The 43,725-nt window shown below is 63.4% G+C and carries 40 protein-coding genes; 22 read left to right on the plus strand and 18 right to left on the minus strand.

The features are described 5' to 3' along the window. From EK16_RS12325 to EK16_RS09550, 4 genes are all read right to left on the minus strand, one after another. A partial coding sequence (locus tag EK16_RS12325) for a hypothetical protein (RefSeq protein WP_197059668.1) occupies positions 1-1,277 on the minus strand: 1,277 nt, incomplete at its 3' end. Between the two features lie 208 nt (positions 1,278-1,485). Further along, positions 1,486-2,931, minus strand: coding sequence for a glycolate oxidase subunit GlcF (gene glcF / locus EK16_RS09540; RefSeq protein WP_051929204.1), 1,446 nt, complete (start codon positions 2,929-2,931; stop codon positions 1,486-1,488). Positions 2,932-2,965: 34 nt separating this feature from the next. After that, on the minus strand, positions 2,966-4,210 hold the full coding sequence (gene glcE / locus EK16_RS09545) for a glycolate oxidase subunit GlcE (protein WP_038036667.1): 1,245 nt from the start codon (positions 4,208-4,210) through the stop codon (positions 2,966-2,968). An 89-nt stretch (positions 4,211-4,299) separates the two neighbouring features. Continuing rightward, the gene (locus EK16_RS09550; RefSeq protein ID WP_038036668.1) at positions 4,300-5,796 is read right to left on the minus strand and encodes an FAD-linked oxidase C-terminal domain-containing protein; all 1,497 of its coding nucleotides are present in this window, start codon (positions 5,794-5,796) and stop codon (positions 4,300-4,302) included. Positions 5,797-6,068: 272 nt separating this feature from the next. Here EK16_RS09550 and EK16_RS09555 point away from each other — a divergent pair, with 272 nt between their 5' ends. Beyond that, positions 6,069-6,452, plus strand: a complete 384-nt coding sequence (locus EK16_RS09555; RefSeq protein WP_038036669.1) for a c-type cytochrome — start codon at positions 6,069-6,071, stop codon at positions 6,450-6,452. Positions 6,453-6,623: 171 nt separating this feature from the next. On the opposite strand, the gene EK16_RS09560 is transcribed toward EK16_RS09555, so the two are convergent. After that, a complete protein-coding gene (locus tag EK16_RS09560; protein WP_038036670.1) occupies positions 6,624-6,833 on the minus strand; it encodes a hypothetical protein in 210 nt (69 codons plus the stop codon). Further along, positions 6,830-7,237, minus strand: coding sequence for a PilZ domain-containing protein (locus tag EK16_RS09565; RefSeq protein ID WP_156098563.1), 408 nt, complete (start codon positions 7,235-7,237; stop codon positions 6,830-6,832). The genes EK16_RS09560 and EK16_RS09565 overlap by 4 nt, the downstream gene beginning before the upstream one ends. Positions 7,238-7,715: 478 nt before the next feature. Between EK16_RS09565 and EK16_RS11625 the strand changes: the two genes are divergently transcribed. After that, complete coding sequence (locus tag EK16_RS11625; protein ID WP_081910458.1) at positions 7,716-8,450, plus strand: helix-turn-helix transcriptional regulator; 735 nt, start codon at positions 7,716-7,718, stop codon at positions 8,448-8,450. 62 nt (positions 8,451-8,512) lie between these two features. On the opposite strand, the gene EK16_RS09575 is transcribed toward EK16_RS11625, so the two are convergent. From EK16_RS09575 to EK16_RS09590, 4 genes are all read right to left on the minus strand, one after another. Next, positions 8,513-9,544 (minus strand): bifunctional riboflavin kinase/FAD synthetase, encoded by a 1,032-nt coding sequence (locus tag EK16_RS09575; protein ID WP_038036671.1) that lies wholly within the window; start codon positions 9,542-9,544, stop codon positions 8,513-8,515. A 114-nt stretch (positions 9,545-9,658) separates the two neighbouring features. Further along, positions 9,659-10,114 carry a MaoC family dehydratase gene (locus EK16_RS09580; protein ID WP_038036672.1) on the minus strand — a complete coding sequence of 152 codons (456 nt, stop codon included), beginning with the start codon at positions 10,112-10,114 and terminating at the stop codon, positions 9,659-9,661. After that, entirely contained in the window at positions 10,111-11,100 is a 990-nt protein-coding gene (locus EK16_RS09585) for a TIGR01459 family HAD-type hydrolase (RefSeq protein ID WP_051929208.1), read from the minus strand. The genes EK16_RS09580 and EK16_RS09585 overlap by 4 nt, the downstream gene beginning before the upstream one ends. A 124-nt stretch (positions 11,101-11,224) precedes the next feature. Then, complete coding sequence (locus EK16_RS09590) at positions 11,225-12,721, minus strand: EAL domain-containing protein (protein ID WP_038036673.1); 1,497 nt, start codon at positions 12,719-12,721, stop codon at positions 11,225-11,227. 429 nt (positions 12,722-13,150) lie between these two features. Between EK16_RS09590 and EK16_RS09595 the strand changes: the two genes are divergently transcribed. The 3 genes from EK16_RS09595 to groL all read left to right on the plus strand — a co-directional run bounded on the left by EK16_RS09595 (position 13,151) and on the right by groL (position 16,642). Further along, positions 13,151-14,368 carry a GNAT family N-acetyltransferase gene (locus tag EK16_RS09595; RefSeq protein ID WP_038036674.1) on the plus strand — a complete coding sequence of 406 codons (1,218 nt, stop codon included), beginning with the start codon at positions 13,151-13,153 and terminating at the stop codon, positions 14,366-14,368. Between the two features lie 284 nt (positions 14,369-14,652). Continuing rightward, the gene (gene groES / locus EK16_RS09600) at positions 14,653-14,940 is read left to right on the plus strand and encodes a co-chaperone GroES (RefSeq protein WP_038036675.1); all 288 of its coding nucleotides are present in this window, start codon (positions 14,653-14,655) and stop codon (positions 14,938-14,940) included. Positions 14,941-15,010: 70 nt separating this feature from the next. After that, positions 15,011-16,642: a chaperonin GroEL gene (groL, locus tag EK16_RS09605; RefSeq protein ID WP_038036676.1), complete on the plus strand. Its 1,632-nt coding sequence runs from the start codon at positions 15,011-15,013 to the stop codon at positions 16,640-16,642. Positions 16,643-16,759: 117 nt separating this feature from the next. On the opposite strand, the gene EK16_RS09610 is transcribed toward groL, so the two are convergent. The 4 genes from EK16_RS09610 to EK16_RS09630 all read right to left on the minus strand — a co-directional run bounded on the left by EK16_RS09610 (position 16,760) and on the right by EK16_RS09630 (position 19,959). After that, positions 16,760-17,380, minus strand: coding sequence for a DUF3501 family protein (locus EK16_RS09610; RefSeq protein WP_051929209.1), 621 nt, complete (start codon positions 17,378-17,380; stop codon positions 16,760-16,762). 38 nt (positions 17,381-17,418) lie between these two features. After that, positions 17,419-17,724, minus strand: coding sequence for an encapsulin-associated ferritin-like protein (locus EK16_RS09615; RefSeq protein WP_038036677.1), 306 nt, complete (start codon positions 17,722-17,724; stop codon positions 17,419-17,421). A 182-nt stretch (positions 17,725-17,906) separates the two neighbouring features. Beyond that, positions 17,907-19,277, minus strand: coding sequence for a heterodisulfide reductase-related iron-sulfur binding cluster (locus EK16_RS09625; RefSeq protein WP_038036679.1), 1,371 nt, complete (start codon positions 19,275-19,277; stop codon positions 17,907-17,909). A 262-nt stretch (positions 19,278-19,539) separates the two neighbouring features. Beyond that, positions 19,540-19,959: a rubrerythrin family protein gene (locus EK16_RS09630; RefSeq protein ID WP_038036680.1), complete on the minus strand. Its 420-nt coding sequence runs from the start codon at positions 19,957-19,959 to the stop codon at positions 19,540-19,542. Positions 19,960-20,507: 548 nt separating this feature from the next. Here EK16_RS09630 and EK16_RS09635 point away from each other — a divergent pair. The 5 genes from EK16_RS09635 (at position 20,508) to EK16_RS09655 (ending at position 27,084) form a co-directional block, all read left to right on the plus strand. Further along, complete coding sequence (locus EK16_RS09635) at positions 20,508-21,185, plus strand: c-type cytochrome (protein WP_038036681.1); 678 nt, start codon at positions 20,508-20,510, stop codon at positions 21,183-21,185. Positions 21,186-21,219: 34 nt separating this feature from the next. Then, complete coding sequence (locus tag EK16_RS09640) at positions 21,220-21,912, plus strand: c-type cytochrome (RefSeq protein ID WP_051929210.1); 693 nt, start codon at positions 21,220-21,222, stop codon at positions 21,910-21,912. 282 nt (positions 21,913-22,194) lie between these two features. Next, the gene (locus EK16_RS11630; protein WP_051929211.1) at positions 22,195-22,686 is read left to right on the plus strand and encodes a DUF721 domain-containing protein; all 492 of its coding nucleotides are present in this window, start codon (positions 22,195-22,197) and stop codon (positions 22,684-22,686) included. 97 nt (positions 22,687-22,783) lie between these two features. Beyond that, complete coding sequence (locus EK16_RS09650; RefSeq protein ID WP_038036682.1) at positions 22,784-23,458, plus strand: DsbA family protein; 675 nt, start codon at positions 22,784-22,786, stop codon at positions 23,456-23,458. 173 nt (positions 23,459-23,631) lie between these two features. Continuing rightward, complete coding sequence (locus tag EK16_RS09655; protein ID WP_038036825.1) at positions 23,632-27,084, plus strand: chromosome segregation SMC family protein; 3,453 nt, start codon at positions 23,632-23,634, stop codon at positions 27,082-27,084. A 192-nt stretch (positions 27,085-27,276) separates the two neighbouring features. Here EK16_RS09655 and EK16_RS09660 read toward each other — a convergent pair whose 3' ends face one another. Further along, complete coding sequence (locus EK16_RS09660) at positions 27,277-27,882, minus strand: superoxide dismutase (protein ID WP_038036826.1); 606 nt, start codon at positions 27,880-27,882, stop codon at positions 27,277-27,279. A gap of 278 nt (positions 27,883-28,160) precedes the next feature. Beyond that, entirely contained in the window at positions 28,161-29,351 is a 1,191-nt protein-coding gene (locus EK16_RS09665) for an ABC transporter substrate-binding protein (RefSeq protein WP_156098564.1), read from the minus strand. Between the two features lie 134 nt (positions 29,352-29,485). Between EK16_RS09665 and EK16_RS09670 the strand changes: the two genes are divergently transcribed. The 12 genes from EK16_RS09670 to yihA all read left to right on the plus strand — a co-directional run bounded on the left by EK16_RS09670 (position 29,486) and on the right by yihA (position 42,508). Continuing rightward, positions 29,486-30,406 (plus strand): DMT family transporter, encoded by a 921-nt coding sequence (locus EK16_RS09670; protein ID WP_156098565.1) that lies wholly within the window; start codon positions 29,486-29,488, stop codon positions 30,404-30,406. Positions 30,407-30,423: 17 nt separating this feature from the next. Continuing rightward, complete coding sequence (gene mutM, locus EK16_RS09675; RefSeq protein ID WP_038036683.1) at positions 30,424-31,338, plus strand: bifunctional DNA-formamidopyrimidine glycosylase/DNA-(apurinic or apyrimidinic site) lyase; 915 nt, start codon at positions 30,424-30,426, stop codon at positions 31,336-31,338. Between the two features lie 195 nt (positions 31,339-31,533). Further along, positions 31,534-33,291, plus strand: coding sequence for a flagellar basal-body MS-ring/collar protein FliF (gene fliF / locus EK16_RS09680; protein ID WP_038036684.1), 1,758 nt, complete (start codon positions 31,534-31,536; stop codon positions 33,289-33,291). Between the two features lie 3 nt (positions 33,292-33,294). Further along, positions 33,295-34,074: a hypothetical protein gene (locus EK16_RS09685; RefSeq protein ID WP_038036685.1), complete on the plus strand. Its 780-nt coding sequence runs from the start codon at positions 33,295-33,297 to the stop codon at positions 34,072-34,074. 6 nt (positions 34,075-34,080) lie between these two features. Next, on the plus strand, positions 34,081-35,439 hold the full coding sequence (locus tag EK16_RS09690) for a MotB family protein (RefSeq protein ID WP_038036686.1): 1,359 nt from the start codon (positions 34,081-34,083) through the stop codon (positions 35,437-35,439). A gap of 3 nt (positions 35,440-35,442) precedes the next feature. Beyond that, the gene (locus EK16_RS09695) at positions 35,443-36,735 is read left to right on the plus strand and encodes a hypothetical protein (RefSeq protein ID WP_038036687.1); all 1,293 of its coding nucleotides are present in this window, start codon (positions 35,443-35,445) and stop codon (positions 36,733-36,735) included. Then, a complete protein-coding gene (locus EK16_RS09700) occupies positions 36,732-38,264 on the plus strand; it encodes a flagellar hook-length control protein FliK (RefSeq protein WP_038036688.1) in 1,533 nt (510 codons plus the stop codon). Before EK16_RS09695 ends, EK16_RS09700 begins: the two co-directional genes overlap by 4 nt. Before the next feature lie 10 nt (positions 38,265-38,274). Then, positions 38,275-38,835 (plus strand): transglycosylase SLT domain-containing protein, encoded by a 561-nt coding sequence (locus tag EK16_RS09705; RefSeq protein ID WP_038036689.1) that lies wholly within the window; start codon positions 38,275-38,277, stop codon positions 38,833-38,835. A 355-nt stretch (positions 38,836-39,190) separates the two neighbouring features. Then, positions 39,191-39,325, plus strand: coding sequence for a 50S ribosomal protein L34 (gene rpmH / locus EK16_RS09710; protein ID WP_038036690.1), 135 nt, complete (start codon positions 39,191-39,193; stop codon positions 39,323-39,325). 44 nt (positions 39,326-39,369) lie between these two features. Further along, on the plus strand, positions 39,370-39,801 hold the full coding sequence (gene rnpA / locus EK16_RS09715) for a ribonuclease P protein component (RefSeq protein ID WP_081910462.1): 432 nt from the start codon (positions 39,370-39,372) through the stop codon (positions 39,799-39,801). A 39-nt stretch (positions 39,802-39,840) separates the two neighbouring features. Continuing rightward, positions 39,841-41,685, plus strand: a complete 1,845-nt coding sequence (yidC, locus tag EK16_RS09720) for a membrane protein insertase YidC (RefSeq protein ID WP_038036691.1) — start codon at positions 39,841-39,843, stop codon at positions 41,683-41,685. 1 nt (position 41,686) lies between these two features. Beyond that, a complete protein-coding gene (gene yihA, locus EK16_RS09725) occupies positions 41,687-42,508 on the plus strand; it encodes a ribosome biogenesis GTP-binding protein YihA/YsxC (RefSeq protein WP_081910463.1) in 822 nt (273 codons plus the stop codon). An 80-nt stretch (positions 42,509-42,588) separates the two neighbouring features. On the opposite strand, the gene EK16_RS09730 is transcribed toward yihA, so the two are convergent. Together EK16_RS09730 and EK16_RS09735 are read right to left on the minus strand one after the other, a co-directional pair. Continuing rightward, a complete protein-coding gene (locus tag EK16_RS09730; protein ID WP_051929214.1) occupies positions 42,589-42,933 on the minus strand; it encodes a hypothetical protein in 345 nt (114 codons plus the stop codon). A 186-nt stretch (positions 42,934-43,119) separates the two neighbouring features. Then, on the minus strand, positions 43,120-43,725 hold a 606-nt coding region (locus tag EK16_RS09735; protein ID WP_038036692.1), incomplete at its 5' end, for an EB domain-containing protein.

Genomic DNA, 43,725 nt, shown 5'->3' on the forward strand with positions numbered 1-43,725 from the left:
GGGTCGCTCCAGTCGTCATCCCATGGGTCACCCCAATCGTCATCCCATGGGTCGCTCCAATCCTCCCAAGGATCACCCCAGTCCTCCCAGGGATCATCCCAATCTTCCCAAGGATCACCCCAGTCCTCCCAGGGATCATCCCAATCTTCCCAAGGATCATCCCAGTCCTCCAACGGGTCAAACACGTCATCGAGACCAAGGGTGTTCTCGCCAAGCAGGCTGTCCAGCAAGGCACCATCAATCTCGATGCTTGCGAATTCATTGACGCCGGGGATGTCCAGCGGAGGATCAACGTACAGGGGATCTTCAGGAGTGATGGTTTCTGGCAGATCGAACACAGGATCCGGATTTAATGGCGCATCGATGATGGGAGATAGTAAGCCAGGATCGATATTCAGCCCATCAAGGAAAGGATCATATAATCCAGTGCTCAAAAGTCCTGGATCCACAGATGGAGGGATATCGCTGATAAAATCCATAAATTCTGGCTCTTTGCCGGTTATGGCATTGATCATGTCAGGAGATAATCCTTCCCAAGGGGAAATATCAAATCCTGTTGGAGGGTTAACACTTGCAGGATTTATAAGGTCGGTGATATTCACTTCTGGTGAGAAGAAAGAACTGTCGGGGCTATAAATATTGTTAAAATCTATCCCGCTAATTCCACTTATATTATTATCGGGCATATTCCCGATCAACCCTATCCCATCATAATTTCCGGTTCCTATTTGGTCAAATAAGTCTCCCAAGGAGGATGTGCCAAGATTGTCAATATCTACAAAGTCATTTGGGTTTATACCTGGATCTATTATATTTATTTCCTCTTCTTCCTGCGAGCTGATATAATTTATCGCGCTCCTTAATGCATCTTCCGCCATTCTTTCGAAATATTCCCCTGATACATATTTGGCTGCCTCTCCAACAAAGCCACCGAGTGTTGGGGAAAACTTGGAAATCCCTGTGCCAAGTAACTTTCCGCCTATACCCAAGGCTTTTCCCACCCCAAGAGAAGAAAAAATATTAGCTGCTGCCCCTGCAGTTTGAATTGCAGCTTCTTTCCAGCCTCCTTCTCTATATCCGTTGGCTATATCTACTAAACCGAACAGATTGCCGGTTGCTGTCATGAGTGTTTTGGCAAGGCCTGAATATTTAGGTTCCACTAAGCCGATTAGATAACCTTGCCCTTCTACAGCTTTTTGATATCCATCAACGACAAGATTTTGTTCTGTCAAAATATCTTTTGTATATTCATTAAGCTTGCCGGTGATGGTGTCCACGACATTTCCCAAGCCTCCGTGATTCGAGGAGGAATTATTAGTGTCATTAACAGGTGCCATTTTCCCCTCCGTGCCTCTTCTATCAAAGAGTGTATAGGTGAGACCTTTTTTCGCAATGGTAATGCTCGTTAAAGGGGCGGTCAAGATGTTATGAATCTAATAGGGGAAAATTGCGCGTATAGAGGGATTTTGTGAGGTGTAGGATGCTTTAATGAGATAGCGCTTCGAGAATTTCCGCATAATGCAATACGGGCAGGGTGGTGTGGCGTGTGAGGTGATCCATGCAGGAGAAGTTGGCCGAGACGACGAGGGCTTCGGGCTTGTTGCCCCCTTTTTCGCCGAAGATCAGGGCGCGGGCGGAAAGGGGCGCCTGCCCAGGGGCACAGGCAGCGGAGCGGGGTGCATCAAGGGCGGCGCCTTCTTCATGCGCATCTTGTGGGATGTTATGCGCCTGTGGGCTGGTGCCGGCTGCCTTGCGTGCGGCTGTCTTCAGGTGGCCGGCCTTGCGGCGGCCTAAGCGGTCGGCGATTTCGGGTTCGGTGATGGTGTAAAAGCCGGCGGCGCCGCAGCAGATGTGCGGCTCCTCGGGGAGGTGCACGTCAAAACCGGCGCGGGTGAGAATGCCGGCGGGCTCGCAGGTGATGCGCTGTCCGTGCTGAAGGCTGCAGGGCTGATGCAGAATGAGCGGCGGCGCATCCGCAGGCGCCTTCCATGCTTCCGGCCAGTCCTGCTCAGCGAGCCATTCGGAAAGGTCCTTCGTCTTTTCGGCGATGGCGCGGGCACGTGAGGCCCAGGCGGAATCACGCACCAGCAGATGGCCATAATCCTTGACCACGGCGCCGCAGCCGGAGGCGTTGATCAGCACGGCCGAAACATCCGCATCCTCCCAGGCGGCGATGTTGGCGCGGGCAAAACTTTCAGCGCGGGCGCGATGGCCGAGATGCAGGGACAGCGCCCCGCAACAGCCGGACTGTTCGGGGATGACCACATCCCAGCCCAGGCGGTTGAGCAGGCGAATGCTGGCGCGGTCGATGCGGCCGGCGAGAACCGACTGTGCACAGCCAGCAAGCAGCGCAACCTGCCCGCGGCTTTTCCCCCGGGCCGGAAAGACGCCGCGCATGGGCGAATCGGGCGCTTTCGGCGCTTTGGCCGCCGCCTGCCACATGCGCAAAAACGGCGCGAATGCGGCATGATCCGCGCCCATTCTTTTTACAATCGGCAGCAGCGGGCGAAAGAGGCGGGACAGCGCCAGCATGCGGGCAAAGCGCTGCGGATGCGGCACGACGGTATCGAGCAGGGTATGCACAAGCCGCCTGTGCCAGGGGCGCGCCTGCGGCGCCCTGGCAAGGCGGGCGCGGGCGATATCGAGCAGGTGCACATAATCCACTCCGGAGGGACAGGTGGTCATGCAGGACAGGCAGGTGAGGCAGCGGTCGAGATGCCGGGCGACGACGGTGGCATCCTCAGCGGCGCCTTCCAGCAGGGTCTTGGCCAGATAGATGCGCCCGCGTGGCGAATCGTTTTCCTCGCCCAGCTCCAGATAGGTGGGGCAGGTGGCGGTGCAGAAGCCGCAATGCACGCAGGCGCGCAGGATGGCATCGGCCTCGGCGATGTCGGGATCGCGGCGCTGGGCTTCGGTAAAGGCGGTCTGCATGCTTTTCGTTCCGTGCTTGTCTCAGCCTCGCTCTTTAAGTATCGGCAGCGGCGTTTTCCCGGGGCAGCGGCACCATGCGCCCCGGTTCCAGAATACAGGCGGGATCGAAGCTGGCACGCACCCGTTCGGCCAGCCGCGCCAGGGCGGGGGGCTGCGGATGAAACACCGGCACCGCACGGCGGATGGCCGCGGGCGCCCTGATCAGGGTGACATGTCCGCCCTCCTTGACGATGGCGCGCAAGGATTCGGCCTGTTGCCGAGCGGCCTCGATGTCGTCCGTTTCCGGCGTGGCCAGCCAGATGAGGCCGCCGGCCCAGTCCATGAACATCCGCGCATCCGGCATGCGCGCGCGGATGGTCTGCACCCTCTCGCCTCCTTGCGCCGGCGGGCCGATGATGCGCCAGATGAAGGCATCCTCATGCGCATGCAGGGGCGCAACATCGCGGATGTCCCGCCAGAAGCGCAGGCTTTCCGCATCGGTGATTTCATCGGGCCTGCCAAAGTCCTGCAACCGCTCTTTCAGGGCATGGGCGCGCGCCTGAACTGAGCGGGCGAAGCCTTCCAGCCGCAGGGCGGTGCGCGCTGTCTCCCTGCCGTCGATGCCGGCCGGCACATGGGCGGCGGCGGAGACTTCCATGGGGCTTTTCATCGCCTCGGTCATCAGGGCCTGGGCCCTTTCTTCCGCAAGGCCCGTCCACAGCAGGGTCAGGGTGCGCTCCGGCGCCGGCAGAACCTTGAAGGTGAGCTCGGTGAGAATGGCGAGCGTGCCCCAGCTGCCGCACATGAGCTTGGAAAGATCATAGCCGGTGACGTTCTTGACCACGCGGCCGCCGGCGCGGAACAGCTCGCCGCGGCCGTTGACGGCGCGAAAGCCCAGCAGGTGATCGCGCACGCCGCCAAATTTCACCCGGCGCGGACCGGCCAGCCCGGCCGCGGTCATGCCGCCCAGGGTGCCGGGGCCGCGGCCTGTGTTGCCAAGCAGGCGCGACAGGTCCGGCGGCTCAAAGGCGAGCATCTGGCCCTTTTCGGCAAGGGCTTTCTCGATATCGGCAAGCGGCGTGCCGGCCCGGGCGGAGAGGACAAGCTCCTCCGGCTCATACAGGGTGATGCCGCACAGGGCGGTTGTTTCCACCACGAGATCGGCCTCAACCGGCCGGCCCAGGCCTTCCCGGCTGCCCGCCCCGCGCACGGAAAGCCGCCGCCCCTGCGCGGCCGCCTCGCTCACCAGCGCGGCCAGGGCGTTTTCATCAGCCGGTCTGCTTGCCTCCGCCATGTTCAATCCTGTCCCTGTTTCACCGGTGCCGGTAGCAGAATTGCCCGTGCCGGTGTTTAACCTCATGCCTCTTGCTGCGGCGCCGGGCACCCGGTTCAGAAGCGCGGGATGTCCGGAAAGCGCTTCTCGATCTCGCGCGCGCTGAACGGGCTTAATTCGCCGCAGCCCTTCAGGCTGGGAAAGACCTTGCCCGGATTGAGCAGCTGCTTTTCATCAAAGGCGCATTTCAGGCGCATCTGCACCTCAAGATCGGTCTTAGAAAACATCTCCGGCATCAGGTCGCGCTTTTCCACGCCCACGCCATGTTCGCCGGTGAGCACCCCGCCCACCTGCACGCACAGGCGCAGGATGTCGGCGCCGAAGCGCTCGGCGCGATGGAGCTGATCGGCATCGTTGGCGTCATAGAGAATGAGCGGATGCAGGTTGCCATCCCCGGCGTGAAAGACATTGGCGCAATCAAGCCCGTAGCGGCCTGATAGCTCGGCAATGCCGGAAAGCACCTCCGGCAGGCGATGGCGCGGGATGGTGCCGTCCATGCAGTAATAGTCCGGCGAGATGCGCCCCACGGCGGGGAAGGCCGCCTTGCGCCCGGCCCAGAAAAGCTGGCGCTCTTGTTCCGACTGCGAGGCGCGCATGCTTTCGGCCCGGTTGCGTTTGGCGATGTCGAGAACGCGCTCGATCAGCTCGTCCACCTCCTCCGGCGGGCCGTCCACCTCCACAATCAGCAGCGCCTCGACATCAAGGGGATAGCCGGCATGCACGAAGGCCTCGGCGGCGTGAATGGCGGGCTTGTCCATCATCTCCATGCCGGCGGGGATGATGCCGGCGGAAATGACATCGGCCACGCAACGGCCGGCATCCTCCACGGAAGGAAAGCCGATGAGCACGGCACGGGCGGTGATGGGATTGGGGGTGAGGCGCACGGTGACCTCGGTGACCACGCCCATGAGGCCCTCCGAGCCCACCATGAGGCCGAGCAGGTCGTAGCCTTCCGCCTCCATGTGGCGGCCGCCGAGGCGCACGATCTCGCCCTCGATGGTCACCATCTCGATGCCGAGCACATTATTCGTGGTCAGGCCGTATTTCAGGCAGTGCACGCCGCCGGCGTTCTCCGCCACGTTGCCGCCGATGGTGCAGGCGATCTGCGAGGAAGGATCGGGCGCATAATGAAAACCGGCATGGGCCACCGCGCGGGTGATGGCGAGATTGGTCACCCCCGGCTGCACCACGGCGCAGCGGTTGTCGAGGTCGATGTCGAGAATGCGGTTGAAACGCGCCATGCCAAGCAGGACGGCATCGGCAAGCGGCAGGGCACCGCCGGAGAGCGACGTGCCGGCCCCGCGCGGCACCACGCGGATGGCATGGTCATGGCAATAGCGCAGAATGCGCGCAACCTCCTGCGTCGTTGACGGCAGAATGGTGAGCAGCGGCGGCTGGCGATAGGCGGTCAGCCCGTCCGATTCATAGGCGCGCAGCTCCGTGGGCGAAACGATGACCGGGGTATCCGGGCACAGGCGCTGCAAATCGGCAGCGATCGCCTCGCGCCGGGCGATGACGTCGGCATTGGCCCTGGGCATCTCAGGCTGGCTCATGGCGCGCTTTCCCTGCCGAAATCGGAGGCTGCCGCAGCCCCTTGACAATCTGTCACGCGGCAAATTGTTGCGTCTTCTGCCGCAATTGCGGATTTCGTCACATTTTGCTGTATTGTCCCGGCATTGCAATGCTCCTTAGCGGGCATTGCCGCATGCCGGCCGTGTGGGGAACGCCGGTGTCTTTCGGACAAGGTATCTGAAGCGATGGGCGGGAACGTTTACGCAGGTCTTTCGTGTTCCCGCGCCACAAGCAGCCAAGGAGGCCTGAGGAGATGAAGAAGAAGATCGCGCTTGCCGCACTGGCTCTGGTTCTGGTTCCGTCCATGGCTTTCGCGGAAGGGGATCCGGACAAGGGCAAGAAGGTGTTCAACAAGTGCAAGGCCTGCCACTTCGTCGACAAGGAGAAGAACAAGGTGGGCCCCTATCTGAAGGGCGTTGTGGGCCGCAAGGCCGCTTCCGTGCCGAAGTTCAAGTATTCCAAGGCCATGAAGGCCAAGGGCGAGGAAGGCCTGGTCTGGACCGAGGAGAACATCGCCAAGTACCTGAAAGCGCCGAAGAAGTTCATCCCGGGCAACAAGATGGCCTTCGCCGGCCTGAAGAAGGACGAGGACATCGCCAACGTCATCGCCTACATCAAGAAAATGTCCGGGCAGTAAGATCCTTTCAACTGCACCGTCACAGGCGACAGCTCAGTCATGCGGGCGGGGAGCATTCTTCCCCGCCCCTTTTTCATGCGCAAGCCGGCATATAGGCATGATCCCCCAATAAAAACTTTGGTGGGTAGCGTTTCAGAAGGAAAAACCGGCAGCATCATGCTTTATCAGACATCACTCTGCCGCCTTTTTGCCGGTGGCAGGTGGCGTGTTCACCCCGGCGGTGACCATTTTCGCGCAGGCATCGCGCAGGGCGTTTTCCAGAACGGCACCAAGCAGGATCATGTCCGCATCGCGTTTCTGAGGTCGCCGGTCGCGGTTTTCGAGTGCGGAAAGGAGCTGACGGAAGCGCTTTTGCTGTTCGGGCCGTTCGTGCGCCGTCATCGCCAGATGCCCTCCCATGTGTTGACGGCATAGTATTTGCCCGCAAGCCGGCTTATCGCTTTCGGGTCGTTCACGCGCGCGCCTTCCGGAAAGAAAATGCCAACCTCGTTGCCGCGCTGCCAGACGACGCGGACGACATAGAGCGCCTGGTTCTGATCATCATAGAACTTCACAACCTCAGGCAGGCGGATGCGGCCGGCGAGGCGCAGCCGCGCCCCCTCGCAGGAACGGTCGAAGATCTGGCATTCGGTGATGAAGCGGTTATCGATCGTGGCGAGCTTGCCGGAGCGCAATCGCGTGCGCCGGCGCGGACTGCGCCGCCGGTTGGGGCGATTGGCCGTTTGACCAACGCCGCTCGGACACGTTGCTCCGCCACGTCTTTTTGTGCCGATCGGCCAGATCATGTCATGCCTCTATTCACCATTTCGCAATTCGGCAAACCCGAGCACCATGCTCCAAAATGGGACAGAATCCATGATGCAAGTGGAATGATCGAGGCAAGTTCATCAATAAAGAGTTAACGGGACCTGCGCATGCACCGGGCAAGACATGCCGAGCGTAATCGAATTTTTTAATCATTCAAAGGAATAATGAAGTATTAAGATTGACTTTGGTCACACAAAATAGAAAAACCAACTGACCGTAAGTCACAATAGGAATTGTGGCCTGTCTCAAAGCAAACCCCATCTTGACCAAAGTCAATACGAAAAATTTCCTCATAGTTGCATAAGGGTTGTGTATGTATGCGCCAATTACAACGTTGAAGGAAAATCATATTACCTATGTTTTATATGCAACCCGCTTGCTTTTATTGGATTCAACACCTATTCTCAAACATGAGAGTGATTCGCGTGGCTTGGCGGGGGCTGGGGCACTGAGAAAGTGGAACGTCTATCTTCCCTGCTGGAATGTCTGTCTTCCCTCGAATGTGAAAAAGAGGGACGGGACATCTTACGCGCCGCCGCTGCCGCACATGATGTTGATGCGCTGGCCTATTTCTTTCTGAAACCGCATCATTTCCTTGTGCGCGTGCCGCATCTTATCCATACCTTTCCCGCCGGATGGGGCAGGCAAGTCCTGGCTGATGCCCATGCTGGTTTCGGAGCCCTTGTCCGTATGGGCGTCCGAACGGTCGCCCCGGTCGATCTCACCCAGCGCAGCGACGAAGATGCAAGGGCGATCATGAACCTCCCCGACGTTGGCAACCGCGGCGCATTGCTCACCGTGCGCAGCGCCGGCGGGGAGACGGGGATACTTTTTGCATCCGCGAATGGGAGCGAGATCGAGTGGCGTCGCTTCAAGGAAGAGGCATTGCCGCGGTTACAGATCTTCCTCGCGCAATTCCATGAGACCATTTTGCTTGTTCAGGGCATAGCGCCCTGTTGCGCCGAAGAGCTCCTCTCCCGGCGAGAGCTGGAATGCCTGCACTGGTGCGCGCAGGGCAAGAGTTACTGGGAAACGGCCGTGATCCTCGGGATCGCGGAGCGCACCGTCAATCATCACATGCGCATGGTGCGCGAAAAACTGCAGGTCCAGACCAATGCCCAGGCCGTATCCCGCGCCTATGAGCTCGGGCTGATGCTGCCCGACGAGGATTTCACATCTGTCGCTCCCTGAAGATCCCCTTTGTCTCAAGAAAGGCTTGGAAAGGGCCTGACCGGTTCTCGGCCTTTTTAAGATCACAGGCGGCCTTGGTGCTGCAGGGCGCCCAAGGGAAAGGCCGTCATGGGATCATCATCAATCAGCTTGTTCAGAATGGTGCGGATTTCGGCCACGTCTGCATTCATGCGGTCGATCAGTTCATCCACGGAGCAGAATTTCTCATCGCCGCGAATGAAGGCGATGAAATCCACCACCAGCCGCCGCCCGTAGAGATCGGCGGAGAAATCCAGCAGGAACACCTCCAGAAAACGGCTGTGTCCGTCGAAGGTGGGGCGGCTGCCCACGTAACCGGCGCCGAACCAGCCGGAAGGATGCGGCATGGGCGGCAAATCGTCCATTCTGCCGTCCGCGGGCCGCACGCGCATGGCATAGATGCCCTCGCGCGGTTCGCAGCCGGGATCGAGGCGGATGTTGACGGTGGGAAAGCCGATCTCGCGCCCGCGCGCATCGCCGTGCACCACCTCGCCCTCCACCATCCACCAGTAGCCCAGCTCATGCGCCGCGCGTTTGACATGCCCGCGGCGCAGGTGATTGCGGATGGCGGAGGAGGAAAACGGCGCAATACCGTCATCATCCGTGACCTGATCGACGATATCGACACCAAAGCCGTGTTTTTCGCCCAGGCGGCGCATCAGGTCCGGATTGCCCTTCCGCCCATGGCCGAAATGAAAGTCGTATCCCGTCACCACATGCCGCGCGCCCAAGGTCTCCACCACATACTGGCGCACGAAATCTTCCGCCTCCAGCGCCGCCGTCGTTCGCGAAAACGGCAGCACCGCCACGAAATCACCGCCCAGGCCGGAAAGCAGCCGCGCCTTCATGGGAAGCGGGGTTAGCCGGAACAGCGGCTCATCGGGCCGGAACACATCCCGCGGATGCGGCTCCAGCGTCATCATCCCCCACGGGATGTTTTCCTGTTCAGCAATGCGCCGGGCCGTTTCCAGAAGCTGCTGATGCCCGCGATGCACGCCGTCGAAGTTGCCGATGGCCACGACACCGCCCCGAACGGTCTGCGGTATCTCCCTATCCAGCAGAACGATGCGGCTCATGACCCCAACCAGCTCCTTCTTTCCTGACTACCCTTGCTCCCGGGTGCCCTTTTCCTTGCACGGGCAAGCGTGCCAAAGCCGCACCGGGCGCAGGATGACGCCCCTTTCAAGGCCTCACCCCTGTGCCCGGCTCGGCGCAATCAGCACGGCTTCGCCGCGCAGCACTTCCTTGTCCCCAACAAGGCAGCGCGTGGCAAACGTCACGCGCCGGCGCCGGGTGTCGATGGCCGTAACCGTCACCTCCGCCGTCACGTCATCGCCCACATAGACCGGGGCGCGAAACTGAATGCTCTGCGAGACATAGATCGCCCCCCTGCCGGGAAGCTGCGTGCCCAGCACCGCCGAGATCAGCGAGGCGGTGAGCATGCCATGCACGATCGGTCGCTTGAAGGGGGTTTCGGCCGCATAGGCGGCATCCAGATGCACCGGATTGACGTCTCCGGTCAGTGCGGCGAAGGTGCGCACCGCCTCCTCATCGAGCCGCCGCGTCAGCCGCGCGCTCATGCCTTCTTCCATGTCCTCGATGAACACCTGCCGGACGCTCTCCTGCGAAGGAATCGGGTTGCTCATCGTTCCTGTCCTTTTTCCTGCGCCGTCTTCTCAGACGCGCTCCTCGCCCCCGGCTGTTGCTCTTCTTGCTCTTCTTGCTCTTCTTGCTCCTGCCCCAGCCATTGCAGGCGCTCGGTGATGCCCACAAGCTTCACCCCCGGCGCGATGCGCTGAATTTCCGCAATCAGCCAGGCAAGCCCCTTTTCATGCAGCTCCTGCCGATGCACGCCCGAGGCCACATAAAGCGCATGGATGCCGAAATTGCGCGCGCCCAGAATGTCCGTGGCGAGACCATCGCCGATGGCCAGGATCTCTTCCCGCTCAATTTTGCGCCCCGCCACCCGTTCCGCCTTTTCAAGGCAGGCTTCATAGATGGGCGGATAGGGCTTGCCGGCCATGATTACCTCTCCGCCCATCTCGGCATAGAGCGCGGCCAGCGCACCGGCGCAAGGAATGATGCGCGCGCCATGCTGCACCTTCATGTCGGGATTGGCGCAGACCATGGGTAATTTGCGCCTCACCAGCGCCTGCAGCAGCGGGCGGTATTGTTCCGGCTGTTCCGTCTTGTCGTCAAACAGCCCGGAATTGAGGATCACGTCCGCCTCCTCCGGGCCGGTGAAGGTCACGGGCAGGCCCTCGCGCAGCCGCGCATCGCGCTCAGGCCCCAGGTGAAAAACCCGCTTTCCGGCATGCCGGGCAATCAGCGCCCGGGTGAGATCGCCGGAGGTGACGATATCATCCCATGCCTCCCGCGGCACCTTCAGCCCCTCGAGCTGCTCGATCAGCGCCTGCACCGGCCGCGGCGAATTGGTGATGAAAATGACGATACCGCCCTTTGCCCGGTGACGGACGAGCGCGTCACACGCCGCCTCATCGGCGACAACCCCGTTGTGCACCACACCCCAGACATCACAGAACCAGACGGGATACTGCGCCGATAAGGGCGCAACGTCATTGATCAGCGGAATGTCCCCCGTTTTCGCCAATGTCGGAAAGCTCTGCGGCATGGAATGCTCGGCTCCGGATTTCGCGCCAGAAACAGCCCCCCGTGCTCAAGGCGACAGGGGACATGCCCGCAATGTGGGCCCGGGCAGGCTTGCGCCGATGAATGGGCCGGGCAGGGGCATGGTGTCAAGCGGCACCTCTGGCGAAGGCACCGGGCCGCAAGGCGCCGGCCGCGGCCGCCCCCTCGTTCATGCCGAGGACGGAAGGCGCAAGGATCTGCGCCTGCGCCAGAATATCCTCCTTCAGCCGCCGCGGCGGGGCGAAGAGACGCCCGCGCACCAAACGCACTCGGCTGGGCAGGGCCGCTGCCTGCGCCGGTGCGGAAACGCCGGAGACGATGAGCTCCGGCGCCCCCTGCAAAGGCAATGCGCCCGCAGGGGCCGCCTTCAACACCGGCAGCGCCACATCCGCCCAGGCAAAGCCGAGGGTGGCGAGCGCCTGCGGATCCATGTGTTCCGGATCGGCCTCGCCCAGACACAGCCGCACGCCCAGGCCCGCCAGCCAGGCCAGCAGCAGCACGCCGCCATTGCCCATGCTCGCCAAAGCGCTTTGCGGCACTTCAAGAACGAGATGATCGCGCACATCCGCCGCACTTTTCAGCGCCTCGCCCAACAGCGCGCGGGCATCGCGCATGAGAAACAGCTCTTCGGAGAGAGCGGCGATCACCGGCAGCACCTGCCCATGCTCCCGAAGCCGCCGCAGAAAGGCCGCGGCCGCGCCGATCACATGCACATCCAGCGCGGCGGAAAACCCGCCGTTGCGCGCAAGCAGCTGCGCCTCCCGTCCCAGATGCACATGATCGCCACCGCGGGCCAGCGCCGGCAGGGCGCGGTACATCACCGTCTTTCTGGCATGCCGGTCCACGATCGGCTCCATGTAGAGCCGAAAGCCCTCAAGCCACGGGCCCGTCAGGCTTTCGCTGCGTGTCTCAACGCCCGCCCCGTTCAGGCCGGAGCCGTCATTGCCCGGCACACTGCCGCGCATCACCGGCGGGCTCTGGGCGGGTGCAGGTGCATGCTGCGGCGAAGGTGAGTGGGATGCACTTTTGTGCGCGGACGTCGCTGCGGCATGATTTCGGGGGTGCGCCCCCTGTGCGGAAACCGCCGGGGCATCATGCGCAGTGTGCGGCGCTGCTGCTGGAGCAGGAGAAGGCGTTTCGGCAGACAGGTGAGATGCGGTTTTCGTGGCGCCAACCTCACAAGGATTCTGGATGGACTCAGAGGCTTTCGATGGGGGGCGCGTGGCGGATGCTCTAGAAGATCCTTTCGGGCCCGGCCGCGTGACCGAAGGCGTGCGGTCCTTCGTTTCGGCAGGGGCGGTGTGTCCATGTGAACGTGGTGTTTCGAGCAGGGCGGTGATATCCCGCTCCAGCCGCGCCAGCCGCTGTTGCATGGAGGCGAGCAGCCGCGCCATCTGGGTCTGGCGATGTCCCTCAACCCTGTCATGACGCATGATCCAGGCGAGGGTGATGAGCAGGGCGGCGGCCAGAAGCAGCATGGCCAGCGGCAACGCAGCCGCCGGTGAGAGAATGCCGAGCGCGGCCATCAGGGCAAGGGCCGCGCCCGCGCCGCTCAACACCAGCGGCGCGATCAGAACATAAAAGGCAAGATCCCCCCGCTTCATGATCCCCGATGTCCCTCGCCCGGAAAGCCGGCTTTCACCATGCGCACCGAAAGTGCATCGCCCTTCAGGCTCCGGTCACGGGTTCTGGACGCAACCGGAATCCAGAATGGCAAGGCTGTCTGGTGCACGCAGCCGCCATCATGCCATCTGCGGCCAGGAGTGGCCAGATATTCTTTCCTGTGTGGCGAATCACCCCATGCACGCCTTGCGCCTCATTGCACCACCGGCGCGGGTTTTCGCAAGCCCCCTTCGCGTCGCGGCTTTGAGGATGCGTGACCTTTCTTAAAAAGTGATAATCATTATCATTATGGCACGCACCTTGCGTTTTGGGGCTGCACAGATGCCGCACGCCGTTGCGCAAGGGCGCAGGCGTGCCATCCCGGAACAAGCAGGGACGCGCCCCCGCACGAATGAACATGAGGAATTGCCATGGCATGGACATCGATCATCCCCGCCTTTGCGCCCGCAGCCTGTGATCCGCCGGCGACCGGCGCTGCAGCGGAAGCGGACTGGCATGTGGCGCTCCTTGAGGATGTCCATGCCGCGGAAACATTCTGGCAGGAGCTGTTTGAGACCGCCGGCAGGCACGTCTATCAGCATCCCGCCTTTCATACCGCCTGGTTCAAAACCTTAGGCCGGCGCAAGAGGGCAGGGCCCCTCATCATAGCCGTGCATCATCAGGGCCGGCCGTTCCTGCTGCTGCCGCTGCTGGTTAAGCGCATCGGCCCGCTTGCCATTGCCGTGCATGCCGGTGAGAAGCATGCCAACATCGCAGGTCCCCTTTGCCGCAATGATGATCACGCCCTGATCACGCAAGCGCTTACCATTGTTTGCGCACACCTGAAACGGGCCGGCATCGATCTCCTTCTCATGCAGAACGTGATTGCGCAGGCGGACGGGCAATCGCCCGCGTCTTCCTGGCCGCGCGTCCGCTGGATCATCACCGAACGGTTTTTCGAGGCGGTATTGCCCGCCAAGGGGCTTGAGGCCTTTTTCTCCGCCCATCGCAGCCGCAAGGCCCGCGCCCGCCTGCGTCATAAGCGCAACCGCCTGGCTGCTGTCGGAACCCTGCGGATCGGCAGGGTGACGAAGCGGGCACAGGCCCATGAGGCCATTCACACGCTTCTGTCCTGGAAAGCCGCCCGCCTGGCGCGCAAGGGCGCCGCCGCAGCGCCCGGCATCATGGCCGGATGGGCCGCCTTCTATCGCGCCCTGTTCGATCAGGGCCTTCTTGAAATTTACACCCTGTCCGTGAACGGGCGGCTTTTGGCCGTCCTTGCCGGCGCTGCCGCCCATGGCCGCTTTTCCGTCTTTGCATCGGCTTTCGATGCCGATGCGCCTTTGGCACGCTACAGCCCCGGCGAAGTGCTGCTTGCCCATCTTTTCGATGCCTTGCCGGCAAGAGGTGTGCGCCGCCTTGATCTTGGCGTGGGCAGCATGCCCTACAAGCAGGCCTGGAGCACCTCCATCCATCCTGCCGGCACTCTGCTTGTGTCGATAACTTGGCGCGGAAACCTCGCCATGCGCGCGCTGACACCGCTTCTTGCCCTGAAACCCGCCGCAAAACGCATCCTTGAAAAACACCCCCGCCTGCGCCGCCCGCTCACCTTCTTTCACACCGCCGCCAGATGGCCGGTTTCAACATGAAACGTGTTCCTTCCTCTGCTGCGTTCCGGCGCCGTTGACCATTTTGTCGAATTTTTCCCGCCCGGGTCTTGACCTCTGCTATGGCTCCGCCTATGTCCTGCGCAGCTGTTAGCACTCACCTCAAGAGAGTGCTAACAGCTGTAAGGCCGTTCGGCCCCAGGGTTCGGCCCCAAGGCCGGCATGAAAGGATTTCGGTATTGGCGTCCCGGGATCGGCATGCGGGGCGCTTGAAGGTGGACCATCCATCATTGCAGGACTGCCAAAGCCTTTAGGGAGAAAGGACGATGAAATTTCGGCCCTTGCATGATCGCGTTCTGGTGCGCCGCATCGAGGAGGAGAACAAGACTCCCGGCGGCATCATCATTCCCGATACCGCCAAGGAGAAGCCCCAGCAGGGCGAGGTTCTTGCCGTTGGGCCCGGCGCCCGTGACGAGACCGGCAAGATCGTGCCGCTCGATGTGAAGGTGGGCGACAAGGTGCTCTTCGGCAAGTGGTCCGGCTCGGAGGTGACCATCGACGGCGAGGAGCTCCTGATCATGAAGGAGTCCGACATCCTCGGCATTCTCGAGTGAGCGAAAAAGCGCCGTCGCTTGCGGGGCGTGAACATGAAGAATTCGTGACAAGGAAGGGACAGGTAACGCCATGTCTGCCAAGGAAGTGAAATTCGGCTTCGATGCGCGCGACGCGATGCTGCGCGGTGTCGACGTGCTGGCCAACGCCGTGAAGGTGACCCTGGGCCCCAAGGGCCGCAATGTGGTCATCGAGAAGGCCTTCGGCGCGCCGCGCACCACCAAGGACGGTGTGACCGTCGCCAAGGAGATCGAGCTTGAGGACAAGTTCGAGAACATGGGGGCGCAGCTGGTGCGTGAGGTGGCCTCCCGCACCAATGATGTCGCCGGTGACGGCACCACCACCGCCACCGTGCTCGCCCAGGCCATTGCGCACGAGGGCATGAAGCTGGTGGCCGCCGGCGTGAACCCCATGGACCTGCGCCGCGGCATCACCAAGGCGGTGGAGGCCGTGGTTGAGGACCTTAAAAAACGCTCCAAGCAGTGCCAGTCCTATGAGGAGATCGCCCAGGTCGGCACCATCTCGGCCAATGGCGAGAAGGAGATCGGCGAGCTCATCGCCAAGGCCATGGAGAAGGTCGGCAACGAGGGCGTGATCACGGTCGAGGAGAACAAGGGCCTGGAGACCGAGCTTGAGGTCGTGGAAGGCATGCAGTTCGACCGCGGTTACCTCTCGCCCTACTTCATCACCAACCCCGACAAGATGGTGGCCGAGCTGGAGGATCCCTACATCCTCGTCTATGACAAGAAGCTCTCCTCGCTGCAGGCCATCCTGCCGCTGCTTGAGCAGGTGCTGCAGGCCAACCGGCCGCTCTTGATCATCGCCGAGGACGTGGAGGGCGAGGCCCTGGCCACCCTCGTCGTCAACCGTCTGCGCGGCGGCCTGAAGGTGGTGGCGGTCAAGGCGCCCGGCTTCGGCGATCGCCGCAAGGCCATGCTGCAGGATATCGCCATCCTCACCGGTGGTCAGGTGATCTCCGAGGAGCTGGGCACCAAGCTGGAGAATGTCACCCTTGACATGCTCGGCACCGCCAAGAAGGTGATCGTGGACAAGGACAACACCACGATCGTCGACGGCGCCGGCAAGAAGGAGGACATCGAGGCCCGCATCAAGCAGATCAAGCAGCAGATCGAGACCACCACCTCCGAGTATGACAAGGAGAAGCTGCAGGAGCGCCTGGCCAAGCTCGCCGGCGGTGTTGCGGTGATCAAGGTCGGCGGCGCCACCGAGGTGGAGGTGAAGGAGCGCAAGGACCGCGTGGACGACGCGCTCAACGCCACCCGCGCCGCCGTGGAGGAGGGCATCGTGCCCGGCGGTGGTGTCGCCCTGCTGCGGGCCAAGAAGGCGCTTGAGGACCTCAAGGGCGACAACGAGGACGAGCAGGCGGGCATCGACATCATCGCCCGCGCCATCGAGGCGCCCATCCGTCAGATCGCCGATAACGCCGGTGTTGAGGGTGCGGTGGTCGTCGGCAAGGTGCTGGAGAGCGACGATCCCAACTTCGGCTTCAACGCCCAGACCGGCGAGTATGGCGACATGATCAAGATGGGCATCATCGACCCGACCAAGGTGGTGCGCACCGCGCTGGAGGATGCCTCCTCCGTCTCCGGTCTGCTCATCACCACCGAGGCGATGATCGCCGAGAAGCCGAAGAAGGAGTCCGCCGCCCCGGCCAATCCGGGCATGGGCGACATGGGCTTCTGATCCGTCGGCCGCCTCACGAGAAAAAATCAGGCCCGCCGGAACCGCTTCCGGCGGGCCTTTTTGCACGGAAATGAAATTGCCGGGTTTTGGCGCTTGGCCCCTGATATGTCTGCGCAATCAGGAAAGGTCCTCGATGAGGGAGGCGCGGACGTTTTCCGGCACCGTGGCTTCATGGGTGTATTCGGGATGCTCCACCCCAACGGTCATGGGCGCGCCCGCCTTGAGATCGGCGATCATCTCCGGCGTGAGTTCAAAGCGCAGGAAATGCACCGATGAGGTCTTGTCCTCGGTGGAGCGCTCAAGATCCTCGTTGGCGATGGCATAGACCTTCTCGTGATCGCCGATGCGGATCCAGATCCTGTTTTCCGCGCCGACCAGGCGGGAGAGCCATTCGATGCGCTCCTTGGGATCATCCCACTCGAACATGAAGGTGGCCTTGAAATTGGAGCCGTCGGGGATGAGGGGATTGTAAACGTCCAGCTCCTCCTGAATGCCCTCGGGCTCGAAGATGCGCTCGATGCGCAGCATCTCCTGGATCTGATACTGCATGGTGAGCGAATCCTCGAAATGAATGGTGGCGTTGGGGCCCACCGGCACGATGCGGTTCTTCTTGTGGGCCATCACCTTTTTGCGGAATTCGGGGCGGGCGACGGCATATTCCTCCAGCGAGAACAGATCCTCGCGCTTAAGCGGCCCCTTCTTCTTCTCGCCCTTGCGGGTCAGAACATCCGTGCTCATGGGTCTTGCCTCCTTGTGATCCTGATATGTCTGTCCTTTCAGTCCTCACGGCGGTGATGCGTGGGCACAAGCGGCCTGTCGGTAAACAACCAGTCGCGCAGCTCGCGATCGAAGGCCGGATCGCGGCGGCGGATCCATTCCAGGATCATGGCCGCATGCTCCTTCTCCTCATCACGATTGTGCTCAAGGATCGCGCGCAGCTCCTCATCCGCGCAGGCATCCATGCGCTGGTTGTACCAGTCCACCGCCTCAAGCTCCTCCATCAGCGAAACGATGGCGCGATGCATGTCGCGGGTTTGTTCTTTCAGCTCCTCAACGGGTTCGTGATAGCCCTCGTTGGCCATGGCTTTAGCCTCCCTGTTCTTTCATGGCGCACACTACACGACACAATGTTGCCATCTTTCTCGTCACCCCGGCGAAAGCCGGGGTCTCGTGCCGCAAACTCATGCGATTGTGGCCGGAGATACCGGCTTTCGCCGGTATGACGATGGATGTGTCGTGTAGTATGATCATGGTGGTTGAGCTCTCAGATGCCATAGGCCTTGCGCAGCAGGCTGATGGGATGCTCCACCGCTTTCTCTCCGGCCTTTAAGTGCTCCTGATAGATGTGCTCGATGTGATGGCCTGCCATGGGGCAGTCGGAGCCGTAGTGATCCGCCTTCTGGCTCTGCACCTGGCGGGCGACGGGACGGCCGATCTTCACCGCCGCCTCGTGATGCTCCGCCTTCACCGCATAGGTGCCGTCATGGCCGGAGCAGCGCTCCACGATCCTCACTTCCGTATCCGGAATGAGTTTTAAAACCTCCATGGTCTTGCGGCCGACATTCTGCACCCGCTGATGACAGGCGGCATGATAGACCACGCGGCCCAGGCCCTGCTTGAAATCGGTGTTCATCTTGCCTTCGCGGTGCCGTTCATAGAGATATTCGAACGGATCGAAGAAGGCCGCAGCCACCTTCTGCACCTGCTCATCCTCGGGGAAGAGCAGCGGCAGCTCCTGGCGGAACATCAGGGCGCAGGAAGGCACGGGCGCGACTAGGTCAAAGCCCTCGTCCACCAGCTGCGCGAGATAGGGGATGTTGGCCTCCTTCATGCGGGCCACGGCCTCCATGTCGCCCAGTTCCATCTTGGGCATGCCGCAGCAGCTTCTGTATTCCGCCACGCGCACCACGAGGCCATTGTGCTCCAGCACCTTCACCAGATCTTCCGCCACCTTCGGCTCGTTGTGATTGGCATAGCAGGTGAGGAACACCGCCACCTTGCCCCGGGTGCGCCCGGCTGCCTCGCCCTCGCCATTTCTGCCGAGATAGGCCTTCAGGCGCTTTTCCGCCGTTTTCGGCGCAAAGGGCGGAATCCAGGCCTCGTGATTGATGGCAAAGGAGCCCTCCAGCGCCCGGCGCAGCGGGCCGATGCGGTTGGCGGCATTCACAGCCTGCGCGATCAGCGGCCTGGCGAAGAACTTGCCCATCAGATCGGTGCTGGTGAGCATCTTGTCGCGCAACTTCGCGCCGTCCTTCTTGTATCTGAAGGCCTTGCCCTGCAGCATCAGGTGCGGAAAGTCGATGTTCCACGGATGCGGCGGCGTGTAGGGGCATTTGGTCATGAAGCACAGGTCGCAGAGGTAGCATTCGTCCACGACCTTCCAGTAATCCTTCTTGTCCACACCGTCGATCTCCATGGTGGGCGATTCATCGACGAGATCGAACAGCGTGGGAAAGGCGTTGCACAGGTTCACGCAGCGCCGGCAGCCATGACACAGGTCGAAGACGCGCTCCATCTCCTTCAGCAGCGCCTCCTCGTCATAGAAGGCGGGGTCCCGCCATTTCACCGGATGACGCTCCGGCGCCTCCAGATTGCCTTCGCGAATGCCTTCGGTGGGTGTCTTTTTCTCGCTCATCGCCCTGCTCCCGATCGTCTCCCGATGCGACCCGTTCGCTGAAGCCGCCGTCCCGGCGGCTTTCATCTGCCCCAAATTCTGCGAATTCAAATCATTCAAATAAATCGCTTGCAGAAAGGGCCGACCCGCACGACACGTTCGCCCTCCTTTTTAGGCAAGAATGCCGCGAGCCGGCCCCCGCATGCGTGATCATGCCGGCATTTTTCTCACGGGCCTTTTCGCGCCCATGAGGGGAAAACACCGGACATGGGCGTGTTGCAGATCAGTCCTCGAGCTCGTCGAGGGCCTTCTGATAGCGGTTGGCGTGCGAGCGCTCGGCCTTGGCCAGCGTCTCGAACCAGTCGGCGATCTCGTCGAAGCCCTCTTCGCGGGCGGTCTTGGCCATGCCCGGATACATGTCGGTATACTCGTAGGTCTCACCGGCGACGGCAGCCTTCAGGTTGTCCTTCGTGTTGCCGATGGGAAGGCCGGTGGCCGGATCGCCCACCTGCTCCAGATACTCCAGATGACCGAAGGCATGGCCCGTCTCGCCCTCGGCGGTGGAGCGGAAGAGGGCGGCGATGTCGTTGTAGCCCTCAACGTCCGCCTGCTGGGCGAAATAGAGATAACGGCGGTTGGCCTGGCTCTCGCCGGCAAAGGCTTCCTTCAGGTTCTGCTCGGTCTTGGAGCCCTTCAGTTCCATGGTTCTCTCTCCTCTTCAACTACGACACCATGTCGTCATCCGATAACTCTTCCGCTCAAGGACGCGACACGGGCGCCTTTGCCCTCCTGCCCGCGCTGGCAAGAGCGGGCGGGAAATTCGCAGGGTCTGCAGCGTCGTGTCGTCGTTCCCCCCCTGAAGCGTTCCCTTATGTGTGACAAAGTCACGGATATTTTATTAGAACAATTCTAATTTGCTGTCCACCCCTTCTCGAGAAAAATTTTTTGGCATTTCTCTTTGGCGCCTGATCAGCGTGTTTCGCGCCAGTCACCCCTGATCGCATCGCTTTCGCGCCGGGGTTCTGTGCGGCGCCCTGGCCGCTTGACGGCGCCCGGCTCCTGCCGCACATGAACATGTGGGGCCTGCTAGGGGAGAATGCAATGCGCAACCATGTCCGCATGATACGCGACAGGCGTGCTCATACCGGCCAAAACCGGTATGTCAGGCTGTTAACGCATGCATTGATGGGCAAAAAGCCCGCCTGCCGCCGGAGAGAAGGGAAAAAAGACTTATTTGCGTCATCTCATGCCATGGCCAGAGTTACCACCGCCCTGCTTGCGCTCGGCCTTCTCGTTTCTGCCGGTGCGCTTTCCGGCCATGCGGCCACGCGCGCGGAGAAGGCCGCCCCCGCAGCCCAGCCACCGGAGGAGATCAGGGAAATCATCGAGGATTCCTGCACCTTCTGTCATGGTGATCGCGGCGAGGCCTCCAATCCCATCTATCCGCGTCTTGCCGCCCAGAACCGTGATTACCTGATCAAGCAGCTGAAGAACTTCCGTGACGGCAAGCGCAAGTCCGACATCATGAACGAACAGGCCGCAGACCTGACAGATGCGCAGATCGAGGCTCTGGCGGACTGGTTTTCACGGCAGCCGCCCCTGGCGCACAAGCTCTCCGACTACGAGCAGGAGCAGCTGCTGTTCAAGGTGGGCGAATACGTCTTCAAGTATGGCGATCCTTATGCCGACATTCCGCCGTGCATGACCTGTCATGGCCGGCAGGGCGAAGGCTCGGCCAAGCTGCCGCGGCTGGCCGGACAGCACAGGCATTACATCATCAAGCAGCTCAAGGCCTTCTCCAAGCGCGAGCGCACCAACGACAACGCCATCATGCACTCGATCGTGCGCAAGCTCTCGCCGCTCGCCATGCAGGGCGTGGCGCTCTATCTCAGCATCCTCGCCCCGGAGGCCAGCACGGACAAGAACTGACACGAGACAACACGAGGAAACGAGGAGAAGGGCAATGATGGCCAAGGCCTTGAACATTCTGATGCTGGCGGGCGCCGCCGCGCTGTTTTCCATGGGAGTGTCTGCCCATGCCGCAGAAAGCAACACCGGGCAGAAACCGCCCGCCGAGCCCAGCCCGCGCGTGAAGAAGATCCTGGAGGAACGCTGCCAGCTCTGTCACGGCTTTCATGGCGAGGCCTCCAATGCCATCTATCCCCGCCTGGCGGCGCAGAACCGCGCCTATCTGGAAAAGCAGCTGCGCCTGTTCCGTTCCGGTGTGCGCAAAAGCGATATCATGAACGAACAGGCCGCCAAGCTGACCGATGAGGAAATCCGCGACCTTGCCGCCTGGTTTTCCGCACAGCCGCCCCTGTCGCACCGCGTGCCGCGCACGCCGAAAAAGAAGCTTCTGCTGAAGATGGGGGAATACTATTTCCGCTATGGCGATCAGTTCATCGATATTCCCGCCTGCCGCGAATGCCACGGCGAGGATGCCCGCGGCAGCGAGACCCTGCCGCGGCTGGCCGGACAGCATCGCAAGTACATCGTCAACCAGCTGAAGGCCTTCAAGTCCGGCGAGCGCAAGACCGACGACGCCATCATGCAGCACATCGCCAAGAACTTGCCGCGGCTGGCCATGGAAAGCATCGCCCTGTTCTTAAGCACGCTGCAGCCGGAAGGCTCCTCCACCGCCGGCAATCAGAACTGAAAGCCGCCCTTATCGTCGCTGTTTGCAAGGGCGGGGTGAGGCGGCGCCAGCCTGCAAGTAAGCGCTGCTCGCTTATGACAGAACCGTAACTGGTCAAGGGCATCGCGACATGTTCTCATGCCTTCCCGGGAATGCGAATCCGCGCCGATGGCCGCCTCTTGAGCGGTGAGCTGTCCCTTGTGACGCCTTAATAAAGCAGGGGCGATGGGCCCAGAGGGATGTGCGCCGCCGCCAACAGGAACGGCCAGGAAAGCGGCCAGGACATGAATGCGATCTGAAACCATGAAACCGCTGGGCAGGCTTTTCGATTCGGTGGCGGGCAAGGCCCTGGGCAAGCATGGGCGGGAATGGGCGCTTTTGCTTGCGCACTGGCCGGAGGTGGCGGGAGAGGCGGCCGCCTTTTGCCGCCCGCTGAAGCTGGAGCGCCCGCGCGGAAAGGGAACGGCCTCGGGGCTGGTGCTGAAACTTCAGGCGCAGCCGGGGCGCGCCCTTGAGCTTCAGCACATGCACAGACAGCTCATCGATCGCATCAACGCCTTTTTCGGGCATGCGCTCATCGGCCGCATCGTCTTCGTTCAGGCGCCGTTCAGCCCGTCGCGTCAATCATCGCGTCCGCAGGCGCGCACGCTTCAGCCGGATCCTGATTTGATGCGCGCGCTTCAGGGCAGGATCCGGACCGTGCGTGATCCCGCCCTCGCCGAATCGCTGAGGCGGCTTGCGGAAGGCATCGCGGCGAAAGAAGGGCAAAGGCGCAGCGGCGAGAAGCGATCATGAACAATGGCGCGGCTTTTGGCCGGTCTTCCACAGATGCGGGGGCATAAGAAAGCGACAAGGCTTGGAAAAACCGAAACAATCAGCTAGGCACGAATCCATGAACACCATACTTGACAGACGCACACTCATTGCATCCTCCCTGGCCGGTCTTGCCGGCGTTGCCCTGAGCACCGGCGGGGCCGCTTCTGCTCTGGCGGCGGAGGAGGACAAGCCGGAGCGGGTCAACGTCAAGGTCCTCAACAAGCCGGTGCTGCTTGGCGACATGGTCCTTGGCAAGGAGGATGCGCCGGTGACCATTGTCGAATATGCATCGGCCACCTGCCCGCATTGTGCCGAATTTCATGAAAACACCTGGCCGAAGCTGAAGAAGGATTATGTGGACACCGGCAAGGTGCGCTTCATCTTCCGGGAGTTTCCGCTGGATCAGCTGGCGCTTGCCGCCTTCATGCTCGCGCGCTGCGCAGGCAAGGACAAGTACTTCCCCATGCTCGACCTGATCATGAAAAATCAGCGCACATGGGTGAAGAATCCGCGCGAGGAACTGCTCAAGATCGCCAAGCTGGCGGGAATGACGGAGGAACAATTCGACGCCTGCCTGAAGAACGAGAAAGTGGCCAATGGCATCATCGGCACGGCCAAGGATGCCTCGCGGCTGTTTCAGGTGGATTCAACGCCGGTGTTCTTCATCAACGGGCGGCGGGTGGTTGGCAATCAGGATTACGAGACCTTCCGCAAGATCATCGACGAGGAGCTGAACAAGGCGAAGGGCTGATGCGGCCCCATCGCCGCCCTTAAAAAGTCCGGGGCGGCGACATATCCATTGAGGCACGGGCGCCAGATGCAGGATGCCGCCGATGCACAGGCGGCGGGCATGCGGTGAGTGAAACAGGCCGGCGCCGGGAAGAAAGCCGCATCGGCTCACGGGGGCAGAGAGAAGAAGAAGGCATGCGGTTTCGCCGGCTCAGGCTTGTGGGGTTCAAGTCCTTCGTGGAACCCACCGAACTGCTCATCGAACCCGGTCTGACCGGGATCGTCGGGCCCAACGGCTGCGGCAAGTCCAACCTTCTGGAAGCCCTCCGCTGGGTGATGGGCGAGAATTCCTACAAGAACATGCGCGCCTCCACCATGGAGGACGTGATCTTCTCCGGCTCCCGCACGCGCCCCGCCCGCAACGTGGCGGAAGTGACCCTCACCCTGGACAATTCGGCCCGCACCGCACCGCCGCCCTGGCAGGAAAGCGAGATCCTTGAGGTTTCGCGCCGCATCGAGCGCGACCGCGGCTCCACCTATCGCATCAACGGGCGCGAGGTGCGTGCGCGCGATGTGCAGCTGCTTTTTGCCGATGCCTCCACCGGTGCGCGCTCGCCGGCGCTGGTGCGGCAGGGGCGCATTGGCGAGATCATCAATGCCAAGCCCCAGGCCCGGCGGCGCATTCTGGAAGAGGCGGCCGGCATCACCGGCCTGCATACCCGCCGTCATGAGGCGGAGCTGAAGCTGTCGGCCGCGCAGAGCAATCTCGAGCGCTTACAAGACATCATCGCCCAGCTCGAGGCGCAGGTGGCGATGCTGAAACGGCAGGCGCGCCAGGCGGAGCGCTATCGCACCCTTTCCCGCGAAATCTCCCGGCTGCAGGCGGCGGCGCTGTGGCATGCCTGGCAGGCGGCGGCACAGGCGGTGAGTGAGACGGAAGCCGAGCTGCAGGCCATCACCCGGCGGCTGGCGGAGCATGCGCGCACGGCCAGCGCCTTGTCGCGCAAGCGCGAGGCCCTGCAGGAGAAGCTCAAGCCCCTGCGCGAGGAAGAGGCCACCCGCGGCGCGGTGCTGCAGCGGCTGCTGGTGGAGCGGGAATCGCTGCAGCGCGCCACGCAGGCGGCAGAGCGGCGGCTGAAGGAAATGGAGGAGCGCCTCGATCAGGCCCGGCAGGATCTCATCCGCGAGGAAGAGGCGGCGGAGGATGCGGAAGAGGCGCTCAAGCGCCTGGAACAGGAACGCACAGCGTTGCTTGCGGTTGAAGACGATGAACAGGCGCGGATTGCGGCGGAAAAGCGCCTGAAGGAGGCGCAGGAAGCCTTGCGGGCAGTGGAAGAGCGCCTGCAGGCGCTGCAGAAGACCCATGCCGATCATGCCGCACGCAAAAGCGCCCTTGAAACCGCCCGCCAGCAGGCGCAGGCGCGGCTTGAGCGGCTGGAGCAGGAGCTGCGCGAGGTTGCGGAAAAGATTGAAGGCTTACGCGAAGAAGGCGCGCAGGATCAGGCTCTGGCGCAGGCCCAGGCGGCCGTGCAGGAGGAGGAAAAGGCCCTCGCCCAGAGCGAGGAATCCCTCGCCGCCGCGGAAGAGGCGTTGAACAAGGCCCGCGCCGAGGAAGCAGAAAAACGGCAGGCCTGGAATGACAGCCGCCGTGAGGCGGACGCCCTGGCGGCGGAGGTGCGCGCGCTTGAAAATCTGCTGGGTTCGGATGATGCCCGGGGCAAGCGTCTGATCGACATGGTGCGCGTGCAGGCGGGCCTGGAGCGGGCCTTCGCCGCGGCGCTGGGCGAGGCGCTGGAAGCGGGCACAGATGACGAGGCGGACGCTTACTGGCGGCTGCTGCCGCCGCTGCCGGAAGGCATTGCCCTGCCCGAAGGCGTCGTGCCCCTTTCGCACCATGTCTCCGGGCCGGATGTGCTTATGCGGCGCCTGTCTCAAACAGGCGTGGTGCAGAACGCCGATACAGGGCATGCCCTGCAGCCCGCGCTGAAGCCGGGCCAGCAGCTGGTCTCACCGGCCGGTGATCTCTGGCGCTGGGATGGCTATGTCTCCGCGGCGGAGGCGCCAACAGCGGCGGCGCGGCGGCTGGCGGAGCGCAATCGGCTGGAATCGCTGCGCAAGGCGCATGAAGAAGCTGTGGCGCGGGTGCAGGCGGCAGAAGAGGCGCTCAAGGCGGCCGCGACGGCGGTGAAGACAGCCGAAGAGACCTTGCGCGCGATCCGCAAGAGGCAGGCGGCGGCCCGGCAGGCGCTGGAAGCGGCGCGGCGCCGCCTGCAGCAGGCGGAACGCGAGGAAGCGGAGCGGCAACGCAAGCTCTCCGCGCTCAAGGAGGCCGAGGAGCGCCTTTCCGCCCAGATTAAGGAGGCCCGCGCCCAGCTTGCGCAGGCTGAAGACGCGCTTGCGGCCCTGCCGGCCATGGATGGCATTGAGGAGGACATTGCCGCGCTTGAGCGCCAGCGGGAGGAGCGGCGCGAAGCCTATGCACAGGCGCGCGCGCGCTTTGACGGGCTTCAGCGCGAGGCGAAGATGCGCGCATCCCGCCTTGCCGCCATCGAGAATGAGAAGAGTGCCTGGCTGAAACGGGCGGAACGGGCGCGGACCCGCAGCGAGACCCTGCGCCGGCGCATGGCGGACCTGCGGGCGGAGATGGACCGGCTGACAAAACGCCCTGAAGAAATCGAGCGCAAGGCGGCAAGACTTGCTGCCGCCATTGCCGAGGCCGAGGAGGCGAAAAAGGCGGCCGGCGATGCCCTGGCCGAAGCGGAAGGCGCCTTGCGCGAGACCGAACAGGCCTGGCGCGAGGCCGAACGGGAGGCGGCCGCGGCCCGTGAGGAACAGGCGCGCCTGCAGGCGCGGCTGGAGGCGGCCGAGGAGCGGCGGCAGGAAGTGGCCCTGCGCATTGCCGAGCGCATGGAGTGCCGCCCGGAGCATCTGGCGATGAAGGCGGGGCTGGAGCCCGAGACGCTGCCGGATCCGGATGAGGTGGCGCGGCTTCTGGCCGAGAAACGCGATGCCCGTGAGCGGCTGGGAGCGGTGAACCTGCGCGCGGAGGACGAGTTGCGCGCCGCGGAGCGCGAGCTTGAGAAACTGCTGCGCGAGCGGGAGGATCTGGAAAAGGCCATCGAGAAGCTGCGCGGCGGCATTGCCGCCCTCAACCGCGAGGGGCGGCGGCGCCTGCTGGAGGCCTTCGACAGGGTGAATGAATATTTCGCCTCGCTGTTTGTGACGCTTTTCGGCGGCGGCAGGGCGCATCTGGAACTGGTGGAGGATGATGACCCGCTGCTGGCGGGGCTGGAAATCTTCGCGCAGCCGCCGGGCAAGCGCACGCAGACCCTCTCGCTGCTTTCCGGCGGCGAACAGACCTTGACGGCGATTGCCCTGATCTTCGCCGTGTTTCTGACCAACCCCTCGCCGATCTGCGTGCTGGACGAGGTGGACGCGCCGCTGGACGAACACAACGTGGAGCGTTTCTGCAACCTGCTGGATGACATGCTGAAACGGGCGGAAACCGATTTCATCATCATCACCCATCACCCGATCACCATGGCGCGCATGCACAGGCTCTTCGGCGTGACCATGACCGAACCGGGTGTTTCCCGCCTCGTCTCGGTGGACCTGCAAACGGCCGAATCCTTACGCGAAGCTTCGTAGGGGATGCTCCGGTCATATTGATGTGCGTGAGGGGGATTCGCCTTCCATTGCAGCGATCACCGCGAACGCAGCGAATCCCTTTAAAAAACGGGACGGGGAATTCGCTCCCCATCCCGTGATTGGTGTTCATTCTCTCATGCGCTTTGGGGCACTGCCGAAGCACAGACGCGCCCGAAAGACCGGGCGCCTGAATTACAGCGCGGCTTCGAGGTTGGCCTCGGCGAACTCCCAGTTCACCAGATTGTCGAACCACACCTCGAGGAACTTCGGACGCAGGTTGCGATAGTCGATGTAATAGGCGTGCTCCCACACGTCACAGGCCAGGATCGGCACCGCCCCGTGCACGAAGGGGTTTTCGGCATTCGGCGTCTTCATGATCTGCAGCTTGCCGTCCTTCAGCGCCAGCCAGGCCCAGCCGGAACCGAACTGGGTGACGCCGGCGTTGATGAAGTCCTCGCGGAACTTGGCAAAGCCGCCAAGATCGCGGTCGATCATCTCGGCCAGCTTGCCCGGCAGCTTGTCGCCGCCGCCGTTGGGCTTCATGCCGTTGAAGAAGAACGTGTGGTTGAACACCTGCGCGGCGTTGTTGAACAGGCCGGGGTTCTTGCCGAAGGATTCCTTGATGATGGTGATCTCATCGGCATCTTCCAGCCCGGAGCCGGCCAGCAGCTTGTTGGCGTTGGTCACATAGGCGGCGTGATGCTTGTCGTGATGATATTCCAGCGTCTCCGCCGACATGTGCGGCGCCAGCGCGTCATAGGCATAGGGCAGGTCCGGCAGCGTGAATTCGAAGGCCATCGTGGCGTTCTCCCTTTCTTGGGTTGTCGTTTGCGTGTTCATGCGCACATCCCGCCGCTTCTCGACATGTCAATGCGCAAAAGCGAGCGGGATCTTTCCCTGGCGCAGGCCCAACCGACACGGGCCGCGCCCATGTCCTGAGCGGCGGCCCGGCCGTTGGCCATTCGCGATCTACACTAGAGAGTGCGGCTCTCCTGCGCAACAGCCCGCGCTTCCGCAGCATGGAAGCCGGTTGCCGCCCCCTGCCGCCCATGTGCGGCCAAAAGGCGGGGTGTCTCTCATTTCAGCGGGCAGTCCTTGGCGTAGGGATCCTGATGATCCTTAAGCACCGTCTTGACGATGCGGAAGGTAAGATGGCCCTGATCGTCCCTGACCACCTCGCGCAGGTAGAAGTTCTGGATGGGGAAGTGATTGTTGCCGTAGCGGAAGGGGCCGCGCACCGATTCGAACCTTGCCGCTTTCATGGCGGCGCGGATGGCATCGGTGTTCTCCAGATCCCCCTTCGCTCCTTCCACCCCGGCGCGGATCAGGTTCATGGCATCATAGGCCTGTGCGGCATAGAAGGAGGGATAGCGCCCGTATTTTTCGCGGAAGGCCTTCACGAAACGGCGGTTGGCCGGGGGGTTGAGATCCGGGCTCCAGAAATGGGTGGACTGCCCGCCGATGACATCAATGCCCGCCTGCGCCAGCCGCGGCAGAGACAGGGCATCGATGGTGAATACGGTATAGAGCTTCAGCTTGTCCTTCAGGCCGGCCTGATTGTACTGGCGGATGAAGGCGATGCCGGCCTTGCCCGGATAGAAGGCGAAAAGCGCATCGGCCCCGGAAGCGGCCGCCTTGGACAGCTCCGCGGAGAAATCCAGCTGCGCGTCCTTGCCCCAGCGCGTGAAATCCTTGCCCAGCACCTTGCCGCGGAAGGTGCGCTCCACGCCGGCGACGATGTTCTTGCCCGCCGTGTAGTTGGGCGCGATGATGTACAACGTCTTCACGCCGAGCTGATTGAGCACCTCACCCATGGCCATGGGCACCTGATCGTTCTGCCAGGAGGCGGAGAAGAAATTCCTGTGGCACAGCTTGCCCGCCAGCGGCGCCGGGCCTGCGTTGGCGGAGATCAGGAACTTGCCGGCGTCCAGAACGGGCTTGCGCGCCGCCATCAGCACATGGCTCCAGATGAAGCCGGTGACGAAATCCACATCATCCTGCTTCACCAGCTTCACCGCCTTCTGCCGGCCGATGTCGGGGCGAAAACCGTCGTCTTCCACGATCAGCCTGACATCGCGCCCGGCCATCTTGCCGCCCATGTGCTCGATCGCCAGCTTGGCGGCATCCACCATGTCGCGGCCGATGACCGCGGCCGGGGTCGTTAAGGTCGTCACAAAGCCGATCTTGACCTCGGCCGCCATGGCCTTCATCGTGGCGCACAGCGACAGACCGGCCGCAAACGTAACTGCCAGAGCCTTGCGCAGCATCGTTACACACCCTCCCTGATGCTTGGGACCGATTTTTGGCCTGCATACGGTCTTTGCCGGCTTCGGACAAGGCACTCTTTGGGTGAGCGGGGCGTTTTTCAAGGCGTTTGTCCGCAAAGGAGAGGCGCGATCTCATGAAAGAGAACGACGAAACACAGGCGGGGCATCCCTCATCTGTCGGCATTCTCCTCATGACGGTGGCCTTCGTCTTCTTTTCCGTCATGGATGCCACCGCCAAGTTTCTCTCCGCCACGCTGCCGCCGGCGGTGATCGTGTCCGGGCGCTATGTTTTCGGCGCGCTCGTGATCGCGCTCGCCGGCCTTGTCATCTGGGGCAAGGGATTCTTGCGCACCGCCAACCTGAAGATGCAGCTTGTGCGCGGCCTGTTCATGGTGCTGGCCACGCTGTTCAATTTCATCGCCGTGAAATACCTGCAACTGGCGCAGACCTCCTCCCTGCTGTTCTCAACACCGTTGTGGGTCTGTCTGCTCTCGCCTTTGCTGCTTGGCGAACATGTGGGCTGGCGGCGCTGGCTTGCCGTGCTTGCCGGCTTTCTTGGCGTCCTGCTGGTCTTAAGGCCGGGCACGGATGCCTTTCATCCCGCCATGCTCCTGTCTCTGGCGGCGGCGTTCACGCTGTCTCTCTATCAGATCTTCACCCGCAAGGTGGGCGCGCATGATGCCGCCATTGCCTCGCTGTTCTGGGGCACGGCGGCCGGCGCCGTCCTTTCGCTGCCCCTGCCGGTCGTCACCGGCGCCCTCGCCCTGCCGCAGGGGCCGGAATGGGCCTATCTCATCGGCATGGCCAGCATTGGCTCCATGGGACATTTCCTGCTGGTGCAGGCGCATCGGCTGGCCGATGCCTCCCTGCTGGCGCCCTTTTCCTACACACAGCTGTTCTGGATGATCCTCATCGGCTGGCTGTGGTTTGGCGACGTGCCGGATCTGCTCACCGTTCTCGGCGCGCTCATGGTTGCCGGCGCCGGGCTGTTCGTGTTTCATCGCGAGCGGGTGATGGCGCGGCGTCTGGCCATGAAGAAAGCGGCCGCATCCTGAGCGGAGCGAGAAGAAACATGCCGGAATTGCCGGAAGTGGAGACGGTGCGGCGCGGGCTGGCACCGCATGTGGAGGGAAAACGCATCGTGCAGGTGCGCCGCTCGCGCAAGACCCTGCGCCGCCCCTGGCCGCGGGGGCTGAAGGCCGCACTTGAGGGCGCGCGCATCTTCTCGCTGACCCGGCGCGCCAAGTTCCTGCTCTGGCGGCTGAGCAGCGGCCAGACGCTGATCTCCCATCTGGGCATGAGCGGCCGCTTCACCGTCCTTCCGCCCGAGGGGGCTGCGGCGCAGGCGCTGGGCGAGTTCTATTTCCAGCCCGCGGCCAGGCGCAAGAAAGGCCCGCATGATCATCTCATCCTCGATCTTCAGGACGGCACCCGCATCATCTATACCGATCCGCGCCGCTTCGGCCTGTTTGATCTTATCGCCACCGAACGGGCGCAGGAGCATCCGATGCTGGCGCATCTGGGGCCGGAGCCGCTGGGCAATGCCTTTTCCGCAACCGGACTTGCCCGCCGTATTGCGGGCCGCATCGCACCGATCAAGACCGTGCTGCTTGATCAGACCGTGGTGGCAGGCCTTGGCAACATCTATGTCTGCGAGGCCCTGTTTCGCGCGCGCATCTCGCCCTTGTGCCCGGCCGGTGCGCTGGCGCCGGACGGCATGGCCAGACCGGCACTGGAACGCCTCGTTGCCGCCATTCGCGACGTGCTTACCGAAGCCATTGCCGCCGGCGGCGCCACCTTGCGGGACCATCAAAGGGTGTCGGGCGAAAGCGGCACCTTTCAGCAGCATTTTTCCGTCTACGGCCGCGAAGGCGAACCATGCGAACGCTGCGGCCATCCCATTCAGCGCATGGTGCAATCGGGCCGCAGCACCTTCTTCTGCCCCGTCTGCCAATGCGAGGAGGCCAAGGCCCGGCCCTCGCGATGAAATGGCCTCTGTCCATTACGCAATGCAGGGGTGAAAGGAGAAGCGGCCTGCCTTGCTGCATCGCATCCCTGCAGGCGCAACCCTCGCACAAGGCTGCCTGTTGATGATGACGGCGGCAACGCCCGTCTTTTCAAGCCATCCATAATGGCGTGTTCGGGCATGCGTGCTGCGTGAAAGGATCATTGGCAGGGGCTCATGGCGAACATCGACGTGCAACAGAACATCGCACGGCTCGGCACCAGCCTGGCGGCGCTGGGCACGCGCCGCCTGATCATTCTCGGTGTCGTTGGCGCGCTGGTCATGCTGGCCGTGGGCCTCTCCGCCTGGCTGCTCACCCGCCCGCAGTATGAGACCCTCTATACCAATCTCTCGCCGCGCGATGTTTCGGCCATTGGCGCGGCCTTGTCCGAGGCGCGCATTGATTTCGACGTCAGCGCCGACGGCCAGACGGTCAAGGTCGCCTATGGACAGGCGGCGCGCGCCCGCATGCTGCTGGCGGAAAAGGGCCTGCCGCGCTCCGCCCGCGCCGGCTATGAGCTGTTCGACAACATCGGCGCGCTGGGGCTGACCTCCTTCATGCAGGATGTCACCCTTGTGCGTGCCCTGGAAGGGGAGCTTGCCCGCACCATACAGACCATCAACGGCGTGAAGGCCGCGCGCGTGCATCTGGTCCTGCCCCGGCGCTACAGCTTCCGCCGCAATTCCGGCAAGGCCTCCGCCTCCGTCCTCATTCGCACCGACGGCAGCTTCTCGCCGGCGTCGGCCAGCGCCATTCGTCATCTCGTCGCCGGCGCCGTGCCCGGTCTGGCCGTGGAGCGCGTCTCCGTCATGGACACCGACGGCACGCTGCTGGCCAGCGGCGAGGACAATCTTTCCGCCGCCCCCCGCCGGCTGGTGGATCTGGAGCAGAATCTGGCGCGCATGATCCGCGACAACGTGCGCTCCACCCTCGTGCCCTACATCGGCGCCGGAAACTTTCAGGTCTCGGTGGCCGCGCGCCTGAACACCGACCGCCGCAAGGTGGATGAGATCACCTACGATCCGGAATCGCGGGTGGAGCGCTCCGTGCGCGACATCAAGGAGAAGATCTCCTCGGTCAATTCCTCCTCCGCCAAGGCCACCTCCGTGCAGCAGGAAATTCCCCAGGAAGAGACCGGCGCCGGCGGCGGGCAGAAGAATCAGGAAAAGCGCGACCGCAAGGAACGCATCACCAACTACGAGATCAGCTCCCGCCGCGTGATCACCGAGCATGATGGCTATGACATCGACCGCATCAGCCTCGCCGTCATCGTCAACCGCAAGGCGCTGGAAACCGTGCTTGGCCGCAAGCTGACGCCGGAGGATCTCGCCGCCCAGGAGAAGGAGCTGCGCGCGCTTGTCGCTTCCGCCGCCGGCCTGTCGGAAAAGCGCGGCGATACGCTCAAGATCACCATCACCGATTTCATTCAGTCCTCGCGGCCGCTTGAGCCCGTGGGCGGCACCGGCTTCACCGTCTGGCTGCTCTCCATGCTGCCGACCATGCTCAACGCCGCCGCCGTCATCATCGCCATTGCGCTCATCATGATGCTCGGCGTGCGCCCCGCCCTGCGCATGCTCACCCAGCAGGCCAAACCACCGGCGCCGGAGGTGGAGGTGCATGATCAGGCCGGCGAGTTGGCCGATCAGGCAGCCCTGCCTGGCAGCGAAGAGGGTGAGGCGGCGGCACAGCTTGCCGCGCCGGCACAGGCGGAGGGCGCCTTGCCCGGGCCGGAACAGGCCACCGCCACGGCTCAGGAGGGCGCAGGCGACTCGGCGGAGGCGAAGGCGGCGGAACAGGAGGCGCTCGATCCGCTCGCCGAGCTTCTTGACGGCGCCAATGCCCGCGAGCCGGTGGAGAAGCTGAAGAAGCTCATTGAATACGACGACAGGCAGGCCGCGGCCGTGCTGAAGGAATGGCTGCGGGAGGAGGCGTAAGGCATGAGCGGGCGGCGACCGACACCCCTGGCCCGGCGGCTGGCCGCCTTTGAGCGGCCCCGGCGGCGGCCGCCGCTGGCGGCGCTTTTCAAAGGGGAAGCGGGCGGCGACGCAACAGAGGGAAAGAGGGATGATGCACCGGCGTCAGACTCCTCTTCCGTCACTGCTTCTCATGACGCGCACATGCAAGAGCCCGAGGCGGCTTTGGCAAGGCATGAGGCGGAAACGCCGGGAGAAGGAACATCGCAGCAGGCCCTGATCGCCGCCTTCGCGGAAGGGCGCCGCGCCGGGCTCATGGAGGCGCGGGCGGGGTTTGAGGCGCAGCTTGCGCGCCTGCGTGCGGAATTCGGCATCCGGCTTGAGGCCGAGCGCCGGGCTGCGCAAGCGGCCCTTGCCGACACTCTGGCGCGTGATCTGGCCGCGCGCATCGATGCCGGGCTGACCGAGCTGCAGGGAACGCTCTTTTCCGTGCTGGCTGAGGTCCTGCGCCCTGTGCTGGCCGAAGCGGCGCGCGAACAGGCGCTTGTCCAACTGGCGGCACGGCTTGACCGGCTGTTGCGCGAGGAGGAGGGCATCGAGCTTCGCGTGCGCGGGCCGAAGGCGCTCCTTCGTGCCCTGAAAGCGCGTTTGAGCGGCCGATTGCCGGATGAGGCCTGCGCCGAGGATGAGACCATGGCCGAGATTGAGGTGATGGTGCACGAAACGGTGATCCGCACCGCCATCTCGCAATGGGCGGCGAACTTACGGGAAGCGCCGCCGGCGCCGGATGAAGCGGAAAGGTAAGGGCCGATGAGCGAACCCCAGATGGAACGCCATGGTGATCATGGCGAGATCGTCATCGTCCGCAAGGGCGGCCACTGCGAGGAAGGCCACCACGGCGGCGTGTGGAAGGTGGCCTTTGCCGACTTCATGACGGCGATGATGGCCTTTTTTCTGGTCATGTGGCTGATCAACGCCGCCAACGAGGAAACCAAGGTGCAGGTGGCCAGCTATTTCAATCCGGTGAAGCTTGTCGATACCACGACCAATCCCCGCGGCCTCAAAGAGGATCCCAAGACTTCGAGCGGCGATGTCGAAAACGAGAAGCTGAAGAACGAGGCCAAGGCCAAGGTCGCCGACAGCGGCAAGATCGACGAACCCAAGCGCCACCAGACGCCAAAGAAGGGGCCGGTTTCCTATTTCACCGGCGGCGACATTCCGGAGAGCGAACTGTTCCGGGATCCGGTGCGCACGCTTGATCGCATCGCCGGCGGCGCGCCGGACCTGCTCTCCGGGTCCGCCGAACAGCGCAATCCCGAGACCATTGGCGCCGAAGGCGGCGATGCCTTCCGCGATCCTTATGCGCCGCGCACCTGGGAGATGCTTGATGATGACCTGCCGCCGGAGGACGCGGCCAGCGCCGAAGGCGGCCCGAAAAATCCCACCACCCGCCGCACCGCCCCGGCCGCGGCTGAAGACGGGGCGAAGAAGGCAAAGGCCCTGAAGCTGGCTGAAGGGAAAGATAAGGGCAAGGCCTCTGCCGCGATGCCGGAGAAACACGCAGCAAAAAACGCGCAAGCGAATAACGCGCAGCAAAAAGAGGGGAAGACACACACGGCGCAAAACAAGGCCGCGCGCCTTACCAGGCCGATGAGCACTGCCGAACTGCAGAAGGCCCATGCCGAACAGGCCGCCCGCATCAAGGACCTGGAAAAGCAGGTGGAGATGCTGCGCAAGGCGCTGAAAAAGGCACTGGCCGGCAGCGGCGGTCTGGCGCCGGAGGTGACGGTGAAGCGCATCGATGAAGGTGTGCTCATCTCCATCTCCGACAAGGCCGGTTTCGGCATGTTTGCCATCGGTTCGGCCAAGCCCCTGCCGCAGACGGTGCGCTTCATGGAAAAGGTGGCGAAGATCCTGCGCACCATGCCGGGCAAGATCATCGTGCGCGGTCACACCGATGCCCGCCCCTATCGCAGCAAGGGCTATGACAACTGGCGCCTGTCCACCGCGCGCGCCCACATGGCCCGCTACATGCTCATCCGCGGCGGCCTGCCGGAGAACCGTTTCGTGCGCGTGGAAGGGCTGGCCGATCGCGAGCCGGCCGTTCCCGACGATCCTTATGATGCCCGCAACCGCCGCATCGAGATCCTTCTCAAGCGGGAGGAATAAGCCATGTCCGTCCGCATTGCCGCTTTCGGCGCATCCCTGTTTGCGGTCGTCTTGACGGCTTTTGTCTCCTCTTCGCCTCTCGTCGCCGCGCCGCATCAAGAGGCCGCGCCGCAAAAGGCAGCCGCACCGCATAAGGCTGCCACGTCGTATCAGGAGGCCAGACCCTGGGAATACCTGCGCGCGCTGCAGAATGTGCAGAACCGCCTGGCTGAAGGCGATGCCCGCGCCGCCCGCACAGCCCGCGCCCTGCATCGTTTTCTCATCCGGCGCATGGCTGCCTTTCCGCCCCGCATCTGGCGGGAGAAACGCAATGCCGAGGCGCTGTTCACCTGGCTGCTCGCCGGCGGCCGCCCCGATGTGGCCGAACGGCTGCTGGCGAAGAAGGTTCCCGTGGCCCTGCCCAAGGGCGCGCTTGCAGGCGCTGTCGCCTATGCCCGCGGCGAGAATGCCCGCGCCTGGAAGCTGTTTTCGGGCATTTCCGTTCATGCCTTCATGACGCGCAACGCCCGCGCCCAGTTCGAGCTGGCGGTGGCGGTCTTGCGCGCGTCTTCCGATCCGCCGCTGGCGCTTGCGCATCTGGATCATGTCCGCCTGCTCAAGCCCGGCACCCTGCAGGAGGAGGTGGCGCTGCGCCGCGGCGTGTGGCTGGCCGGCATGGAGGGCGATGTCGAACGGGCCGTGCGCCTGGCCGGCATTTATCTCAGACGCTTCAATCGCTCCTTTTATGTCGATGATTTCCTGAAGCGGCTTTCCGTGGTGCTGGTGCGGCTGGATTATGGCCTCCGGCCCTCGCCGCTGGAGCGGATCGAGCCGCTGCTCTCCCGCTTAAGCAAGCGGCGCCGGGCGCTTCTGCTCGCTGCCATGTCCCGCCGCGCCCTGCTTGACGGCAAGTTCGCCCTTGCCGCTCATGCGGCGAAAAAGGCGCGGGCGCTTTATCCGAACGTGGCGCGCTTCGCTGCCCGCACCCGGCTCTATCGCGCCGCCGCCGAGATCGCCCGGCCCGACCCCGAGCCGATCCTCAATACCCTGAACGCTCTGGATGAAAAGAACCTCGGCGAACGGGACCGCAGCCTGCGCCTTGCCGCGCTGCTGGTGGGGCGGGCGATCATTGATGAGCCCCTTTCGGAGACACTCGCCGCCATCCGGGTGAAAAAGAAGAAAGGGCACAAGGCCAAAGAGAGCACAGGCAAGGCCAGCGCAAGCCAGAAAGAGCAGGATGATCCCAGGCTGGCCCGGGCCGAAGCCCTGGCGGCGCAGGTGGAACGGCTCTTGAAGCAATACGCGGACATCCCATGAGCACCTCCTTGCCCATGTTCTCCATGAAGGCCTCGTTCAGGTCCGCTTCCGTCATGCAGGACCAGGCGCATGCGCCCGATGCCCGCAATCAGGCCGATGCGCCGCCTTTCGATGACTATCTGTCAAAACAGCCGACAGGTTCTGCGCCGTCCGGTTCCACAACCTCCGCTGCCGAGACGTCCCCCAAAACGGGGGCGCGCGCGCACGCCGAGCCAGAGGCGCAAGCTCAGGAAAAACAGGGCAACGAGATCAGTGAGCGCACAGCGGCAAAGGGTCACCGGCGCAAGGCGAAAGCCGCATCGTCCATGCCGCGCAGGCCCGGTGACGGGGCGGGCGCATCCCGTGTGTCTTTGCAGGCTGCGCAAATGGACAATCCGGAAGAAATCGAAGCCCTCACTGTTTCCCTGATGAAAGAGGCTGACGGGCCCGAACCATCGCTTAAGCCCGATGCAATAAGGCCGGAGGGCGATGGCGAAGATGCCAAGGATGCCGGGCCTGATGGTATTAAGCCGAAGGCAGAAGCCGCTGACGAGAAGGGGGCCTTGCCGCGCGAAGCTGCGGATACGCCGGTTCAGCAGGTATCGTTTGGCTTCCTGAACGGTGCTTCAAGGCAGCCGGGCGCCATGCCGGTTCGCACGCCTTTCTCTTCTGAGACGGGAAGGCCGCTGCGTTCTTTCACGGATAAAGCGGTCCCCGTGGATGCGGATTTCGATGCCGTCTCATCGATGCCGGATAAACATATCTCCGGCGCACCGAAAGGCGATAATCGTTCAGCGCTTCATCCGGATGCGTTTCTGGCGGGCGTTGATGAAGGGCGCGGGCGCCGGCTTGAAGCCCCTGCCGGCAACGGGCGGCTTGCCGATGTCATGCGTGATGTGAAACTGCAGGTGGAGGATGCCGGCCAGAGCCGGCATTTCGCGCCGCCCCGAGCTCTGGATGCTGCAGCGGTTGCCACGGTGGCCGTGGACGATGCCGGCGCGATCGAGGCCAATGCCGGGCGCATCCGCGATGCCGTATTGCAAGGGCTTTCCGATCTCACCGGCGCACATGGTCAGACCGGTCATGCGGTGACCGTCAATCGACATCTGCACATTCAGCTGAAGCCGGAGCACCTCGGCACGGTCAGCGCCCGCCTGACCCTGCAGCAGGGCGTGCTTGAGATCCGCATCACCCTTCCCGATTCCGCCTGGGCGGAGCGCGTGCGCCGCGATGCCGAGGATCTCGCCCGCCGCATCATCACCCGCGAAGGGCATGCTGGCGGCATGCGGCAGGTGCAGGTGCACATCGGGGTGGATCCCGCCCTGGCTGTCGTCTCCCGGCAGGATGCCCAGATGCCGGGCCCTGGACAGAGCCCTTCCCATCATCCGGGTGGGCAAGCCGGTGCGGGTCAGGGGCAGGGCGCGTTCAGCGGTCAGGGGCAGGATGAGCGCAGCCGGGCCGGTTCCTCTTCAGGCCATGGTGACTTAGGACGGGGCGATGAAGGCAGTGCCACGCAAACGGAGCGCGATCCGCGCGCTGTCTATCTCTAGCCTGCTTTTGATGCTGCTTGCCGCGGCCCTCAACCATTCCGGAGATGCGGCGGCGGCATCGCGCCGGCCTGCGGGAAACGCCGGCGTTTGTGAGCGTTACATGCTCACCGCCGCGCGCCGGCACCGCGTTCCCCTGGCGGTGCTCTATGCCGTGGGGCTGACCGAGACCGGGCGCAAGGGCAGCCTGCGCCCCTGGGCGCTCAACATCCATGGCAAGGCCGTTTACGCCGGCAGCCCCGAGGAAGCCCTGCGCATCTTCCGTTCTGCCCGCGCCCGCGGCAAGTATCTGATCGATCTGGGATGCATGCAGATCAATCATCATTATCACGGCCGCCAGTTTGCCTCGCCGCGTCAGATGCTTGATCCCGCTGCCAACGTGGATTACGCCGCGCGGTTCCTGCGCCGCCTTTACGAGCGCGAGGGCTCCTGGACCATGGCCGCGGCCCGCTATCACGCCGGGCCGAACAACGACGCTGCCCAGAAGCGCTATGTCTGTGCCGTCATCCGCAATCTTGTCGCTACCGGCTTCGGCCGCTGGACTCCCGCCGCCAGACGCTTCTGCCGCCGTTGAAGGAAACAGCCATTTCGCAGCACCCCGCCGTCCTGTTTGCCCAGTCGTCCATGACCGCCTTTTCATCTCCCTTTCGTTGACTTGGCCGCGGCCTGGCCGTATAAGCCGCAACCATGACGACGGCCCGCGTTCGGGCCCGGCCTGTTTCCCGGCAACGAGGAAAGACCGACGGCCGGAAAGGGAGCGAAGGGATGCGCCCGTTTCGCCTTGCCTTGCAAAAAAGGGAAGGCGAAAGCGGCGTATCCTGTCCTGTGTTCTTGGATGGCCTTGAGCGTTGCATCGTCTCCGGGCCGCCGCACGGGGCCATACGCGGGCATGTGATGGGTTTGAGCCATTCTGCGAGGAGATTCGAGCGATGAAGAGGACGTTTCAGCCGAGCCGTCTTGTGCGCAAGCGCCGTCATGGCTTCCGGGCCCGCATGGCCACGCGCGGCGGGCGCAAGGTTCTCAAGCGGCGTCGGGCCAAGGGCCGCGCGCGTCTGTCGGCTTGAATAAAGCGCCGGCTTTGCGGCATCCGGCCCTTTTTGTGTGACACATGCCTGAAGCCGGAACCGACAAGGCGGGCGAGGGCGCGGTTGCGCGCATGCCCGAAGTCCTGCGCCACCGCAGCGATTTTCTTGCCGCCGCCCGCGGCGTGTTCCGGGCCATGCCGCTGGTGGTGGTGCAGATGCGCAAGCGCAATGATGACGGCCCGCCCCGCGTGGGCTTCACGGCCACCCGTCGCATCGGCAAGGCGGTGATTCGCAACCGGGCCCGCCGCCGCCTGCGTGAAATCGTGCGTCAGTTGCCACAGGGGCGTCTGCTGCCGGGGCGGGATTACGTCTTCATCGCCCGCGAAGGCACGGCCACCGCCCGTTTTGCCGATCTGCGCGGGCAGCTGCTGCGGGCGCTGGACATGCTCAATGCCGGCCGGGGACATGCTGCGCGCCCCCGCCGCAAGACCTCGGCGGGCCGCAAGGAGAAATGAACCGGAGCATTCCGGCCGAACGGGACAGAGCCATAAGCCATGCAAGGCGAGCAGAAGAATTTCATCATAGCCATCGTCCTCTCGCTGCTGATCATCATCGGCTGGCAGATCTTCTACGTCGGCCCGCAGGTGGAAAAGCAGAAGAAGCTTCAGCAGGCGGCTCAGGAACAGACGGCCAGCCCCTCCACCACCAAATCAGCCGACGTCACCGCGCCAACGCCAGCGGCCACGGATGGCAAGGGCGGCCAGGCCCAGGCGCCCGGCGTTGCCGCGCCGGCCCCGGGCGGCATGCAGCCGCGGCAGGCCGTTCTGCAAAAGGACCCGCGCGTACGCATTGATACGCCCTCGCTCATCGGCTCGATCAATCTGCGCGGCGGCCGGCTTGATGACCTGAAACTGCGCCGCTATCGCGAGACGGTCTCGCCAGACAGCCCCATCATCACCCTGCTCAATCCCGTCGGCACGAAGAATGCCTATTTCACCGAAGTCGGCTGGGCGCCCGCGCCCGGTCAGAACGTCAGGGTGCCGGGGCGCGATACCGTGTGGAAGGCGCCCGAAGGCGCCGTGCTGAAGGCAGGCGGCTCCGTGACCCTGGAATGGGACAACGGCGAGGGGCTCATTTTCCGCCGCACCTTCACCGTCGATGAGAACTACATGTTCTCCGTCACCCAGACGGTGGAGAACCGCTCCGACAAGCCCGTGGTTCTCTATCCCTATGCGCGGGTGCAGCGTCACGGCGTGCCGAAAACGCAAGGATACTTCGTGCTCCATGAGGGGCTGATCGGCGTTCTTGACGGTGAGCTCTATGAAGTCCGCTACAAGGACCTGATGGAAGAGGATGCAAAGCCCCAGGAGGCCGATTCCACCGGCGGCTGGCTGGGCATCACCGACAAGTACTGGGCGGTCACCGTCATGCCGCGCGATCAGAAGCAGGCCATTCATGGCCGCTTCTTCCATACCAAGGTCAACGGCACCGACATCTTCCAGGCCGACTGGCTGGGCAAGACCGGCGTGACCATCGCGCCCGGGGCCAAGGCCACGCAGCAGACCCTCACCTTCTCCGGCGCCAAGGTCGTTGCGCTCATCGACAATTACGAGAAGACTTACGGCATCGACAAATTCGACCTGCTCATCGACTGGGGCTGGTTCTATTTCATCACCAAGCCCATGTTCTTCCTGCTGCACTGGCTGTACAACCTGCTGGGCAACTATGGCTTTGCCATTCTCGTCGCCACGCTGCTGATCAAGCTCGTCCTCTTCCCGCTCTCCAACAAGTCCTACGCCTCCATGGCGAAGATGAAGAAGCTTCAGCCCGAGCTGGAGCGCATCAGGGAGCTGTACAAGGACGACAAGCTCAAGCAGCAGCAGGCCATGATGGAGCTGTACCGCAAGAACAAGGTCTCGCCCATGGCCGGCTGCCTGCCCATGCTCATTCAGGTGCCGATCTTCTTTGCGCTGTACAAGGTGCTCTTCGTCACCATCGAGATGCGGCATGCACCCTTCATCGGCTGGATCAGGGACCTCTCCGCGCCCGATCCCACCAGCCTGTTCAATCTCTTCGGGCTCATCCCCTGGGATCCGCCGCTGTTTCTGCAGATCGGCGTCCTGCCCCTGCTCATGGGCCTGACCATGTGGGTGCAGATGAAGCTCAATCCGCCGCCCCCCGATCCGGTGCAGGCCCAGATCTTCAACTGGATGCCGGTGCTCTTCACCTTCATGCTCGGCACGTTTCCCGCCGGCCTCGTGCTCTACTGGACATGGAACAACTTCCTCTCCATCATCCAGCAGAGCTACATCATGAAGAAGCACGGCGCCGAGATCCATCTGTGGAACGCGCTGAAGAAGAGTTTGCCGTTCCTCAACAAGGGGGCCGACAAGGCCTGACATGACCGCGGAAAGAAACAGGGCGCCCCGCTCTTCGCCCGCCGGGAACGCAAAGACGGGCGGCGAACGGCAAGCGCAACAGATAAAGGCGGAAGACGCGACGGCGACTGGGGCGGCGGCAACGCCGGCGTCAGCGCCGTCATCGCCGCCGCGGCTTGTGGATGCGCCGCTGTCCGATCTTGATGAGGAAGCGCGCGAACGTGCCCTGGAACAGGGCCGGCGCCTGTTCGCCAGACCGCCCGTCTTTCTCCGAGGCGTGGCCGACATGCGTGACCTGCCGCCGCCGCATGAGGTGGAGATCGCCTTTGCCGGCCGCTCCAACGTGGGCAAGTCCTCCCTGATCAACGCCCTGTTCAATCGCCGCGATGTGGCCCGCACCTCCAACACCCCCGGCCGCACCCGGGAGCTGAACTACTTCGCCCTCGCCGAGGGGCGCATGGCCCTGGTGGACATGCCCGGCTATGGCTATGCCAAGGCGCCGAAATCCCTGGTGAAGCGCTGGCAGGCCCTGGTGCGCGACTTTCTGCGCGGCCGCGCGCCCCTGCGCCGCGTGTTCGTGCTCATCGACGCCCGCCATGGCCTTAAGGCCCATGATCTTGCCGCCATGGATCTGCTCGATGAGGCCGCGGTCAACTATCAGGTGGTGCTCACCAAGGCGGACAAGGCCCGCGCCGATCACCTCGAAAAACTGCGAACCAGTATCGCCCGCGCCTTAACCGCCCGGCCGGCGGCGCACCCGGTCGTTCACGTCACCTCCGCGCGCAAGGGCACAGGCCTTGCCGAACTGCGCGCCGAAATCGCCCGCCTTCTCAAGGCAACATGACAGCCCAAACCTGGAATAATGCTCATAACACCCTATCGGCGGTGACACGGAGCCCGGAAGAACCGTTTTGATCGTCATGATCATGAGCGCCCGCCGTATTTCAGAAAGCGCAGGAAGGTGAACCAGACCTCGTGCAGGGCATCGAGATAGGCGCGCTCCTCGGGATGGCGCTCCGCCACCGCGTTCTTGAAATTTGGATAATCGAGCTTCTCCTCGACATAGCGAACCAGCATGTCTTTCAGCACCTGTTCCTCGACATGCAGCCGCCAGGTGTAATCCGCGTCCTCAAGCTGAAAGATGGCATCGGCATGCTGCGGAAACGCCCGCTCAAGATGGTCTTTCTTCCGTGCCCGCACGATGATGATATTCGGCTTATCCTTATGCCGGACACACGAGATCATGCCCTCCGTCGTGATGACCCACATCTGGTGTTTCCCCTCCTTTCTGCAAATGTCATGCGGATATGAGGCGTAAAGCCCCTCGCCCGGCGCGAGATCCGATGCGGCTGCCGCATTTCAAGACATGTCAGGACATGGGAAGGGGCGGCGGATTGATCCGCCACCCCTGAAGGTCGTGTCGATGCCGGCCTGTGTCTGATTTCGCACCCGGTCTTATTTCAGCTGCGGCACCATGATTTGCGGCTGCTTGCGCACTGGTGGCCTGGCGGGCTGGGCCGGGCGGGTTGCAACACAGCGCCCCTTGCGCAGCACCTGGCCCTTCGGGCAGGACGGACGCGGCCGGCTGCTTTGCGGGCGCACACAGCGGCCACGCACCTTCACCAGCCCCTTCGGGCACGGCTTTGCCTGCGGCTTTGGCCGCACAGGCACGCACTTTCCGCGCACCCGAACCATCCCCTTGCCACAGGGCTTCGGCTGAGGCGGCTTGGGCTTGGCAATGGGCACGCAGCGATTGCCGAGGCGCTTCATGCCTTTCGGGCAGGGCTTGACCACCGGCGGCTTGGGCGGCTTCACCGGCCGGCAAACGCCTCCCTTGCGCACCATGCCCGGCGGGCAGGGTTTGACAATCGGCACACACCGGTTGTTCAGCCTCTGCATGCCCTGGGGGCACGGCTTGACGATGGGCACGCAGCGATCCTTCACCCGATGCATGCCCGGCGGGCAGGGCTTCACACCTGGCTGACCGCACCAGCGACCGGGCGCGATCTGCTTAAGCCGCCACCCCTTCTTGCGCAGGGCCGGAACCTCATTGGCCGGCAC

The sequence above is a fragment of the Thermopetrobacter sp. TC1 genome (assembly GCF_000746275.1).
Classification (GTDB): Bacteria; Pseudomonadota; Alphaproteobacteria; order Rhizobiales; family Aestuariivirgaceae; genus Thermopetrobacter.

Bases quoted from the DNA above. Each gene is read 5' to 3' on its own strand.
- glcF (WP_051929204.1), bottom strand. From the start codon at position 2,931: ATGCAGACCGCCTTTACCGAAGCCCAGCGCCGCGATCCCGACATCGCC.
- EK16_RS09550 (WP_038036668.1), bottom strand. From the start codon at position 5,796: ATGAGCCAGCCTGAGATGCCCAGGGCCAATGCCGACGTCATCGCCCGG.
- EK16_RS09555 (WP_038036669.1), top strand. From the start codon at position 6,069: ATGAAGAAGAAGATCGCGCTTGCCGCACTGGCTCTGGTTCTGGTTCCG.
- EK16_RS09560 (WP_038036670.1), bottom strand. From the start codon at position 6,833: ATGACGGCGCACGAACGGCCCGAACAGCAAAAGCGCTTCCGTCAGCTC.
- EK16_RS09565 (WP_156098563.1), bottom strand. From the start codon at position 7,237: ATGATCTGGCCGATCGGCACAAAAAGACGTGGCGGAGCAACGTGTCCG.
- EK16_RS09575 (WP_038036671.1), bottom strand. From the start codon at position 9,544: ATGAGCCGCATCGTTCTGCTGGATAGGGAGATACCGCAGACCGTTCGG.
- EK16_RS09580 (WP_038036672.1), bottom strand. From the start codon at position 10,114: ATGAGCAACCCGATTCCTTCGCAGGAGAGCGTCCGGCAGGTGTTCATC.
- EK16_RS09585 (WP_051929208.1), bottom strand. From the start codon at position 11,100: ATGCCGCAGAGCTTTCCGACATTGGCGAAAACGGGGGACATTCCGCTG.
- EK16_RS09590 (WP_038036673.1), bottom strand. From the start codon at position 12,721: ATGAAGCGGGGGGATCTTGCCTTTTATGTTCTGATCGCGCCGCTGGTG.
- EK16_RS09595 (WP_038036674.1), top strand. From the start codon at position 13,151: ATGGCATGGACATCGATCATCCCCGCCTTTGCGCCCGCAGCCTGTGAT.
- groES (WP_038036675.1), top strand. From the start codon at position 14,653: ATGAAATTTCGGCCCTTGCATGATCGCGTTCTGGTGCGCCGCATCGAG.
- groL (WP_038036676.1), top strand. From the start codon at position 15,011: ATGTCTGCCAAGGAAGTGAAATTCGGCTTCGATGCGCGCGACGCGATG.
- EK16_RS09610 (WP_051929209.1), bottom strand. From the start codon at position 17,380: ATGAGCACGGATGTTCTGACCCGCAAGGGCGAGAAGAAGAAGGGGCCG.
- EK16_RS09615 (WP_038036677.1), bottom strand. From the start codon at position 17,724: ATGGCCAACGAGGGCTATCACGAACCCGTTGAGGAGCTGAAAGAACAA.
- EK16_RS09625 (WP_038036679.1), bottom strand. From the start codon at position 19,277: ATGAGCGAGAAAAAGACACCCACCGAAGGCATTCGCGAAGGCAATCTG.
- EK16_RS09630 (WP_038036680.1), bottom strand. From the start codon at position 19,959: ATGGAACTGAAGGGCTCCAAGACCGAGCAGAACCTGAAGGAAGCCTTT.
- EK16_RS09635 (WP_038036681.1), top strand. From the start codon at position 20,508: ATGGCCAGAGTTACCACCGCCCTGCTTGCGCTCGGCCTTCTCGTTTCT.
- EK16_RS09640 (WP_051929210.1), top strand. From the start codon at position 21,220: ATGATGGCCAAGGCCTTGAACATTCTGATGCTGGCGGGCGCCGCCGCG.
- EK16_RS11630 (WP_051929211.1), top strand. From the start codon at position 22,195: ATGAAACCGCTGGGCAGGCTTTTCGATTCGGTGGCGGGCAAGGCCCTG.
- EK16_RS09650 (WP_038036682.1), top strand. From the start codon at position 22,784: ATGAACACCATACTTGACAGACGCACACTCATTGCATCCTCCCTGGCC.
- EK16_RS09655 (WP_038036825.1), top strand. From the start codon at position 23,632: ATGCGGTTTCGCCGGCTCAGGCTTGTGGGGTTCAAGTCCTTCGTGGAA.
- EK16_RS09660 (WP_038036826.1), bottom strand. From the start codon at position 27,882: ATGGCCTTCGAATTCACGCTGCCGGACCTGCCCTATGCCTATGACGCG.
- EK16_RS09665 (WP_156098564.1), bottom strand. From the start codon at position 29,351: ATGCTGCGCAAGGCTCTGGCAGTTACGTTTGCGGCCGGTCTGTCGCTG.
- EK16_RS09670 (WP_156098565.1), top strand. From the start codon at position 29,486: ATGAAAGAGAACGACGAAACACAGGCGGGGCATCCCTCATCTGTCGGC.
- mutM (WP_038036683.1), top strand. From the start codon at position 30,424: ATGCCGGAATTGCCGGAAGTGGAGACGGTGCGGCGCGGGCTGGCACCG.
- fliF (WP_038036684.1), top strand. From the start codon at position 31,534: ATGGCGAACATCGACGTGCAACAGAACATCGCACGGCTCGGCACCAGC.
- EK16_RS09685 (WP_038036685.1), top strand. From the start codon at position 33,295: ATGAGCGGGCGGCGACCGACACCCCTGGCCCGGCGGCTGGCCGCCTTT.
- EK16_RS09690 (WP_038036686.1), top strand. From the start codon at position 34,081: ATGAGCGAACCCCAGATGGAACGCCATGGTGATCATGGCGAGATCGTC.
- EK16_RS09695 (WP_038036687.1), top strand. From the start codon at position 35,443: ATGTCCGTCCGCATTGCCGCTTTCGGCGCATCCCTGTTTGCGGTCGTC.
- EK16_RS09700 (WP_038036688.1), top strand. From the start codon at position 36,732: ATGAGCACCTCCTTGCCCATGTTCTCCATGAAGGCCTCGTTCAGGTCC.
- EK16_RS09705 (WP_038036689.1), top strand. From the start codon at position 38,275: ATGCTGCTTGCCGCGGCCCTCAACCATTCCGGAGATGCGGCGGCGGCA.
- rpmH (WP_038036690.1), top strand. From the start codon at position 39,191: ATGAAGAGGACGTTTCAGCCGAGCCGTCTTGTGCGCAAGCGCCGTCAT.
- rnpA (WP_081910462.1), top strand. From the start codon at position 39,370: ATGCCTGAAGCCGGAACCGACAAGGCGGGCGAGGGCGCGGTTGCGCGC.
- yidC (WP_038036691.1), top strand. From the start codon at position 39,841: ATGCAAGGCGAGCAGAAGAATTTCATCATAGCCATCGTCCTCTCGCTG.
- yihA (WP_081910463.1), top strand. From the start codon at position 41,687: ATGACCGCGGAAAGAAACAGGGCGCCCCGCTCTTCGCCCGCCGGGAAC.
- EK16_RS09730 (WP_051929214.1), bottom strand. From the start codon at position 42,933: ATGTGGGTCATCACGACGGAGGGCATGATCTCGTGTGTCCGGCATAAG.